The organism is Herminiimonas contaminans (assembly GCF_015645465.1).
GTDB lineage: Bacteria > Pseudomonadota > Gammaproteobacteria > Burkholderiales > Burkholderiaceae_D > Oxalicibacterium > Oxalicibacterium contaminans.
In genome coordinates, this window is the sequence record NZ_JADOEL010000003.1 from 397,350 (window position 1) to 446,884 (window position 49,535).

The following is a 49,535-nucleotide window of genomic DNA, read 5'->3' on the forward strand; positions in this document are numbered from 1 at the left end:
GCTTGCGTGTCGTACACAAATACGGACACATCCCCGAGTTGCTATTCACTTTTGGTTTGTCCTACGTCATCGTCGAAGTGGTGCAATTGATCTGGGGCCGGGTCGCGGTTCCATACACCATTCCGGCGGAATTGCAGGGTTCGCTCTTTACCCTCTACACGACTACTTTTCCTATTTATCGCGGCTTCATGATGCTGGTGGCGATCCTGATGCTGGTCGCCATTTACTTCACATTGACGCGCACGCGCATAGGCCTGGTGATACAGGCGGCTTTGACGCATCCGCAGATGGTGGAGGCGCTGGGGCACAATGTGCCGCGCGTGTTTATGTGGGTATTCGCTGGTGGTTGTGCGCTGGCTGGATTGGCTGGTGTCATCGGTGGTAATGCTTTTGTCACTGAGCCGCATATGGCACATGCGCTGGGTAGTATCATTTTTGTCGTGGTGGTGGTCGGTGGCATGGGCTCACTGGGCGGTGCCTTGCTGGCATCCTTGCTGATCGGCGTGCTGCAGACTTTTGCGGTGGCACTCGACTTCTCCTTGCTGCATGCGTTGGCTGCTATCGGCATCAACATCAATACCGATGCGCCCGGTTATAGCGTGCTGCGACTGACGATTTCGCAAGTCGCACCTATCCTGCCTTATTTATTGCTGGTGTTAATCCTGATCTTCCGACCCAAGGGTTTGCTTGGAAAGAGGGACGCATGAGCATGGCAGCTGTTAGCTATCGTCAACGTTGCCTGATCTGGGGCGGCTATATCGCGCTGCTGGTGTTCGCGCCACTCGTCTTTACGCAAAGCGCGGCGCTGTCGCTGTTATGCCAGATGGGTACTTTCATCATCTTTGCACTGTCGTACAACATGTTGCTCGGGCAGGGCGGCATGCTGTCTTTCGGTCATGCTGTGTATTCCGGGCTGGGTGCTTTTTGCGCGATCCATGCGATCAACCTGGTCGCGGCAGGCAATCTGCATATCCCGATTACGCTGATTCCTTTGGTTGGTGGCGTCGCCGGTTTGTTTTTCGGTGCCTTGTTCGGTTATGTGACGACGCGGAAATCCGGTACCACCTTCGCGATGATTACCCTGGGTATCGTCGAACTGGTGTTTGCCTGCTCGCTGATGTTCCCGGAATTCTTTGGCGGCGAGGGCGGCATCTTTACTGATCGCGTGGTGGGTGAAGCTTTCTTCGGTATTACTTATGGTCCACAGATCGAGGTGTATTACCTGATTGCGGCCTGGCTGTTGCTGAGTACCATCGCGATGTATGCATTTACGCAAACACCGCTGGGGCGCATCATCAACGCAGTGCGTGACAATCCGGAGCGAGCTGAGTTCATCGGCTACGATCCGCAATGGGTGCGCTATCTGACCTTGATGCTATCCGCTTTCTTTGCCGGAATTTCCGGTGCGTTAACAGCCATCAATTTTGAAATCGTCAGCGCAGAAAATGTCAGCGCCTTGCGCTCCGGCATGATCCTGCTGTTCACCTTCATAGGTGGTACCGGCTTTTTCTTTGGCCCCATCATAGGCGCTATCGTCGGTGTCTTCCTGACCGTCGTCTTGTCCAATTTTACGAATGCATGGCAGCTCTATCTGGGCGTGTTTTTTGTCTTGCTGGTGATGCTGGCACCGGGTGGTATCGCAGGTTTGCTGATGCAGTTCGTGTATTTGCTGCGCCATCGCAAGCTGGCGTACATGGCTCGGCCTTTGTTGCTGACTTGCGTGGCGGTGGCGCTGATGCTGGTTGGCTTTGTGGTGCTGGTTGAGATGCTGTATCACCTGTGTCTGAATGCACGGCATGGCACGACGCTGATCTTGTCGGGCTGGACGCTGGACACCGCACAGCCGTTGAGCTGGCTGACGGGTTTGTTGCCGCTGGCGCTCGGCATTTTGCTGTGGTGGCGTGCCCGACCTCGTTTGCAACAGACGTGGACGGCGGTCAATCTGGATATCGAAAATACCTTGCAGGTGCGGCCATGAGTCAGCTTGCACTGGAATTGAAAGATGTACGCAAAAGCTTCGGCAATGCCGAGATTATTTGCGGCGCCAACTTGCAGTTGCCGCAAGGCCAACGCCTCGCATTGATAGGGCCGAACGGGGCGGGTAAGTCGACTTTGTTCAACCTGATCTCTGGGCGTTTTCCAGTGAGCAGCGGCGACATCCTGCTGAATGGCAGCAGTATCGTCGGGCAGAAGCCGTATCAAATCAACCGGCGTGGTTTGTCGCGCAGCTTCCAGATCACGAATATCTTTCATCGCCTGAGTGTGTTTGAAAACCTGCGTTGTGCGGTGCTATGGTCGCTCGGTTATCGTTATTCATTCTGGCAAAGGCTGAATGGCTTGCGCGATGTCACGCAGCGTGCCGAGCAGGTGATGGAAGAGATAGGTTTGCAGCAGCGTCGCAACGTAGAAGCAGATTTTCTCAGCTATGCGGAGCAACGTGCGCTGGAGATAGGCATCACGATAGCGGGTGGCGCCAGCGTGATTCTGCTGGATGAGCCGACCGCCGGCATGAGCCGTTCGGAATCGGATGCTGCGGTCGAGTTGATACGCAAGGTCAGTGTCGGTAAGAGTTTGCTAATGGTGGAACACGATATGGATGTGGTGTTCGGCCTGGCAGATCAGATTGCAGTATTGGTTTATGGCGAAATCATCGCTTGCGGTACGCCGGACCATATCCGTAACAATCCTTTGGTGCAACAAGCCTATCTCGGCACGGTGGAGTCAGCATGAGCGCCTTGCTGGAAATTAAAAACCTGCATGCCTTTTACGGCAAGAGCCATGTTTTGCATGGCATCAACCTCTCCATCGCACAGGGCGAGATAGTCAGCCTGCTCGGACGCAATGGAGTAGGGCGCTCGACCATGGTCAAGACCGCGATGGGTATGGTCGAGGCGACGGGTTCCATCCGTTTCAAGGGCGAAGAAATCCTCGGTGTGCCTACCTACAAGATTGCACGCAAGGGTTTGGGCTATGTCGCCGAGAGTCGCGAAGTATTCCCAACGCTGACGGTAGCGCAAAACCTGTTGCTGGGTGCGCAGCAGAAATCGCGCTGGAGCGCGGACGATATGTATCGTCTGTTTCCGCGTTTGCAGGAACGGCAGCACGTGCAGGCAGGCGTGTTATCCGGCGGTGAGCAGCAAATGCTGGCCCTGTGTCGTACCTTGATGGGTGATCCCGACCTGATCATGATCGATGAGCCTACCGAAGGCCTGGCCCCGCAAATGGTGGTACTGGTTGCAAACTTCCTGCAGGAGTTGCGGCAACGCGGTGTGTCGGTTTTACTGATAGAACAGAAGCTTGCTATAGCACTCGAGATTTCGCAGCGTGTGTATGTGATGGGGCATGGCCAGATAGTGTTTGAGGGCAGTCCGCAGGATTTACACGCGCAAACCACGATCAGGAATGAATGGCTCGGCGTCTGAGCGCGACCCGAATTCCACTTTTACACCTGTCACTTCGATATTCTTCTTGCTCCCACAGTTGCTCTGAATTACCTTACTCCTCACATGGGATAGTTATCGCCTATCCGATATATTTAAACAATCAAATTCTGATTTCGATAGTTTCTGTATAAAGTTCATAGGCGGTCACTATTCAGGAGTCTGTATGTCCCGATCTTTGTTGCAGTCGCCCTTGCCATCGTCATCGCCGCTCTGGCTTGAAGTCCTGGCAGCTATTGCGTACGGCCATTGAGCGGGGACTCGAGCAGTAGTCTGTAGTGGTTGCCTTCCTTTTCGATTAATTTTACGTGGCTCATACAGAGCCACGCCAACTCAGGAGACTCCATCATGCCAAGCGAAGCCAAGTGTCCTTTTCCCCATGCCGCGAGTGGCGGCACTACTAACAGAGACTGGTGGCCCAACCAGTTACGCGTCGATGTGCTCAACCAGCATTCGAACAAATCCAACCCTTTGGGCGAAAAATTCAATTACGCCGAAGAATTCAAGAAGCTTGACTACAAGGCGCTGAAGGCAGACCTGGTCAAGCTGATGACCGATAGCCAGGATTGGTGGCCAGCCGACTTCGGTCACTACGGCCCACAATTCGTACGCATGGCCTGGCATGCAACCGGCACCTACCGCATCATGGATGGTCGCGGTGGCGGTGGACGCGGACAGCAACGTTTTGCGCCCCTGAACTCTTGGCCGGATAACGTCAACATCGATAAGTCGCGCCGTTTGCTGTGGCCTATCAAACAAAAATATGGTCAGCGCATTTCATGGGCAGACTTGCTGGTCCTGACCGGTAATGTGGCGCTGGAATCCATGGGCTTCCGTACTTTCGGTTTTGCCGGTGGTCGTGCAGACGTGTGGGAACCGGACACAGATGTTAACTGGGGCGCAGAGACGACCTGGCTGGCTACCGACAAACGTTTTAGCGGTGATCGCGACCTCAATGAAGACCTGGCGGCAACGCACATGGGCCTTATCTATGTGAACCCGGAAGGCCCGGACGGCAGCGGCGACTATATGGCAGCAGCCAAGGATATTCGTGCAACGTTCTACCGCATGGCGATGGACGATGAAGAAATCGTCGCGCTGATCGCTGGTGGTCATACCTTTGGTAAAACCCACGGCGCGGCACCTGAATCGCACAAGGGACCTGAACCTGAAGGTGCACCTATAGAAGCGCAAGGCCTGGGCTGGATCAGCAACTTCGGCCAGGGGCACGGTAAAGATACGGTGTCCAGTGGTCTCGAAGTGACCTGGACCAAGACGCCTGCACTGTGGAGCAATAACTTCTTTGAAAACCTGTTCAACTTTGAATGGGAAATCACCAAGTCGCCAGCTGGTGCGAAGCAGTGGGTGGCGAAGAATGCTGAGGAAATCATCCCGGACGCACACGTCAAGGGCAAATTCCACAAGCCGACTATGCTGACCACCGATCTGACGCTGCGTTTTGATCCTGAGTTTGGCAAGATTTCCAAACGCTTCCATGAAGATCCGCAAGCCTTTGCCGAAGCATTTGCCCGTGCCTGGTTCAAGCTGACACACCGCGATATGGGTCCGCGTTCGCGCTATCTTGGTCCGGAAGTACCGAAGGAAGAATTGATCTGGCAAGATCCGATTCCGGAAGTGGATTACAAACTGGTGGATGCCGCTGATGTCGCAGCACTGAAAGCCAAGTTGCTGACTTCTGGTTTGTCCGTGAGCGAACTGGTAGGCACCGCTTGGGCATCGGCTTCGACCTTCCGTGGTTCGGACAAGCGTGGTGGTGCCAACGGTGCACGCATCCGTCTGGCACCGATGAAGGACTGGGAAGTCAACCAGCCTGCACAACTGGCCAAGGTGTTGAAGGTACTGGAAGGCATACAGGCTGAATTCAATCAGTCTGCTACCGGCGGCAAGCAGATTTCATTGGCCGACCTGATCGTGCTGGCGGGTAGTGCGGGCGTGGAGCAGGCTGCCAAGGCTGCGGGTGTCAACATCACCGTGCCATTTACTGCGGGACGCAATGATGCACGTCAGGACCAGACGGATGTGGAATCCTTCGCTGCGCTGGAGCCACGTACCGATGGTTTCCGCAATTACGTCAGCAAGAAGAACGGTGTGCCAGCCGAAGTTGCGCTGATAGATAAGGCACAGTTGCTGTGTCTGAGCGTGCCTGAACTGACCGTGCTCATCGGTGGTCTGCGCGCAATCAACATCAACGTGGGTGGTGCTAAGCATGGTGTACTGACCAAGACACCAGGCGTGCTGAACAATGAAGTGCTGCTCAATCTGCTGGATATGCGTACGCAGTGGAAAGCAGTGGAGAGCGATGCGAATGTGTTCGAAGGTCGCGATCGCAAGAGTGGTGAAGTCAAATGGACAGGTACCCGTGCGGATCTGGTCTTTGGCTCCAACTCCATCCTGCGTTCGGTGGCTGAGGTCTATGCTGAATCTGATGCGAAAGAAAAATTCGTCAAGGATTTCGTTGCCGCCTGGGTCAAGGTCATGAACGCGGATCGCTTCGATCTGGCATAAACGTAGCAAGATAGTCTGAATCAGGAAAGCGATGCATCTGTACGGATGCATCGCTTTTTTATTTGCGCCTTAAGTTAATTCAGCCATAATCGCTGTACCTACACCTAGCGATAACAGCCATGCAGATATCCGCCGCGATTCCCATCATCCGTATCTTTGACGAAGCCAAGGCCGGCGAATTTTATTTTGATTTCCTCGGCTTCAGCTGCGATTGGGAACATCGCTTCGGAGATAACTTCCCGGTGTATTTGCAGGTGCGACGTTCGTCGCTAATCCTGCATTTGAGTGAGCATCACGGTGATGCGACGCCGGGCTCGGCGATCTTTATCCCTATAGACGATATCGATAGCCTGCATGCAGAGCTGCTGGCGAAAGACTATAAGAACGCCAAGCCGGGTGTGCAGGATTTGCCATGGGGACGCATGATGGATATCGCCGATCCGTTTGGCAATCACTTGCGTTTTTGCCAGCAGTCGCCTGACTGATTACATCCGGCTAATCCGCGACGCAGCAATGGTCCGCGGCCAGTTCCATGATGTATTGCAAGTACTGTCCTGCATTCGCATCCAGGTCGGCATCCGAAATGCCGTGTTCCACACCGTAGCAGGCAAAGGTCGGCAAGTATTCCGCGCTGATGTATTCAATTGTCACGCGCAGCGGGCGTAGCAGTTCTTCCAGTGTGTAGTGATAGCGTCCGTTCTGATTGTAGTCGACGGCCTTGATGCCCGCCGAGACAGCGACGCCTATTCGTTTCCCAGCCAACTTTTCGGTACCGCGACCATAGGCAAATCCATGCGTCAGTACTTCATCCTGCCATTGCTTCAGCAGTGGCGGTGTGCTGAACCAGTAAAACGGAAATTGCAGGATGATGGTGTCGTGCTCCAGCAGCAGCTTTTGTTCTGCCGCCACATCGATACGCCCGTCCGGATATTGTTCATGCAGTTGATGGATGGTGACAAGGTCCGTATTCTTTTGCAGTTCCTGCAGCCATCTTTTATTGACCACGGACTTGTGGATGTCGGGATACGTCACAATAACGAGAATCTTGTTGCTGTTCATGGTGTGTCCTTAAACTTGTTGATGACGCATCCTAGCAATGCAGGCAGTGCCTGAAAAGTAGGCACTTTTTTGTGCCTGCTGATTTATCCATTAGAGACAGGTGAAGTTATGAAAGTCACGGGATTCAAGTTTCCTATCGATGCGACGCTGTACCTGATAGGTGGCAAATGGAAGTGCACGATACTGTGTCATTTGCTGGATCGGGTACAACGACCCGGTGAATTGCGCCGATTGATGCCAGGCATTTCGCAAAAAGTATTGACCGAGCAGTTACGTGAGCTGGAAAGCGATGGCGTGATCGAGCGCATCGTTTATCCGGAGGTGCCACCGCGGGTGGAGTACAAGCCGACGGAGTTTGGCTTGTCGCTAGGCGAGATTATCAATGCGATGTGCGACTGGGGGCAGGTGCACTTTGAACGCATCACGGCGGCGCGTGTGCGTCGCGATGGCGAGTAACTGAGGTCCTTTACAACCAGTACTCGAGGCGTCGCGCCATCCATTCTTTCATGCGATTTGAGAAAGGGCGTTTGTCCCATTCTTCGGCTGTGATTTCTATCGAGTTTTTCAGATCCTCGTTGAAGGCGCTTTCCATCACATCACCGAAAGCCTTATCCAGTGTGATCAGATTTACTTCTCTATTGTGCAGGAAGCTGCGCATGTCCAGATTGGTTGAGCCTATGGTGGACCAGTAGCCATCGATCACAGCGGTTTTGGCATGCAGCACCGATGCCTGCAATTCAAAGACGCGTACGCCAGCCGCCAATAGTTCTGTATAAAACGAACGACCTGCGTGCATGACCAGGCCGACATCCGACATGCCGGGGAAGACCATCTTCACATCGACACCGCGTTTCGCTGCATTGGTAATCGCTTGCACCAATTGCACATCCGGCACGAAGTAGGCATTCGTGACATGGATAGACACTTTGGCTTCCTGCATGGCGAGTGCATAGGCTTTGTACATCTCATAGTTGCCACCTGGTTCGCTGCCTATCACGCGCACCATCTTGTCGCCCATGCGTGTCAGCGGCGGGAAGTAATTTCGTTTTGAGAGGTTTTCGTTTTTCTGGCTGACCCAGGTTTGCATGAAAAGCCACTGGAAGGAAGCGACGGCCGGGCCTTCGACTTGTATATGTGTGTCACGCCATCCCAGGTCCTGGTCGCTTTGTTTCTTGTTCGAACGGAATAGTGAGCTGGATGAGTAGTCGCTGCTGATGTTGATGCCGCCAGTGAATGCGATGCGACCATCGACCACCATGATCTTGCGATGGTCGCGATTATTCAGGCGCGTCGAAAACGCACGTTTGAACGGATTGACCGGGCTGAATTCCAGCAGGTTGATGCCGCTGTCACGCAGTTTCTGGAAAAACTCCGGTGGTGTGCTGAGAGAGCCTATGCTGTCGTAAATGATATTGACCTGCACTCCATCGCGTTGCTTTTGCATCAGCAGTTCGGCGAACTCGGTACCTAGTGCATCTTCGTTGAAGATGTAGGTTTCCAGGTTGACGTGATCCTTGGCTGCGCGTATCGCCGCCAGCATCGCACGTATGGTGTCCGGGCCATCATTGAGCAAGGTGAGTTTATTGCCAGCGATGAGCGGGCTGCCAGTCGCGGCTTCTTCCAGTGCTGCCAGTTCAGGCAGGGCCACATTGTCACTGCGCAGGCGACGCGCCAGCAACGATTCGGTTTTTTCCTTGGAGAGGGTATTGCCCTGGGCGGTTTGTATGGTCGCCGAGTCTTGTGGTTGCAGCGATGTTTTGAGGTACTGCACATCGGGCAGGGAAGCGCATGCGCTCAGTGCGAGACTAAGCCCCGCGAGAGTAAGCCTAAGCAAAAAGTGATCACGCAAAAAGTGTTTGGACATTTCTTAGTGGATATTTTTGTTAGTGGTTTTAAAGGCCGATAGTTTTTTGCTTGTAAACAAATGAAAGCAAAGCCAGGGGCGCGCTTAATCTTGCCATTAAATACTGTTTATAGCAGTGTTTAATTGCATAGTTGGGTTAGGTAAATAACTTATGGATTAAGAAACCGTAAAGAAATCCGGAAAGCTGCCGATATAGCAGGAGTAGCGTCACTCCCGGCGCGTAGATGTGAGGTGGATATGGACGTAAGCAATATTGCCAGCCTGGCCAGCAGCATGGCACAGCAACGTACCAGCAACGAAGTAGCGTTGACGGTATTCAAGAAGGCTATGGATATCCAAAGCACGACAGCAACGACCTTGCTCGATGCCATTCCTAAAGTCAGCTTGCCTGCCAACATCGGACAAAACGTCAATACCACCGCCTGATTGCCGACTTCCGGATTGTGGCAAGCTATGCGACCATAGCTGCACAATACGGTGGTTAGCACAGGAGATGGCATGACGATGGAAACGGCAGATGCGGTATTGAGATTCTGGTTCGGCGACGAATCTGACGACACTAAAACCGCGACACAACAAAACAAGCTCTGGTGGTCCAAGGATACGGCAATGGACCAGGCCATCAGTGCCCGCTTCAAGGCCAGTACCCTGGCTGCCGCCAACGGCGAGCTGGATGAGTGGGCCGCGCAACCGCGTGACTTGCTGGCGCTGATCCTGCTGACGGATCAATTCCCGCGCAATATGTATCGCGGCTTGCCAACTTCATTTGCCTTCGATGCGCTGGCGCTACAATGGACGCTGATAGCGCTGGATCATGGCTTTGAACGTCATTTACGCCCGATAGAACGGGTCTTTCTTTACCTTCCGCTTGAACATTCCGAAGTGCTGGAGCATCAGCACCGTTCCGTACAATTGTTTGAACAGTTGCTGCAGGATGTGCCTGCATCGCATAAGGAAACCTTTGCAGGTTTTGTCCAGTTTGCGATCAAGCACAGGGATATCGTAGCGCGCTTCGGTCGTTTTCCGCACCGGAACGAGATCTTTGGACGTGAGACGACGGCAGAGGAGCATGCGTTTCTGCAAACGCCGGGCTCCTCGTTCTGATTTCTGATGGGAATATGCAAACAGCGGGCAGGGTGCCCGCTGTTTTGTTTCAGGCTGCTACTTTTGCTACCGGCCAGGCACGCATCGCGGCAGAGGCTATCGCCAGCAGTTTATCGCGGTCGCAGGTATCTCGAGCCTGCATAGTCATACCCTGCAGCACCGCAGCATAAAAATTCGCCAGCGTGGCAGCATCTATGCTGGTCGGCAGTTCACCTTCCTGTATGCCTTGTTCTATCCGCGCCGTGATCATGCCTTCGATATTCTCGCGGCGTTCGGTCATGACGGTTTGCACATGTTCGGCAGAAGCGGAGCAATTGGTAGCGGCCATGACGACCAGACAGCCGGGCGGGTGACTCGGACAGGTGTTATCAACGGCGCTGCTTTGCAATAAACGTTCGATGGCATCACGCGCGGTCGGTGCTTGCGCAAACATATCCTGCAGCGCGTCGCATCGTTTGGTGGAGTAGCGCTCCACCGCTTCCAGGAAGAGTTGTTCTTTGTCGCCGAAAGCCGCATACAGGCTGGGCGGCGTAATGCCCATCGCAGACGTCAGTTCGCTCAGCGATGCGGCTTCATAGCCGTAACGCCAAAACACCAGCATCGCGCGTTCCAGCGCAGCTTCCCGGTCGAAAGAGAGCGGCCGACCACCTTTTTTACGTGGTTTGTCGGTTTGTGCGGATTTATTTTCCATTTCCATAGCGATCGATAGTAAACCCCTTGACAGACGAAAACAAGCAATATACAGTCACATCATACTTTCATAGCGATCACTATGAAATATGAAAATGTCATGAAATTGAAATATTTAACGAAAATATTTTCTGGGCCTTGCGGCCATCAAGGATCGTTCTTTTAGTTTCTATCTATCAATACTTATTTACTTAGTAAACAGCGAGTGTACCAAATGAAAAACCGTCTCTACCAAATAACCGTTGTTGCTGCCAGTACGCTCGCGCTGTCTGCCGCGATGCGTAATGAGGCATTGCAAGACATGATTTACGACAGCGCTCTGACCGGCGGTGCTGTGTGGGCCGGTGCAACCGTCTCACTGGGCAACTTAGGTCTAAGCCTTCCTGCCCAGCACTAAATCATGCGCAAGACCGACATCATGCCACTAATTGCCGACACGCGTCGGCTGCCTGGCATTTTGTCGTTCCCGGATCCTGCAAGCAAAGCAGCGACCGGAGGGGAAAACGCGAAGCGATGTTGATTTTTCATCTTCAGGCTTAGCCCGGCACTTCTTAATTACCAATTTTTTACAGATTACTTTTCAGGGAATGAAAATGAAAACATCGACTACTCCACGTTTTTCCCGTAGCGCCATCGCGATCGCGGTCGGCGTCTTATTGATAGTAGGCGCGGCGACGGTATCACTTACCGGTCGTGCTGAAAAAACCCCCGCTGCCGCGCCAGCAGCAGTCAGTGTCACCGTCGCCAGCGTACTGGAACGCTCGGTCACCGAATGGGATGATTTCTCCGGACGGGTAGAAGCCGTCGAGCGGGTTGAGATACGGCCACGTGTGTCCGGCACCATCGATGCCGTGCATTTTCAGGATGGCCAATTGGTGAAGAAGGGCGCTTTGCTGTTCACCATCGACCCACGTCCATATAAAGCAGAGCTGGCGCGTGCCGAAGCTGCGCGTGCTGGCGCACAAGCGCGTCTGGCACTGGCCAAAACCGAACTCGAACGTACCAAGCGTTTGCTGGAAGAACGTGCAGTGGCACAACGTGAACTCGATACACGTGAAAATGCCTTGCAGGAAGCCGATGCGAATCTGAAAGCAACCGATGCAGCCGTATTGAGCGCGCGCCTGAATTTGCAATACACCGAAATCACTGCACCGGTTGCCGGTCGTGTTTCGCGTGCAGAAATCACCGTGGGTAACCTGGTCGCGACCGGCCCGACTGCACCAACGCTGACCACCGTGGTGTCGGTGTCGCCGGTCTACGTCAATTTTGAAATCGATGAACCTACTTATATCCGTTACGCAGGTAATGGCACGGTTGGTAATAGCGGTGTGAACCGCGTTCCGGTTTCTATCGGCCTGACTAGCGAAGACGGCTATCCGCGCAATGGTCATGTGAAGTCCTTCGATAACCGTCTTGATACCGGTTCCGGCACCATACGTGTACGTGCCGTATTCGATAACGAAGACGGCACACTGACTCCAGGCATGTATGCCCGCGTCCGTACCGGCGATGCGAATGCGAAGAATGCATTGCTGATTGACGACAAGGCAGTCGGTACCGACCAGGACAAGAAATACGTGATGGTGGTCGGTGCTGATAACAAAGCTGTATATCGCCCGGTCAGCCTTGGTCCTATCGTCGATGGCTTGCGCGTGGTACGTAGCGGCTTGCAAAAAGACGAGCGCATCGTCGTCAACGGTTTGCAACGCATACGTCCGAATGACACGGTGACACCGGAAGTTGTGAAGATGGATGCACGTGTTGCGAGTGCCAATACAGTGAAGCAGGCAGGGCAGGCGGCTTCCAGCGCAGTCAACTAATTCAGGAACGACCTGGCTGACTACGCTCCCCACATTTAAAAAGAAAAACTGAAATGAATATCTCTCGATTTTTTATCGATCGCCCCATCTTTGCCGGCGTATTGTCGGCCATCATCCTGATCGGTGGTTTGATCTCGATGCTGAACCTGCCGATCTCTGAATATCCGGAAGTCGTGCCGCCATCGGTGGTGGTCAAAGCCAACTTCCCGGGTGCCAATCCGCAAACCATCGCGGAAACCGTATCCACCCCGATAGAAGAACAGATCAACGGCGTCGAAGGTATGTTGTACATGCAGTCGCAGGCTACCTCTGACGGTCTGATGACGCTGACCGTTACTTTCAAACTCGGTGTCTCGCCAGACCAGGCGCAGCAATTGGTGCAGAACCGCGTCAACCAGGCGTTGCCACGCCTGCCTGACGTGGTGCAACGCCTCGGTGTGACCACGACCAAGAGCTCGCCCGACCTGACGATGGTGGTCCATCTGGTCTCGCCTAACGATCGCTACGACATGGCTTATTTGCGTAACTATGCCGTGCTGAACGTGAAGGACCGGCTGGCACGTTTGCAAGGGATAGGTGCCGTGCAATTGTTCGGCTCCGGTGACTACTCGATGCGCGTCTGGCTCGATCCACGCAAAGTAGCGGAACGTGGTTTGTCCGCCAATGATGTAGTCGATGCGATACGTCAGCAAAACGTTAACGTTGCGGCTGGTGTGATCGGTGCGTCGCCATCGGTGCCGGGTGTCGATTACCAGATCTCGGTGAATGCACAAGGTCGTCTGACGACCGAAGACGAGTTCCGCGCGTTCCCTGCTGAACAATAAGTCGGCGGTCGCGATTCCTATCTTCCAGTCACCTGGCTCCAACGCACTCGATATTTCGAATAATGTGCGCAAGACCATGATTGAGCTGAAGAAAGATATGCCGGAAGGCGTCGATTACAGCATCGTCTATGATCCGACCCAGTTCGTACGTGCATCGATCAAAGCGGTGGTACATACCCTGCTGGAAGCGATCCTGCTGGTCGTGATCGTCGTGATCATCTTCCTGCAAACCTGGCGCGCATCCATTATTCCTTTGCTGGCGGTACCGGTTTCGGTCATCGGTACGTTCGCAGTGATGATGGGGCTGGGCTTTTCGATTAATGCGCTGAGTCTGTTCGGGCTGGTGCTGGCAATCGGTATCGTGGTCGATGATGCGATTGTGGTGGTGGAGAACGTCGAGCGGAATATTGAAGACGGTCTGACCGCACGCGAAGCAACGTATAAGGCGATGCGCGAAGTGTCGGGGCCGATTATCGCGATTGCGCTGACTTTGTCGGCAGTGTTCGTGCCACTCGCATTTGTCAGCGGCCTGACTGGTCAATTTTTTAAGCAATTCGCATTGACGATCGCGATTTCGACTGTGATCTCGGCGTTCAATTCGCTGACCTTATCGCCTGCCTTGGCTGCCTTGCTGCTGAAGAGCCACGGTGCGCCTAAAGACAAATTCCAGCTGGCGATTGATCGTGCGTTTGGCTGGTTCTTTGTCCGCTTCAATAAAGTATTCCATCGCAGTTCGGAAAACTACGGTGGTGGTGTAACCGGCATCCTGAAACGCAAGACAGTTGCGCTGGGTGTGTATGCCGCACTGATAGGTGCGACCATGTTCCTGTTCCATCATGTACCGGCCGGCTTTATTCCTGGCCAGGATAAACAGTACCTGGTTGGTTTCGCACAATTGCCGGATGCATCGTCGCTGGATCGTACTGAAGACGTAATTCGTCAAATGTCTGAAATCGGTATGAAGACACCGGGCGTGGAATCGGCGGTAGCGTTCCCTGGCTTGTCGATTAACGGTTTCGTTAACAGCCCGAGCTCCGGCATTGTATTTATGACGCTCAAACCGTTTGACGAACGTCGCAGCAAAGACCTGAGCGGCCCGGCGATTGCACAGAAGCTGAACCAGCAAATGTCTGGCATCAAAGGCGCTTACATTGCGATGTTCCCGCCACCACCAGTGCAGGGCCTGGGTACCATCGGTGGCTTCAAGCTACAGATCCAGGACCGTGGTGCATTGGGCAAGGAAGCATTGGATGATGCGTTGAAAGCCTTCCTGGCCAAAGCCTACCAGGCACCTGAGCTGGCTGGCATGTTCTCCAGCTATCAAATCAACGTGCCGCAACTGTATGCGAACCTGGATCGCACCCGTGCCCAGCAACTGGGTCTGTCGGTACCGGCGGTGTTCGATACCTTGCAGGTTTACCTCGGTTCGCTGTACGTCAACGACTTTAATAAATTCGGTCGTACCTTCCAGGTGCGCGTGCAAGCAGATGCACCGTTCCGTGCCCATGCTGAAGACGTTGGTTTGCTGAAAGCGCGTAACAAGAATGGCGAAATGGTGCCTTTGTCGTCGGTACTGAAAATGACACAGAGCTATGGCCCTGATCAATTCATCCGCTACAACGGTTTCCCGGCAGCGGACGTGAATGGCGGTCCGGCTCCTGGTTACAGCACCGGTCAGGCGCAGGCAGTGGTAGAGCGCTTGCTGGCAGAAACATTGCCACGCGGCATCAGCTATGAATGGACCGAGATCACGTATCAGGACAAGATCGCTGGCGATACCTTGTTTGTGATCTTGCCGTTGGCGATGCTGCTGGTGTTCTTCGTGCTGGCTGCGCAGTATGAAAGCCTGACCTTGCCGCTGGCGGTGTTGCTGATCGTCCCTATGGGCTTGCTGTCGGCCATCTTCGGTGTCTGGTTGACGGGTGGCGACAACAACATCTTCACGCAGATCAGTCTGATCGTGCTGGTGGGGCTGGCTTGTAAGAATGCGATTCTGATCGTCGAGTTTGCGCGTGAACTGGAGCATCAGGGACGTGGCATCTACGAAGCAGCGATTGAAGCAGCGCGCTTGCGTCTGCGTCCTATCCTGATGACGTCGATTGCGTTTATCGCTGGTGTGGTACCGCTGATCCTGTCGACCGGCGCGGGCGCAGAGATGCGTCATGCGATGGGTGTGGCAGTGTTCTCCGGCATGATAGGTGTGACTGCGTTTGGTTTGTTCCTGACGCCTATCTTCTACGTGCTGTTGCGTACGCTGGAAAAGAAATTTACCCGCAAGAAGGCGGTGGAAGATGAAGCGTATGTCGCACATCACGCCCCGGTTGCGGTAGCGGATACTCCGCACAATTACGAGGTGTGATGATGAAGAAATTTAATTTATCCCTGAGCACGATGGTGGCGGCGCTGGTACTGGCTGGCTGCTCGACGGCGCGGCCGCCGGAACAGCTCAAGCTGGATTTGCCGACAGCCTACCGTGAGCAAGCCACTGCGCTGGATGGCGCATGGAAGCTGGCAGCACCGGCCGACAATAAAGATCGCGGTGCCTGGTGGAAGGTGTTTGGCGACGATCAATTGAGTGAGCTGATCGTGGAAGCCGGCAAGGCCAATCTGAATCTGGCGATTGCACTGGCGCGTGTGAAAGATGCACGTGCGATTGCCGGTGTGGTCGATGCAGATCGCGGCGTGCAGGTAGATGTTGGTGTCGGCCCGACCCGCAGTGGCAATGCGCAAGCTGCCAGCACCACGTATCGTGCGCCTTTGAGTTTCGGCTATGAAGTGGATTTGTTTGGCCGTCTGTCCGATGCCAGCCGTGCCGCCAAGCTGGATGCAGAAGGGCAGGAAGCTGCTTACCGTTCGGTCCTGCTGGCTTTGCAGTCTGACGTCGCGCAACAGTACTTCACGATACGTTCGCTGGATTCGGAACTCGAAGTTTTGCAAAAGACCGTGTCCTTGCGCCAGGAAGCACTGGAGCTGACACAGCATCGCTACAAGGCCGGTGACACCAGCGAGCTGGACGTGGCACAAGCGAAGACTGAATGGGCCACGACCAGTGCTGAACTGGAAGGCGTCAAGCGTCAACGTGCGCAACGTGACCATGCATTGGCGATTTTGCTCGGCAAGGCTCCGGCTGAATTCACCTTGCCTGCCGCGCCATTGGCTGCTGCCGTGGTGACGGTGCCATCCGGCCTGCCGTCCGATTTGCTGGAACGTCGTCCCGACATCGCCCAGGCACAGCGTCAGCTGGCAGCTTCCAGTGCGCGTATAGGCGCGGCCAAGGCAGCGTTCTTCCCGAAACTGCTGCTGACCGGATCGGCTGGTTACGAGTCGAATGAATTGCGCGATTTGTTCAAATGGTCGAGCCGCAGCTGGATGCTGGGCCCGGTAGTTGGCACCATACTCAGCATGCCTTTGTTTGATGGTGGTCGTAACCGCTCCAACCTGGAACGTGCCGATGCTAACTACGAAGCGCTGGTTGCCAACTATCGTCAACAAGTACTGGTCGGCTTCCAGGATGTCGAAGACAACCTGACCGCTTTGCGGACGCTGGATCGTCAGCTGCAGTTTGAAGACCAAGCCGTCAGCTCGGCGCAACTGGCTGCACGCCTGGCTGACTCACGTTATCGCTACGGTTCGGCCAGTTACTTTGAAGTGATCGATGCGCAGCGTTCCAGCCTGTCGACACAACGTTCGAAGATACGCAGTACCGGTCAGCGCGCCATCGCATCAGTGGGCCTGATACGTGCACTCGGTGGCGGCTGGGATACGCCCGCCGCCAAGGATGGCCTGGCACTGGCAGTCCAGCCATAAGTAAAGTTTGCGAGGTGCTGTAGTTGACGCCGATTGGAAGCAGTTTTCCAGTCGGCGTTTTTTTATCTGCTCACGATTGTGTACATCTGCCCGGCTGGTTTTCCATCCGGCAATGCCTGCTCCCATCTTTATGTGATGATCTTCACTTTTGCTTGCAATTGTTTGCGGCAAACTGCTGCCGTAAAAACGCGCCTTGCGATAATATGATGCAGCTATCGCGGTTCGGATAAGAATCGCACCATCCCACACATCGCTTATATTGAGGAGACAGCATGCTCAACCATCATTTTTCCAAAACGGCACTGGCAGTTTCATTGAGCCTGGTCGTTTCCGTGGCGTTTGCCGCATCACTGGCAGACCTGAGCAACAAGGACGCCACGAGTGGCGTCAAAGCGGCGCTGGAAAAAGGCGCAACCGTCGCCGTCTCCAAACTCGGTGTGGAAAACGGCTTCCTGAATAATGAAAAAGTAAAAATCGGTTTGCCCAGCGTGGTTGAAAAAGCGATGCCTATCCTGAAGATGACAGGGCAGGGCAAGAAAGTGGAAGAGTTGCAGGTGTCGATGAATCACGCAGCAGAATCAGCGGTCGCATTGGCCAAACCATTGTTGCTGGATGCGGTGAAATCGATGTCGGTATCCGACGCGAAAAATATCTTGACCGGGGGCGATACGTCAGTCACTGATTTCTTCCGGCAAAAAACAGCGACGCCATTAGGTGCGCAATTCCTGCCCGTCGTTAAAAAGATCACGGATAAGAATGGGCTGGCACCGCAGTACAACGCGATCATGGGCAAGGTAGGTTCCAGCGGTCTGGTGTCGCAAGATGAAACCACCGTCGAAGGCTACGTTACCAAACGCGCACTCGATGGCTTGTACACGATGATCGGCGAAGAAGAGAAAGCGATACGCCAGGATCCGGTTGGTGCCGGTAGTGCCATCCTGGGCAAAGTCTTCGGCGCCTTGAAGTAAGCGCGCGTTTAACTTTCAAAAATGGCCGGCGGCTCATATGAGTCCGTCGGCCAAAGTATTTTTAGCGACCGCATCGAACACCAGTATCGGCGCTTGCGCATTCGTAGAGACAGGCGGAGGTTCGATAGCCTGATTCTGCGCATTGCGTTCATTGCGTCTGTATTCGATCGGCGAGATCTGCAAATGCTTGCGGAATAGTTTGGAGACATGCTCGCCATTTAAAAAGCCACAACGCCGGGCTATTTTATCGACTCGTAAATCTGTCCGCGCCAATTGCTGACGTACTGCATCGAGACGCAGGTGCAGCAGGAATTCATGAGGTGTCCATCCGGTTTCGCGTTTGAACTGCCGCTGGAAATTACGTTCGCTCATGGAAACGTAGTTGGCTGCATCGATGATGCTGATCGCTTCTGCCATATGCTCGACAAACCAGCGCGACGCTTGCTGTATCTTTGTGCAGCTTACAGGCTCGGTGATTTTTGTCGGTCTGACCGGAATCTGTTCACGTCGACGCTGCGTTACCTGCAGGCTTTCAGCGACACGTTTGGCAACGCTGCTGCCTAAATCATCTTCCAGGAAAGTAAGTGCGAGATCCGTCGCCATGCCGACATCGCTGGCAGTAAATATCCCGTCATCTTCAGTAGTGCTGGCATCTCGTTCGACTTTAATCTGCGGAAATTCTCGTATCAATTTATCTTGCAGTGCCCAATGTGTGGTCGCACGTTTCTGATCCAGCAAACCTGCTGCCGCCATCACAAAGACGCCGGTACATACTGCGCCTATGCGTCTTACATTGGCATTCGCATCCTGCAGCCAGCCAACCAGACCCGGATCACGATAAGCATCAAAGTTGCCGGTGCCGCTGGCTATCAAGATTGTGTCGAAGTTGTGGTTGTCGTGTGGGGGCAGAGGAAGAGTCATGATCTGCACGCAAGTGGAAGATCGTATGATGCCGCCGTTGAGAGACAGCAATGAAATTGCATATCCGGACTGACCTGCAAAGACTGAGGAAATTAATCTGTCTCCGACGCCGAACACATCTGCTGCACCAATTACGTCAGCAAGTATGACGCCTTCAAAAACGATGATTCCTATGTGCCTGATGGTCCGTGTAGATTCGGATAGAGCCGGTAACTTGAAAGACATTTGTTCCATGTCATATCTCCCGCCTAACTTATATTCTTATTTCTTCTATTCACTAAATAAAAAGTATATTGCCGGTGAATAATAATTTTAGAAGTCGATGAAGGTGAGATGATTGCCTAAGGTCATGATTAAAATCACCTTTTAAATATATGCTTATTTAATCCAGAGTGCACTTACTTTTGCTGTGAAGCACATTACGATTTGTGAACCTTTGTTTCGCATTACTTGCTCTCAAGCATGTCTTTCAAACGAGCATTCTCCAGAGCAAGTTCTGCGACGATTTGTTTAAGCTTGTTGTTCTCTTCCTGCAGGCATTTCAAGTCTTGCGGAAAGCCGGGCAGTGCGCTGTAACGTTTCTTCCAATCAAGAAACGTATGCTCGGATACACCGGCTTGCCGCAAGACATCTTCCAATGGAATGCCTAGTTCTTCTTGCTTCAAGGCAGCTGCGATCTGATCGCTGGTTATCGTTCGCTTCATCGCAGGGCCTTTGTTTCTGTTGATTACAGGAATTGTTTCTCTCAGAAAATTACAGCTGTGTACACTTGCTCAAGGCAATGGTTCCAGGCCCATGCGTTTGCGTACGATAGGGTCTGTATATTGGTCAGCCGAGCTTTGCATGACGGAATAAGTCTGCACAGGGTTAGCTGCATCTTGTTTCGGCGCGCTAGGGCAGGAACGACCGGTTGCTTCTATGGCCTTGCGATTGGCTTCGCTTTGGCACAGCAGCGCAAGCGCTACATCATTCATACCCATCGCACGGAATTCCCGCGAATCGAGACGACGTACGCAGGCTTCATCGACCATGGTGATACCGCCAGTCAAGCCGAAGCCGACTGCAGATACACCGAGGGACACAGAACCCATGCAGGTATCCGACAAGGTTGTGGTCAACGATGGAGCAAGTACGCCAGGTACATTTTTAACGGTGTAGCTGCCGCCGTAGTCGACGGTCGCTTTAGTGTTGTTGGCACTGCTGCCTGGTGCGCCGACGTCACCCAATGCCGCTGCTGCAGGTGAGGCACCACCACCGGAGCCTGTATTCACCGACACGTTCACATTCGACGCACCACCACTTGCCGAGCCGCCGGTCGCACTACCACCGGTCGCTGCACCACCTGCACCACCTGCGCCGCCGGTGGCAGATGAAGATGAATTGGATGTGGGGACTGCGCTTCCGCCTGATCCGGAGCCAGATCCACCATGTCCGTGCGGGCTTCCTGCCCATGCTGGCAAGGCAAACATTGAGGCTACCAGCAGGCCTATAAGATTGCTTTTCATGGCTGCTCCATCACAATGACGACTCTTTTAAATGAGGAAGAGAGTTGCCTCTCTTCCTGCTTGGCTATCTGTTCGATAGCTGAGTTGCTTCTGGCTTAGTGAGTAGCGATTGCAGCCGAATTGCCGCCATTGCCACCATTGCCGCCAAACGCTGCACCGCTCTTCGTATCGCCGCCGATAGTCACCGACTTGCCATTGCCGGCGTAGTTGCCGTTGCCGCTGCCGGAGGCTGCGTCACCGGTGGACGATTTGGTTTGTCCGCCGACTGCAAGGGAATTGCCGTTGAGTTTCTGCGTTGCTGCTGCATCGCCAGCCTTTGCGCTGCCACCACCGCTGCCGCTATTGTGGCTTTGTCCGCCACGGTTGCCGTGGCCGCCACCGGATGGTGCTGCTGCTCCGACTTTAGCGGTGTTGCTGACGGTGGCATTTGTGTCGCCACCGAATGACTTAACACCGCCGGTACCTGTCCAGTTGCCGCCGGTATTTGCCGTGCCGCCGAAATTGTTTTGGTTTGCATTCCCGCCGCTGGCGTTGCCGCCTGTGGTCGAGCCGCCTGTAACGTTCCCTGATGTTGCGCTGCCACCGGCACCACCAGCACCACCGACTGAGGCTGCTGATATGTTGCCGCTAGGTGCTGGCATGGAAGGACCCCCATAACCACCATGGCCGCCACCTGCAAATGCAGCTGCTGCGAACAATGAGGTGATGGCTGCTGCAATGATGTGCTGTTTCATTTTTGATTCTCCTGAATGTGGATAGAGTGTTGTTTACCTTGATGTCTCATTCAAAGTCACCGGAGGACAGATAGAAAAGTATTTGAATTAACACCTGTCTTCGGATCAATCCACTTGTGCCAGCGGCCTACTGGTTTCGTTTGGATTGGCTTGATATTAGGTCGCGGAATCTTTTTCTTAGCGACAAAACCTTGGCTGCTTCAGACACCGACGCGTGGCGGGTTTTGACAGATTGTTGACAGATGTTTGTGATGTATTAGTAGGTATTTTTGATGTGTATAGGCTGTTATATGAAGTAAAAATTCGTGCTTAAAATTTAGGCATTTTCATAGACAGAGTTGCGTGATTTTTACTTTTGCTTTTTTGTGATTACTGATGGGTTTTAATACTTGAAGAATTTGATAAACGACGAAAAAAAAGCACCCGTTAAAAACGGGTGCTTGTCGTTTTGATTGCAAAAAAAATGGCGCGATACAGATCGTTCTATCTATGTCGACGTTTGTAAATTCATGCGTGAATTATTTTTTTCAAAAACCTTCAAGTACGATTTTCCCTTTGGCTGTATTGCTCTCGAGCAATGAGTGCGCGCGTTTCAGATTGGCTGCATTAATGGTGCCGAAATTTTCCGCGACCGTGGTTTTGATGGTTCCTGCGTCGATCAGGCGCGCGACTTCATTCAGCAATTCGTGTTGCTTGTGCATGTCGGCTGTGGCGAACAGGGCGCGTGTGAACATGAATTCCCAATGCAGGGAGATGCTCTTGCGTTTCAGCAAGCGGCAATCCAGCGCGACCGGATCATCGATCAGGGCCAGCTTGCCTTGTGGTGCAAGCGCCTCGACTATCTCTGCAAAATGCTGATCAGTCTGGTTCAGGCTGGCGACGTATTTAACATTTTCGATGCCGATTTTTTTCAATTCCTGACTTAAGGGGAGTGAATGGTCGATGACGTGATGCGCGCCGAGTTCGCGTACCCATTGCTGTGTTTGTGGGCGTGAAGCGGTACCGATCACAGTCAGGCCGGTCAGTTGGCGCGCCAGTTGCACCAGGATGGAACCGACGCCACCAGCGGCACCGATGATGAGGATGGCCTCCTTGCTGTCGGTCTGGACTTCAAGCCGTTCGAACAAGAGTTCCCATGCCGTGATCGCGGTCAGGGGCAAGGCGGCGGCTTGTGCAAAGTCCAGTGAGGCGGGCATATGGCCGGTAATGAATTCATCGACCAGGTGCAACTCGCTATTGGTGCCCGGACGTGCAATTGATCCGGCATAGAACACGCGATCACCCGGTTTGAACAAAGTCACTGCGTCGCCGACTGCACGCACGATGCCTGCAGCATCCCAGCCTATAACTTTGTATTCACCATCTGGCGGTGTGGCGCTGCTGCGTACTTTGACGTCGACCGGATTCACCGAGATGGCCTGGACTTCCACCAGCAGGTCATGGCCGCTGGCGACCGGGTCGGGCAGGGTGACGTCGAGCAATGAGTTTTGATCTTTGATCGGCAATGCTTGTTGATAGGCGACGGCTTTCATGCTGGGCTTCCTTTTAAAAATGAATGGCTAGGCGGTGATTTACAAGCTCATGCACGCAGTTTCCGCTATATTCTCTTTATTGAAAATACGTTGAATTAACTATCACTTTCAAAAATAAAATGAAAATACCGCGTATTGAGGATTTAATGCTTTTCGTTCGTGCTGCCGATTGCGGCGGCTTGTCGGCCGCTGCACGCGAACTGGATATCGCTCCGGCTGCTGCCAGTGCTGCGCTCAAGCGTCTGGAAGCGGCCTTGGGGGCGCGCCTGTTCGTCCGCTCTACGCGTAGTTTACGGCTGACGACGGATGGTGAACGTTATCTGGTGCACGCGCGTGTGGTATTGCTGGCAGTCGACGAAGGTGCGGCCAGCGTGGCGCGTGATGCGCAAACGATAGGTGGTGATTTGAGTTTGTCTATTCCGTCTGATCTCGGGCGCAATGTGATGTTGCCGTGGCTGGATGCGTTCCAGGCGCAGCATCCGGCGATACGTTTGCGTATACGAATCAGCGACCGGCTGGCTGACCTGTATCGCCAGACGATAGATGTGGCGATACGGTATGGCGAGCCGGAAGATTCCGGCATGGTGGCTTTGCCGCTGGCGCCGGATAACCGGCGCGTGCTGTGTGCGTCGCCGGCTTATTTCAAACGGCATGCTGTGCCGAAGAAGCTGAGCGACCTGCAATCGCATAATTGCCTGCGCTTTGTGTTGGGCGATGCGATCCATGAGCGCTGGGATTTCTGGCGCAACAAGAAAATGGAAACCATCGTGGTGGACGGTGATCGCATCAGCGATGACGGCGACCTGGTGCGGCGCTGGGCGCTGGCGGGGAATGGCCTGGCTTATAAGTCGCGGCTTGATGTCAGCAACGATTTGAAGAAGGGACGCCTGATAGCTGCGTTAAGCAACTATCAGGGTGAACTCGCGCCGTTGAACCTGGTGTGCGCGCATCGATTGATGCTGTCACCAGCGGTGGTCAGCTTGCGCGATTTTCTGCGTCAGCACCTGGAGCAACTGAAGGAAAATTGAGCAGAAGAGCTGAAGTCAGTCAGCTCAGACTTTCATGTCGCTCTTGATCCAGGCTAAGACCGAAGTATGCGTTGGTTTCCAGCCCAGTTCCTGGCGTGCCAGTGCAGCGGTAACACGGCTGTTGGAACCAAAGGAGTAGACGGCGTGACCGAAGCCCCATTCCTTGATGGCTTCTTCTACTGGCCATGATTGCGGCTCGCCCAGTTGCAGGCGTTGTGCGATAGCGGTAACGATCTCGGCATACGATGCTTCACCATTTTCCACAAAGTAGAAGGAACCGGCGGGCGCTTTTTTCAGGGCGAGCAGATACAGCTCGACCACATCCTTGATATGCACGTTGGACCAGACGTTGACACCGTTGCCGACGTAACGTGCGATGCCACTTTTTTTCGCTTGTGCGACCAGCGGTGGGATTTGCACGCTGTCAGGGCTGGCACCGAGGCCGGTACCGTAGATCATGGTGTTGCACAGGATGACGGAACGTACATCGCGTTTGGCTGCGTCGCGTATCAATTGATCGAGGGAGGCACGTGCGGCTTTTTCCGGTACGACCGCGACGGGTGTGTCTTCCGCATAGACCTTGTCCGATTTCCATACACCCCGTGCATCGTCGCCGACCACGCTGGAGCCGCTGGTGTGGATGAAGGCCTTGCCGGAGCCAGCCAGCGCGTCCAGCAGGGCTTCGACTGATGGTCGGTGATCCGAGCTGGCGGCATTGATGACGGCATCTGCCTGCTGGGCTTCACGCGCCAGGATGGCGGCGTCGTCGAGCGTGCCGATGACCGGTTCTATGCCCAGTTGTTTTACTTTTTCTGCCTGTTCTGCGGTGCGCACCAGGCCGCGTACGGCATAGCCTTCCTGCAACAAACGCGCTGCGACCGAACCGCCGATATAACCTGCTGCACCGGTAATAAATACTTTCATGATCTTGTCCTTATGTAGGTAGCGCTGCACGGCTTGCGTATAGCGCCAGGTGTCCGGATTTCCAGGCTATTGCCGGGAACTGATGGGCACACTATGCCGGTATTTATTGTTGAGAAAAATAGCTGTACTATCAAATAATATTTGCGTTTTAATCAATAATAGGTGTCGGCTATGGAAATCAATTCAGACGATTTAAAGACCTTTGTTGCGGTGATAGATAGCGGCACCTTAGGCGCCGCTGCGCAGCACCTGGGTCTGACCACATCGGCCGTGAGCCGCACCTTGTCGCGGCTGGAAGAAAAACTGGCAACGACTCTGCTGACCCGCACCACGCGCCGCATGGAGCTGACCGACGAAGGGCGGCTCTTGCTGAACCAGGCGCGTAGCATCCTGGCGGCGATGGATGAAGCCGAGGAGGCGATACGCGTGCGGCGGCAGCGTCCGAGCGGTCGCTTGCGCATCGATGCCGCTTCTCCTTTCATCCTGCATGTGATCGTGCCGCATGTGGCGGAGTTTCGCGCGCTGTATCCGGACATCACACTGGAACTGACCAGCAATGACCAGATTGCCGATTTGCTGGAGCATAGAACCGATATCGCGATACGGGTCGGTGAATTGACGGATTCAACCTTGCATGCGCGCCCGCTGCGTTCCGGTCCAATGGCAATCCTGGCCAGTCCGGACTACCTGAAAAAACATGGCGTGCCGAAAAAACCTGCCGATCTGGCGCAGCATCAGACGCTGGGCTTTCTGCAGTACGAGACGGGGAATAGCTGGCCTTTGCGGCACGACGGTGGAGAGTGGCTGGCAATTACACCAGCCATTCTTGCATCCAGTGGCGAAACCTTGCGCGCACTGGCCTTGGCCGGTCAGGGCATCGCCTGCCTGTCGGAATTCATGACGCAGAAGGATATAGCGGCCGGGATGCTGGTGCCCGTACTCGGTAAGTATTACACCGGTTATCAGCGGCCCATCCATGCTGTGTATTACCGCAATACACAGCTGTCACGCCGTATCAGTTGTTTCCTCGAATTCCTGCAACAGAAGATGTGAACGCGAAGTGGTGAATGGGGCTCAGGCCTGATCTGGCTGGTAGCACCAGTGCCAGGGTTCGTAGATGAATCCCAACTGGTTATCGCGCGGATATGAGAGCGTAAAGCCGAAGCGACCGGCGTGGGTACAGAGCCAGCGATAGGCTTCCGTGTCATGGAATTCTTCTTCTGTCGCCATGCAGCCTGGGGTGTTGATGTCGATGGCACGGCCGGTGTGATGTTCGCTGTAGCCGGGTGGCGCGCTCAGGGTCAGGATCTTTTCCATCGGCATATAGCGTTCCAGTTTGTACTGGATGATTTCTATCTGCCGTTCTATCGAGCGAAACGCGGACACGACTTCCAGCACCACGCCATCATCTGCCGCCGCCTGTTTCATCGCATGCCAGGCCGTTGCCGTGGCTGGGGTCATCTGGAATTCACGGCCGTTGGCATCGACTTCCGCCACCGTCAGTTCTTCCGCTTCCGCGTAGAAGGGCAGTTTTTTCTCGGCAATCAGTTCCAGCGAAATACCTAGCTTGTCCAACTCCTGATGGATGCGTTCCTGATAGCTGGCAGATGTGAATTCGTGTTTCATGCGTGTACGGGTGTGTGCAAGTGAGGGCTTAAGGAGTGAGACCGAGTTCAGCCGTCAAGGTTTGCGGCGGACGACCATGTTTTTCCGCATACATGGCCTGGTCTGCGTATTTCAATAGTTGCTCTTCGTTATCGCCGTGATCCGGATAGTGCGCGATGCCTATGCTGGGGACGATGCTGAGGCTGTGTTTGTCTATGCTGATGGGCGGACGCAAGGCGTCGCGAATTTTTTCCTTTACCAAAGCTGCGTGCTCCGGCAATGGGATGGGTTGCAGCAGGATCACGAATTCATCGCCGCCTACGCGTGCCACAGTATCCGATTCGCGCAGGCATTGCTTCAGGCGGCGTGCGACCTCCTGCAGCAAGCGATCACCGACGTGATGGCCGAGGGTATCGTTGACTTGCTTGAACTTGTCCAGATCCAGAAATAGCAACGATAAATGGCTGCGCTCACGGCGGGCTTTCAACAGGGCAACATTCAGGCGGTCATATAGCAATGCCCGGTTCGGCAGGGTGGTGAGTTGATCGTACTGCGCCATGTATTGCAAGCGGGTCTGCATTTGTTGACGTTCGATAGCGGTGGCGATCTGCGTTGAGACGAACTGCAGTAGTTCCTGGTCTTGCTCGTTGTAGTGGGTGCCGCCCGGATAGCTTTTGCAAATCAGCACACCTATGGTGCCGTTCTGGGATTTGAGCGGTACGCCGAGCCAGCATAGCGGTACGTTGTGGACCGTGATTTGTTGCTCGGTCAGGTAATCCTGCATGTTTTCGGATGTCAGCAATAAGGGCTGGCCGTTCAGGATGACTTCTTCGCACAGTGCGCTGACCGGAATGCAGGTCTCGGACATAGTGTCGATGTGATAAGGAAAGCTGAGTTTATTGCTTTCCTGGTCGTAGAGCGCGACTGTAAAGTTATCGACTGCCAGCAGCGTGCCTATGATTTGGTGGATGTTCTGGAACAGGGTGGGCAGGTCTTCAGCGGTCGAGGTCGCCTCGGAAATCGCGTACAGCACGGCTTGCTTGGACTCGGCACGTTTGCGTTGTGTCACATCGCGTGCAATGCCTATCCTGACCTGGTCCGGTGGTGACCAGCGTGTCGACCACATAATGTAGGCAATTTGACCATCTTTGCGGATGTAGCGATTTTCAAAATTCAGTTGCGGCTGACCGGCCATCACTTGCTGCACCGACTGCCGGGTACGTTCCCTGTCTTGCGGCACCATCATGTCAAACATGACCCGACCCAGCATCTCTTGTGGTGTGTAACCAAAAATACGTTCGCAGGCGGCGCTGGCAAAGAGGACACGACCATCGACATCGACCGCAAAGACTGCATCTATCAAAAGGTCGATGAAACTGGCTGGCAGTGTGTAAGGCTTCGTTTCCATCTGGGGAAAGCTAATTCAAGGTAATGCTGTCAGTATGCCCGGATATTGGAAAAAATGGCGTACTAGCTGCAAGCCTGTATGAATTCATCACATCAATTAAACTTATAGCGAGAGACGATGCTGGCCGTGATCAGGTATTTTTGTTGTCTGAGCTGATAAAGGAATAGCGGTCTATATCGGTACGCAATTGCCAGCCCTGGCTGCGCCAGTAAGCAGCACCGATTTCATTTTCCCTGAGTACATCGATATGCGATTTATGGATACCGATCTCTTGCAGCGCGGCCAGGCAGCGCTCGACCAGCGCGTTGGCTATGCCCAGTCTGCGATGTCCGGGATGCACCAGCAAGTGCTGCAAATAGCCGCGCCGTCCGTCATGGCCGCTCATGATGCAGCCGACGATATCTTCACCGGATAGTGCGACCAAGCTGTGGCCGGGATTGCGTGCCAGATAGCGCGCGATGTTTTCCCGTGAGTCGGCATCGCGCAGGCTGATGCCGGGTGTTTGCTGCATCAGGGTCATGACCGCATCGTAGTCATCGATGGTCATCGGGCGTAGGGAAAACATGGTTGTGATTTGCTTGGCTCGATTAGATGCAGACAGAATACACGGGTCTGCATCAGTGCAGCAATGCGTGTACCAGCGCATTGATCGCCAGTCCGCCAGCCAGCAGCCATGCAAACAATACGGCTCCCAATGCCAGCGGCTTGATGCCCGCCTTGCGGATCACGGAAATATGGGTGCCGAGTCCGAGGCCAGCCATCGCCATCGCGAGCAGCACGGTATCGAGTGTAGTCAACTGATGCACGATCACTGGTGGCAATACGGCGAGGGAATTCAAGCCGGCGACAGCGACGAAGCAGAGTGCAAACCACGGTATCGTGATGCGCATGCGCTGGCCTGCAACGAGCGTGGATGAGCGACGCGCCAGCCACAACGTAAGTATGAGCAGGAAGGGAGCCAGCATCATGACGCGCACCATCTTCGCAATCACCGCAGTATTGGCCGCTGCCTCACTGACGGCGCGTCCGGCGGCGACGACTTGTGCCACTTCATGGATGGTCGAGCCGGCGAATACGCCGTAACTGGATGGCGTCATGGTGATCAGCTGATAGTCGGCATTGAGGTGATACAAGGCCGGGTAGAGGAAGATGGCCAGCGTGCCGAACACGACTACCGTCGCAACTGCCACCGTCACTTGCTCGGCACGACCACGCACCACCGGCTCCGTCGCCATCACAGCGGCAGCACCGCAGATCGAACTGCCAGCACCGATCAGCAAGGCTGTTTGGCGTTCCAGTCCGAATACCCGGGTGCCCAGTACATAGGCCAGTCCAAAGGTACTGCTCAACACCATCGCATCGATCACCACGCCCGACCAGCCGACGTTGGCGATGTCCTGGAAGGTAAGACGCAGGCCATACAGGATGATGCCCAGGCGCAGTAGCTTGGCCTTGGAAAACTGCACGCCAGCCGCGCTAGCTGGCGCTATGCGCGGGTACACCGTGTTGCCGACCAGGATGCCGAGCACAATTGCCAGCGTCAGTGCGCTAATGCCGTTTGCCTGCAGGACTTCAATATTTCCCAGCGCAATTGCAAGCACGGCAATGAGGCCGGTCAGCGTCAGGCCAGGCAGTAATTGCTGCCATTGCCCACCTGAGGATGTGGCGCGCTCCAGTTTGACGCTACTTGGGGCGGTAGATGGTGATGTGGGTATGCTGGACATAGGCTTTCCGTTACAGCAGGTGCTAAGAATATGGAGCCAGTGTAGGGGCTGAAAAATTATTTGAGAAACGGCTTGTTTATCTATAACCTAACTGTTAAACAGGTAGATGGATGCAAGCTATGCGACTCACGTTACGACAACTCCAGATATTTACTGCGGTGGCTGACACCGGCAGCACTACGGCCGCCGGCCTGCGCGTGGCGCTCTCGCAGTCGGCGACCAGCGGTGCATTGAATGAACTCGAAAGCCTGCTCGGTGCGCAATTATTCGATCGCATAGGCAAGCGTCTCTTGCTCAATGACAGTGGTCGCGCCTTGTTGCCGCAAGCGCGTGCCGTGCTGGAGTCGGCGCAGGAGATAGAAGAACAATTCGGCGTCGGTTCCTCGTCCGCAGGCTCTGACATACTCACGACCCGCTTGCGTGTGGGTGCGAGTACGACGATAGGGAATTACCTGTTGCCCGGACTGGTGGCCAGTTACCAACGAACCTGGCCGCAGGCAGGCATAGATGTACAGATAGGGAATACGCGTGAAGCGGCACTTGCGGTCACGCGACTGGAAGTCGATATAGCTTTGATCGAAGGGCCGTGCCATGAAGCAGACCTGAAGGTTTATCCGTGGCTGGAAGATGAGCTGGTGATTGTTTGTGCTCCTGATCATCCTTTGCGACAGAATGCTACTAACCGGCGTGTGAATATCAAGGCCTTGAGCAAGGCGCGCTGGTTGTTGCGCGAATCCGGCTCGGGCACGCGCGAGGCGGTCGAGCATGCGTTATTACCCCATCTGAATCACTTCGACAGTGAAATGCAGCCCGGCAGTACCGAAGCCATCAAGCAAGCAGCGGCGGAAGGCATGGGTCTGGCTTGCCTGTCAGCGTGTGCGGTGCAGGATCTGGTCACCCTGGGACGGCTGGTCATCCTGGATACGACACTGCCGCGGCTCACGCGCCGTTTCTACCTGATCCATCACCGCCGGAAACGTTTCTCGGCCAACCTTGAGCGCTTCATTGCGCACTGCGCGCCACCTGCTGATCCAGGCTGACGGGTAGACATCCGATGGCTTGCAGGCATACGTGGTGACGTGATGTAACTAGGCGTGTGCAGCAGCGTATTGCTCCAGCTCCATCTCCAGTTTTTTCTTTCCAGTGACGCTGATGAAACTGGCCGCGATGCCATTGCGCGCCAACTGTACGATTTCTTCACGGCTCAGTGCCAGCGCTGACGCTACTGCCAGATAATTGGCATTCATATAGCCACCGAAATAGGCCGGGTCATCCGAATTCACGGTGACGGCGACACCAGCACGCAGCAGCCGTGCCAGATTGTGCTGCGCCATATCATCCACCACGCATAGTTTCAGATTCGAGAGCGGGCATACGGTCAGCGGCATGCGCAGTGCGATCAGGCGTTCTATCAGTGCAGGATCTTCTTCGCTGCACACGCCGTGATCGACACGTTCTACCTGCAGTAGGTCGAGCGCATCGCTGACATAGGCAGCAGGGCCTTCTTCTCCGGCATGGGCAACGACGCGGAAACCGAGCTCGCGGCAACGCGCAAAGACGCGCTGGAATTTTTCAGGTGGATTGCCGCGCTCCGACGAATCAAGACCGATGCCGGTCCATAAATCGGCGTAATCCTTGCGCAGCGGCAGCGCCTGCTCCAGGGTGACGAAGGCATCCTCCTCCGACAGATGACGCAGGAAAGACATAATCATCACGCTGGTAAAACCGTGATCATCGCGCGCCTGGCGTAGCGCGCATGCAATCCCGGCAAATACAACTTCTATGGCGATACCGCGTTCGGTATGTGTTTGCGGATCGAAGAAAATCTCTGCATGCCTGACCTGATCGGCACGCGCCTGCGCAATATAGGCGGCGGTCATGTCGTAGAAATCCTGTTCGGTGCGCAAGACATTGGCACCAGCATAGTAGAGGTCGAGGAATGATTGCAGGTCGGTGAAAGCATAAGCTGCGCGCAGGCTTTCGACGCTATCGTAGGGCAGCGCGATCTTGTTACGCTGGGCCAGCGCAAACAGCAATTCAGGTTCCAGTGTGCCTTCTATATGCAAATGCAATTCGGTCTTGGGCAAGCCTTCGATGAAGGAGCGCATGGCATCGGTGAGAGGAACGTTGGCTGGTGTGTTCATGGCGACGTAAGCTTCCGAGATGAGTGATCTGATGCCTGATCTTACCTGATGTCAGATGGCATTCGGCTAATGCTGCAGCTATATCATGATTGCGGTTTGCGTATGTTTGCTATTTCCGCCTTCGCATAGTGTATGAATGCGCTTACTTCTGGCATGCGTCCGGGGAGTTCGTCTGCAGCCGTGCCGAGGTAGGCTGCCTGCGCAGTTTGCAAGAGGTCTTTGTGCTCATCCGGTACGCGTTGCAACACCCAGGCCAACGCGACATCCTTGGGAACGATGCCGCCCGCAACCAGGCTGTACCAGATGCGGCAGAGCGCGAGTACGACGGTTTGTTCGTCGCCTAACCAGTCTTCTTCCTCATTCCATTGCGCAACGGTGTCGGCCAGCGCCTGCGCAAAATCCGTCTCGGGTACCGGATCGAAGTATTCGTCTGCGGGGATGCCGTGCAGGCAGATGCTGTGGCGTCGTGCCTTGGTCAGCAGGATTGCCAGGTCAGGGTCGGGTATCGCGGGTTCGAAGATGCCAGCTTGCAGGTCTGTGCGCAGCCATTCACCAAATTGCAACTCGCGACGCGGCGGATAGCGCCACGGTACCACCTGGTCGCGTGCCAGCAGCGTCATTTCGAGTGCGCGCAATGACGGATCACTGCCAGGCCAGGCTGAGACATGCAACAGATCCAGCATCAGCAGGCGGCGCGCATCTTCGCTCAATGGAAGGCCGACGCTAACCAGCAAATCAATATCGCTGCGTGGTTTCAGCCCGCCATCGACAGCGGAACCAAACAAATGTATCGCCTGCAAATTGGCGCCGAGATGGCGTTCCAGCATGGTGCGTACCTGGGCTAGCTGGGCGGCGATTTCTTGCGGAGGTGAATTATTCATAGCGGCTAATCTTAAATTAAAAACGCGCATGCTTGCATGATGGAGTGTTCATTCAATTTTGTGGCGAAGTAGCGAACTGCGTTATGATGCGTGCCAAAGAATAGTTTCAAAAAACAGGTTTTAGCTTAGAGGTGACTAGTGAAATTCAAGATGAATCAAAACTCGATCTTTGCCATGCTGCTGCGCTCGCCGTGGTGGATTAGTGCAGGGATCGCCTTATTTATTGCTCTTATCGCAGCAGCCGTCGTACCCCGTCCTTACGTCATCTACGGCATCTTCACCGGCTTCCCATTCATAGTGATCAGCGTGATCGCCTTGCGTCGGCAATGGGGTAAGCCCAGCGCGACGCGTGCTGCCGAGATCCTGCAAGCTGTCCGTGCCATGTCGTGGCGCGATTTTTCGGTGGAGATTGAAAACGCCTTGAAGCGTGACGGTTTTGAAGTCACGCGCATCAATTTGCCGGATGCAGATTTCTCCATCACCAGTGAAGGGCGTACGGCACTGGTCAGCTGCAAGCGTTGGAAAGCAGCCAGCACAGGTATTGAAGTCTTGCGTGATTTGCAAAAGGCGCGGGAAGACAAGGCTGCACATGATGCCTTTTATATTACTTCCGGCGGCTTCACGCAGAACGCGATGCAATTCGCAGTCGAAAACAAGATGCGCCTGGTACATGGCGAAGGCCTGGCCAAGTTACTGCGCAAGATGAAGACTGAGCCCGTAAAGTAAGCTTGCGCGCTTGATCGGCGAGGCATTCCCCATGCTTTGTCTGCTAAGAAACCCGGCCATGTGCCGGGTTTTTGCATTTTTGGCCAGTCCAAGTAAATACATCATATTGTGATATTATTTGCGACTTCTGTCTTTTGATGCCAGATGCCGCCTGGCACATATCTTCTTATGAGCAGCTCCGCACCACTGGAACAAGCCGACTTCGAGGCCTTGTCCGAATTCCGTTATCAATTACGTCGCTTCCTCCGGTTCAGTGAAGACGCTGCCCAGAGCGCCGGGCTGACGCCTTTGCACTATCTGGTGTTGCTGCACATCAAGGGTTTCCCCGGGCAGGATTGGGCGACGGTAGGGCAGTTGGCCGAACGTTTACAGATGCAACATCATGGCGCAGTGGCGCTGGTGTCGCGTTGCGAAAAAGCCGGGCTGGTGACGCGTAATCCCGGTGTACACGATAAGCGCCAGGTCTGTGTGCGCCTGACCGCACTCGGAGAAAAGAATCTGCGCCATCTGGCCGAGCTGCACAGGAATGAACTGCGCTCGCTGTCGAATGTATTCAAGGTGGCGCGCATTTCAGCATTCAACGATAGCGAAGGCGGGGCATGAGCATGCACAAGACTAACAGTAGCCATCAGCGCGATTTTTCGCTGGATAAACGCATACTCTTGTTGTGTGCGATCGCCGTAGTGATCGGTGTGATCAGTACCGTCGCTGCCTATGTGTTGCTCAATGCGATACATTTCTTCACTAATCTTTTTTTCTTCCAGACCTTGTCATTTGCAGACCGGTCTCCGGCTAACCATACGCTGGGAGCGTGGGTGATTGCCTTGCCGGTCATCGGTGGCCTGATCGCAGGGCTGATCGCGCGCTATGGCTCGGACAAGGTGCGCGGTCACGGCATCCCGGAAGCGATAGAAGCGATCCTGTTTCGCAAGAGCCAGATGTCGCCCAAGGTGGCAGTGCTTAAGCCTTTGACTTCCGGCATCGTGATCGGCAGTGGTGGCCCGTTCGGCGCGGAAGGTCCTATCATCATGACGGGTGGTGCGATCGGTTCGCTGATTGCGCAAAACTTTTCCATTAGTGCCGCCGAGCGCAAGACTTTACTGGTTGCTGGTGCCACAGCTGGGATGACGGCCGTATTTGGCACGCCGGTAGCGGCAGTGTTGCTGGCAGTGGAGTTGTTGCTGTTTGAATGGCGGCCGCGTAGTTTGTTGCCGGTGATACTGGCTTGTGCGGTGGCGGCTTTCTGTCGTCCCTTGTTGCTGGATTCGGGACCTTTGTTCCCATTGCATACGGCACCGGTCGGCATGGCGGCATTCGGGATTTGTATCGTCGCTGGTTTGTTGAGCGGCATGCTGTCGGCCAGTATGTCGCTGGCCTTGTATCGCGTCGAAGACTGGTTCGGCAAGCTGCCGGTGCACTGGATGTGGTGGCCTGCGATCGGTGGATTGGTAGTTGGCATCGGCGGTTACTTCCAGCCGCGTGCGCTGGGTGTCGGCTATGACGTGATTTCAGACCTGCTGAATAATCACATCGCGCTGTCTGTGGCCTTGTCATTGTTGCTGGTCAAGGCGGTGATCTGGGTGGTGGCGCTGGGTTCCGGTACGTCCGGTGGCGTACTGGCTCCATTGCTGATGCTGGGCGCCGGATTGGGCGCAGTGATTGCGCATCTATTCCCAGGCAGCGATCCGACTTTGTGGCCTTTGGTATGTATGGCGGCGGTGCTGGCTGGCGTGTTGGGGGCGCCGTTGACAGCTGCCATCTTTGCGCTGGGGCTGACCGGGGATTTCAATGCCTTGCTGCCTTTGTTGCTGGCTACCGGCGTGTCGTATGGCTTCACGGTGTTGCTGATGAAGCGCTCCATCATGACGGAGAAAATCGCGCGTCGCGGTTTGCATATTTATCGCGAGTACAGCGTCGACCCGCAGGAGCGGGCTTTTGTCAGTGAAGTGATGACGAAGGAGCCTATGAGCATAGACGCGCATCTGACTTTGCACGAAGCTGCACAGCAGTACTTTGGCAGTGAGCAGAAGCATCGCAGCTTCCCGGTCGTCGATACGCACGGTACTTTGCTGGGCATGCTGGAGCGCGATAATTTATTGCATCACATTGCTTTGCATGGTGGTGATCAGCAATTGGTGAGCATACTGGATGCCAAACATTTGTCACTGGCTTTGCCGACCGAGACTTGCCAGGTAGTGGGGCGGCGCATGGCGATCCAGCATGTGGAGCGTCTGCCGGTGGTGGTGGATAAGGAGTCGCGATGCTTGCTCGGCATTATCAGTCGCAGCGATTTGCTCAAACCTGCGCATACGGTATTCCATGAAGAACACGTACGCGAGCGTCTGTTCCGTTCATCCTGACATTCGTAGGAAAAATTCGCCGGCAAAGAAAAACGGCAAGCAGTGTAAAGCTGCTTGCCGTTTATTATTGAGCGATGCGGTTTGTGTTAACCCTTGCTGGCATCCTTTTCCTGCAACGCCTTTTCCAGCTCGGCAATGCGCAGGCGTTGCGCACGGTCATTCGCCTGACGCTCGGTGATGTCGCGTGCGACTGCCAGTGCACCCAGGATTTTGCCGTCGTCATCCTTTACGAAACCAAAACTCATATCGACGTAAATACGAGTGCCGTCCTTGTGCATGGAGCGGGTGGTCAGTACTTTGTCTGCATATTTCATCTGGCCGGACGACATGGCATGGTTAAAGCCATTGTTATGGCCTTGCAGCAGTTGTTCCGGAATGATGATGTCGAGTGGACCACCGATGACGTCTTCTGCCTGGTGGCCGAAGATGCGTTCTGCACCGCTGTTCCAGATCTGAATCAAACCTTGTTGATCGGCAAAGATGATGGCGTCGGGGGCCTGGTCTACGATGGCTTTGGATAAGGCCAGATTGACAGCTTCATTGGTAGTTTGCATTGCTTCTCCTCGTTGGCGGCTGCGGCTATAGGCTATACGGAATCAGGGTTTGATGTATTCGCTGGTCAGGCTGTGTTCGTACAGTGCAGCGATCATATCGGTTTGTGAAATCATGCCGACCAGACGACCACGTTCATCGATCACCGGTACCTGGTGCAATTCGGAATCTGACATCAGTGGCACCAGATCCAGGATGGATTGGTTTTCATCTGCGGTCATGACTTCCTTGGTCATGATTTGTCCGACCACTTCATGTTTCTCGGTATGACTCAGCATGGACGGTGTTATCAGGTGTTTCAGGCGATCGGCCAGACCTTCATGCGGTTCGATGACTGCGTGTTTGAGGAAGTCGGCCTTGGTCACGATACCGATGACGTGGCGACCACGATCTATCACTGGCAATGCGGTCAGGTCATGTTCCTGCAGGATGGTCCAGGCTTCGGCCAGCGTGGTGCCGAATTCTGCGGTCACTACGTCCTTGGACATCACTGCCGAGCAAACGGTTTCACCGAGGCGACGACGATAGGCTTGCATCTCGGTTTGCAGCATGATGGCTTCGAGGTCGTCACGGCTGATATCGAGCACCTGGTTGTAGCGCGTCAGGACGGCATCCAGATCGGCCGGTGCGATGCCTATGCGTTCGGTCGGGGCGACGTCCTTGGTGTTGTGCTTGTTGGCATTGTCAGGCGGCAAGGGGCGATGCGGATAACGGCGACCGGTAGCGTTGTTATAGAACAGAGCGGTGATCAGCAGCAAGGCGGAGTTGAGTGCGACCGGAATCAATACGAAGTTATAGCCCATCGCATGCACGGCCGGGCCACCGAGCACTGCGGTGAGGGCGACTGCGCCACTAGGCGGATGGATGCAGCGTGCCGCGAACATGGCGCCGATAGCCAGCGCCGCAGCGACGCCTGCAGCCAGGATGGGTTCGTCTATCATCTTGGCGCAGGTCACGCCGATGATGGCGGCCAGGATGTTGCCGCCCATAATGGACCACGGTTGTGCCAGCGGGCTGGCGGGTACCGCGAACAGCAAGACCGACGACGCACCCATAGGGGCGATCAGCCAGGCTGCGTGGATATCTTTGCCGAGGATGAAATAGCTGCATAAACCGGTGAGGACGAGACCAAACAGGGCGCCGGCACAGGCGCGCATTTTTTCATATCGATCGACGGTACCGGGTGTAGGGAAGATGCGAGTGAACGACTTCCATGCCGATTGAACCATACTGCTCCTAGCTAAATTTCTTTTTACTGCATTACATCACAGCCTGCGACTGTAGTGCTGTTTTATAAACTTGTGTCGGCACATGTGCCCGGTATACCTTGCGTAGCAGCAAGGCGGGAGGCAAGAATGGGCGTGCCCCATAAAGGTGAAAGTTTAAATATGTTGCATATGAAATGCAATATATATTGAAATTATTGTTTATATTCACCCTGTATATAGAGGGGGTGTGGCGGCAGGCATGAGCCGAAATGCAGCTTATTGGTTAAAAACATTCATCTCAATACCTGCGGGGAAGAAATAAAATAGCTGGCAGAAAAATCAAGAACCCAGTCTTTGCACACACCAATATAAATAGCGCTTCAACTACCTTGAGCGCCCACAAGGAGATCCACATGTCGGTCATTACCAATATCGAAGACTTGCGCGTACTGGCGCAGAAGCGTGTTCCCCGCATGTTTTACGATTATGCCGACTCCGGTTCCTGGACCGAATCCACCTACCGCGCCAATACCAGCGACTTCGCGCAAATGAAATTCCGTCAGCGCGTCGCGGTGAATATGGAAAACCGTACCCTCAAAACCCAAATGGTGGGGCAGGACGTGCACATGCCGGTGGCGATTGCGCCGACCGGCCTGACTGGCATGCAGCACGCCGATGGCGAGATCCTGGCGGCGCGTGCAGCGGAGAAGTTCGGCATCCCGTTCACACTGTCGACCATGAGTATTTGCTCGATCGAAGACATTGCGGCGCATACCAGCAAGCCATTCTGGTTCCAGCTCTACGTGATGAAAGACCGTCCTTTCATCGAGCGCCTGATCGAGCGTGCCAAAGTGGCGAAATGCTCGGCGCTGGTACTGACACTGGATTTGCAGATTCTGGGCCAACGTCACAAGGATTTGAAGAATGGTTTGTCAGCACCGCCTAAATTGACGATAGCCAACATTCTCAACATGATGACCAAGCCGCGCTGGTGCATGGGCATGCTGGGCACGCCCCGTCGCAATTTCGGCAACATCGTCGGTCATGCGAGCGATGTATCGGATATGTCTTCACTGTCGTCGTGGACATCGCAGCAATTCGACCTTGCCTTGTCATGGAAAGACGTCGAATGGATCAAGCGCTGCTGGGGCGGCAAGCTCATCATCAAAGGCATCATGGATGCGGAAGATGCACGCCTGGCAGTAGAGAGCGGGGCGGATGCCATCATCGTCTCCAACCACGGTGGCCGCCAGCTCGACGGCGCGCTGTCCAGCATCGCTGCCTTGCCGTCCATCGTCGAAGCAGTGGGTGACCAGATCGAGGTGCATATGGATGGCGGCATACGCTCGGGACAGGACGTTATCAAGGCGCTGGCACTGGGCGCAAAAGGTACTTACATCGGTCGTTCCTTCCTGTATGGATTGGGGGCGATGGGTGAAGAGGGTGTGACCAAATGCCTGAAGATCATCGAAAACGAACTCGACCTGACGATGGCATTCTGCGGCCTGACCGACGTCAAGAAAGTCGACAAGCAAATCCTGATACCCGGTACTTACTGATAGTCGGATAGGCAAATTAAAAAGCGGTGCATCTTTTAACAGATGCACCGCTTTTTGTTTGAGTAGATTAAGCGCGTGGGCTGATACGACGTGCCAGCAACATCGCCATCGCCGGTGCCAGTGCAAAGCTGAAGAACAGCCAGATCACGGCAGATTGCGCACCCGCCACACCACCCGGTGAACTGATGCCAGCCGCATTCACCACCAGGCCGGCAATCGCTGCACCTATCGCCATACCGTACAACTGTACCGTCGTGATCGCAGCGGAAGCAGTGGATTCCTCGCCTTGCGGTGCAACTGTTAACACGCGTGTCACCAGATGCGGCCAGCCTATACCGACACCCGCACCCACGCCGGTCAGCGCAAGCGCACACAGTGCCATATGCCAGTGTGGCGACAATCCGAGTTTGAACGGCAGCAAGATGCCCAGTGCCAGCAAACTAATGGTGCACAGCGCCGGGCCAGCACGCAGAAGCCGAGCCGCGCCGACATTGCCGCGCCCGGAAAATAGCAGCGAACCGACGCTCCAGCCCGCCGCCATCGCCGCCGTCAGGTAACCGGCAACAAGCGGCTCATGACCATGCAAGGTCTGCAGGAAGTAAGGTACAAAGATCTCAGTCATGATGCCGATCAACAGCAAGGCGATGCTTGCATAGATCGCACCGAGTGGCGTGCTCAATACCGTACCGCGCGTCGGCAACATATGGATGCTGGCACGGCGTTCGCAGAATATGGTCGCTACACCGAGCAACAAACCGACGCCTACGCCGACGGCTTGCCACAACAATACTGGCGACAAGCTACCTGCAGCGATCGCCAATACGGAGAGGGTGAGTAAAAATATCTGCTGCAACGGTACCGGTGGTGTCGACGTACTGCGCGGTACTGTCGCCAGATTCTCCGGGCGCAATTGCACCGCGACCAATGCTGACTGTGCGAGCGCAATCGGCAGCAAGGTCCAGAACGCCCAACGCCAATGCCCCGCTTGCGCAAACAAACCGCCGACCGCCGGTCCGCACAGGGTGGAGATACCCCACATGCCGGACACCAGCGCAATCGCACGCGGCCACAAAGGTGCGGCAAACACGACGCGTATCAGCGCATAGCTGAGTGCCGCCAGCAAGCCGCCACCCAGGCCTTGCACACTGCGCCCGGTCAGCATCATGGGCATGGAACTGGCCATCGCGCAGATGGCAGAGCCGAGCGCGAACGTGATCAACGCTGACAGATACGACCAGCGCGGGCCGAGTGCAGCCAGTACGCGTACCGAAAAGGAGGCGCCGATGATGGAGGCAACCATGAAGAGGGTGGTATTCCATGCATACCAGTCGAGTCCGCCGATTTCATGCACAACGGACGGCAGCACGGTGGTGACGATGTGCACGTTAATCGCATGCAGTGCGACGCCGCCAGTTAAAGCCAGTGCGCGCAAACCATTTTGTCCGCGCAATAAAGCGCCCCAACTGGCAGTGGGGATGTGATTGTTACTCATTAATTCCTCGACACGATGGCTGTGACAGCCTAATATCCAAACATTGTCTTGGATATTAGGCTGGTCGCATGAATTATGCAAGTAATTACTTTGAAAATAAGGATGCCACGCATGAACGTATCCTTTTGTTCATCAAAACCAAGGGCCCGATCTCGACCGCGGATTTAGCGCTTGAACTGGAGATGACGCCAGAAGCCGCGCGTCAACAGGTGCAAAAACTGTTGATCGCCGGCCTGATCGCCGGACGTCAGGAAGCGGCGACAGGCGTTGGCCGCCCGCGCCAACGCTGGATGCTGACCGAAGCTGGTTACGCCCGATTCCCTGATACTCATGCACAACTCACAGTGCAATTACTGGACACCGTACGTCACTTATTTGGCGAGGAAGGCCTGGAGCGCCTGATCAGCCAGCGTGAAGAAGAAACGCGCATCGTCTATCAGCGCGCCTGCAGCGGCAAAGGCCTGGCCGAACGCTTGCATAGCCTGGCCGAGGTTCGTAGTGCGGAAGGCTATATGGCGCGGGTAGAGCAGGACGGCAAGGATTGGTTGTTGATAGAAGATCATTGCCCGATCTGTGCGGCGGCGCGTACCTGCCAGGGATTTTGTCGCTCGGAATTACGTGTATTCCAGGAAATCGTAGGGAATGAGGCTACCGTCACGCGTGAGCAACACCTGTTGGCAGATGCCGGACGTTGCGTTTATCGGATAGTCGCGAAGTAAATCTGCTTTCCGATTGCGGCGCGACAGAATAAACTGCTGCTTCCAAATAAAATCCATCCGGCCTCCTGGGTCGACACATCATGCACACCGCTTCCAGCGCGCAGGACGAGCCCCATACACACTTGAGCGAGGAGCTCGAGCAGCGCATAGGGAACGACCTGTTCGATCATGGTTGGTCGCAGCAGGATGGATTTTTATCTGCGGACCTGAGCGCGGCACTAGCCGACGAGTGTCGCGCCTTAATCGCAGCCGGTGCGTTGAAAAAAGCGGGCATAGGTCGTGGCGGAGAACAAACGATACGACCGGATATCCGTGGCGACCACATCCTCTGGTTACGGCGAGGACAGTCTGCTGCCTGCGATCACTACCTGCAATTAATGGATCAGTTGCGCGTCGCTCTGAACCGCAGCTTCTTCCTCGGACTGGAAGACTACGAAAGCCACTTCGCCTTCTATCCACCCGGCACCTCCTACCAGACCCACCTCGATCGCTTTCGCGACGACGACAAGCGCACCATCTCAGCAGTGATTTACCTCAATGACGCATGGCTACCCGAACACGGCGGCGCATTGCGCATGCATCCGGAAGGCAAAGCTGCGGTAGAAGTATTGCCGCTGGCTGGTCGGCTCGCGCTGTTCCTGTCGGCTAGGATGCCGCATGAAGTGTTGCCGGCGACGCGGGATCGTTTGTCGTTGGCAGGGTGGTTCAGGCGACGCGGCTGATGCTCATTCATCAGGCGTTCTGTCTGCGCGTACAGCGATGTCGCTTTTTGCCGGCGCAGCGAACCACATCGATTTCGGTACTATTTTTGCGTCGTCAGGATCTCCGAGGTAATGCGGCGACATGATTTGCACGCCGTACTCGTTAAATACATCCTGGATATTGGCATGTAGCTGGGCCAGTACTTCCGCACGCGGCCGGGGTTCGCTGGGGACTGCCTGGCACACCAGTTTGTATTCGGGATAGAAATCCGACAACGCTGTCTGGAATACCCTGGGTGGAGGCTCTGCGATGATGCCGCTGGTTTTTGCTGCGGCCTCCATCAGCATTGCTTCTACTTGTCGCCATGGCGTGTCGTAGCCTATCGTTACTACGGTATCGACGATGTATCCTTTTCCTACAACGGTGCGGGAGTAATTTTTAGTGACGGTGCTTAATACCAGGGCATTGGGCAAAGTCAGTTCCTCTCCCAGCCCGGTACGTATCCTGGTCGTGAAGGTGCGCAGTTCGGTAACGGTGCCTTCGTGATCGTTGATGCGTACATACTCACCGATGCGCAAGGTGCGTGAGTACATCAACACCAAACCGCTGGCAGCCTGCCCCAGCAGGCTGGCGCCACCAACACTCACCATCAGGCCGACCAATACCGACATGCCGCGGAAGGCATCACTTTGTGAGCCGGGTAAGTATGGGTAAGCCATCACGATCGCAAACAACCATACACCGACACTAAAAATCCAGCGGGTCGGCTTTGCTGTGTCTCTGTCTATGCTGCCCAAATGTGCTGTTCCCGCTTCCAGTCTGTCAAAGAACGGAGCAAGCATGCGTATGGTGGTGCGCGCCAACGCAAAAATGATGAGCGCGATTAATAAATTGGGTAAGGCATGGATGATGCTGCTGCCTATTTGCAAGGCTACGCCAATCAGATACTGATTTAATTGTTCGCCCCACGGACGCGTGTAGGGAAACAGGCGTAAGGAAAAGCTTAACCACTCATAAGACATCAACAAGATGATCAGCCAGGCGATGATGCTGCCTGCGCCTTGCGCCAGCATGCTGACGCGTTCCTCGGCCAATAGTCGGGCGCCGCCGAGTTGTATGTTGGCCGCACCCGATTGAAACATACGCGCGAGATGTCGCGATAGCCATTTGCGTATGCGAAACACCAGCCAAACCGCAAAGCAGAATATCAATGTCGCCAATACCCAATGGCCAAAGTTGCGCAACAGTCGCTTGCGATCCTGTGCCTCTTTAGCTTCCGCAATCACTTGTTCCAGGGCGGAGACGGTTTGTATTGTGATGGAATCCAGCGTCTCGCTGCGTACAGCATCAACATCGTTCGGCAACAGGATGAAAGCCAGTTTGCCGTCGACCAGCAACACATTTCCTTGCGGCTCGTGATTGACAGTGACTGTTCCTGTTTCAACGCTATTCAGAATTTCATTCAGTGTTTTCCGACTGCGTTCCGCACGGCTTGCCGGTGACACCCCGCGCAGAGACGAGCGAAAGGTGGCGACTTTGCGATTCAAGACTGTGACAGCTGCTTCTGTCGAAGTGGCATCGTCGCTTTGCTGTGTCTTCGTTTGAGACGAAGAGTCGGACTGTACTGCCTTGGGTAAAGAGGTATCGGTTTGCGCGCAAAGTGCAGGTGCGGCAAGGACGAACAGTATCGTAAAAAGACCAGGAATCATTAGTCGATACATGCAGGCTGTCATTGTGTCGCGAAACTCGATCATAAGGTTTCTGCCCGAGAAGAGTAATCACCAAACCTGCATGACAGGCTGCGGAGTATGCAACTGCGATATTGATCCTAAAGGTGAAAATGCGGACGCGTCAACACGTGTGCACCTAACTCTATGCAGTTTGCCCATCGAGACAATTTCGCATGCACCAAAGGGCAGGACATGGCTGCCAAAGGACAATTGACGCTCATTTTCTTTCGATCAAACATCAAATTCTTCGGGCGAACACTGTAATCGGTGTCGGCAAGACGAACGGCCGAAGTGTGTTCGTTACAGACGCATATTTTTGTGAGCAAACACTGATGTCCAATTAAATCTTATGGATGCGTTGCGCATTCTTTCAACTGAAAGGAAAGATCATGGCAAGCAAGAAACCGAACATCCTCGTTATGTGGGGTGACGATATTGGTCAGTCGAATCTCAGTTGCTACACCCGGGGCGTGATGGGTTACCGTACTCCGAACATAGACCGCATAGCCAAGGAAGGCATGATCTTCACGGATTTTTATGCGGAACAAAGCTGTACTGCAGGCCGTGCATCATTTTTGACCGGGCAATGCGGCTTGCGTACCGGTTTGACAAAAGTAGGTTTGCCGGGCGCGGATCTGGGATTGAAGGCAGAGGACATTACCGTCGCCGAAGCACTCAAGCCACTGGGCTATCGCACTGGCCAGTTCGGTAAAAATCACCTGGGTGATCGTGACGAGCATTTGCCTACGGTACATGGCTTTGATGAATTCTTTGGGAATCTGTATCACCTGAATGCAGAAGAAGAACCTGAGGAAATCGATTATCCGAATGAAAAGGATTTTCCTAACTTTAAAAAGAAGTACGGCCCGCGTGGCGTGTTGCATTGCTGAGCCGATGGCAAGGGCGGCCAGAAAATTGAAAATACCGGAGCGCTCACCAAAAAACGTATGGAAACCATAGACGATGAATTCCTGGCCGGTGCCAAGAAATTCATTAAAGCAGCGCATGATGCCGGCGAACCTTTCTTCGTCTGGTTCAATACTTCGCACATGCATGCATGGACCCATATCAAACCTGAAAGCCTGGGCCAATCCGGTCGCTGGCAATCGGAGTATCACGATGCCATGATCGACCACGATAAATGCATAGGTGAATTGCTTGATCTGCTGGATGAGCTCGGCATTGCAGACGACACCTTCGTGCAGTACAGCACCGATAATGGTCCGCATATGAACACCTGGCCGGATGCCGGTACGACTCCTTACCGTAACGAAAAAAATTCGAGCTGGGAAGGCGCCTATCGCGTGCCATGCATGGTGCGTTATCCAAACAAAATTCCCGCCGGATCAGAGTCGAACGAGATCGTTAGCCATCAGGACTGGTTCCCCACCATACTGGCAATCGCCGGTGAGGCCGACATCACCGACAAGTTAAAAAAGGGCTACAAGATTGGAGAAAAAACCTTTAAGGTCCATCTCGATGGTTACAACCTGTTGCCCTATCTGACGGGCAAGGAAGCAAAGAGTCCGCGCAAGGGATTTATCTACTTCACGGATGACGGCGATGTCGCCGCCTTGCGCTATGACAACTGGAAAATGCTATTCCTGGAACAGCGTGTCCCCGGCACACTGAAAATCTGGCAGGAACCATTCGTCGTACTGCGCACACCATACATTTTCAATTTGCGTATGGACCCTTACGAGCGCGCACAAATTACGTCGAATACTTTCTACGACTGGATGTTCCGGCATATCTTCCTGCTGGTTCCGGCGCAGGCCATCGTTGCCGAATTCCTTGCCACTTTCAAGGAATTCCCGCCGCGCCAAAAAGCCGCCAGTTTCAGCCTGGACCAGGTGATCGCAAAAATGACCGATGCATCCAGCGGTAGCTAAAACTTTGTATGCAAGGTAGTGCAGGGTGCAGATGATTGCACTCTGCTGTTTTCCTGGTTCATGGGCTAGCGCAGGGATTTCCAATGGATGATTTATCGAGCGCATCAATTGTGGAAAATATTCAGGTCGCTATCGTGCATTTGTTTGAACGCCTGGGCGCTGGCTTGCCATTGTTATTGGCAGCCATCGCCGTGCTTGTTGCTTTTGGGTTAGTGGCGGTAGTCGTGCGTCGGGTAGCGCGATATGGTTCCAGGTTCATCAAGAATCCGATGAAGGCCAGCCTGATCCGTTTGGTCTCTTACTACACAGTCTGGTTAATCGGCATCTTTGTCGCGCTGGATGTGATGGGTGTTGACGCCCGTTCCCTGGTGACAGGTTTGGGGCTGGGCGGTGTAGCCCTGGGCTTTGCATTAAAGGACGTGCTGTCCAATCTGGTGAGTGGTTTATTCATACTCATCGCCCAGACTTTCGAAATTGGCGATCAGATTGTGGTCGGCGAAACGGAAGGCACAGTGGAGCGCATACAAATACGCGCGACGCACATCCGCACCTATGACGGGCGACTGGTACTGGTTCCCAATGGTGAAGTCTTTATGTCACGGGTGACGAATAACACTGCATCTGATTTACGTCGCACATCGGTGTTTGTCTATCTGGAGTACAACCAGGACGTCGAACTTGCCATGTCCGTTATCTTGAAAACGGTGCTGGATGTGCCCGGTGTGGCCAAGAATCCTGCTGCTTCGATCAGGCTGCGGGATCTGACTACCGAGCATTTTTATATAGAAACCAGATTCTGGACAGACTCCAGGAGAACCAGGCTGCGATTAGTCGCTTCCGACGTTAGGGTCGCCATCATCAATGCGCTGGAAGGTGCTGGCATAGCGTTGCCGAATCCAAATCAACTTGATGTATCAATGCAAAAGTCATCCGATCAAGTCGCCGAGTAAGGGCTACTGTCATGTCATGGGGTAATCCAATGAAACCTGCCTGGGATCATGTTGCAAAAACTGCGCTAGGAGGCCTGGCCGCAGCCTTGTTGCTTGGTGGATGCGCCGGGCTGGGACCGACCAGTGTGCAACGTGATCGGGTGGAATATATTTCGACCATCGCGGATTCCTGGAAGGAACAGACGCTGCTTAATATGGTGCGCTTACGCTATTCCGATGCCCCGGTGTTTTTGGATGTGTCATCCCTGATCAGCTCTTATTCGATGGAGTCGCAGGCGAGTGCGGCATTCGGCATCTTCCCGCATACCTCCGGGGATAATATGGCGCTAGGCGCAATGGGGAAGTATACCGATCGCCCCACGATTACGTATTCTCCGGTCACCGGCGATAAGTTCGCCAAGAATCTGCTGCAGCCTATTCAACCAGTTGCTGTCTTTGCCCTGATCCAGGCCGGTTACCCGGCTGAGATCGTCATGAAACTGACGGTGCGTGCGATTAATGGCGTCTATAACCAATCCTCCACCAACGCCCGTGCACGTAATGCAGATCCGGCTTTTTTCCCTTTGATTGCAGCCATGCAAAGGATACAAAGATCGGAAGCAATGGGAATGCGGGTGGAAAAGCGCGGGCCGGAAGAGGCGGCTATCGTCTTCTTTCGTCAGGAAGTAGGCCCCGAGTTATTGAAGGATATCGAGTTCGTTGCAAAGACCTTGAATCTGGAGCTGAAAAAGAAGGGCGAGATTATCCTGACCTTTGGCGCACATCAGACACGGTCGTCTGAAATCGCTTTGCTTACGCGTTCCATGCTTGAAATTATGATAGAGGCGGGGGCTGGTATCCGTGTGCCGGAACAGCACCTGGCGGAAGGAAGGGCGGCGCGTCTGTCGACGCTGGCGGCCGGTTCCGAGCCGCCGTTCTTAACCATTTATGCAGGGGCAGAGCGGCCGACGCAGGCATACTCCACAGTGAAGTATCGCGATACCTGGTATTGGATAGATGACAGGGATCTCAGTAGCAAATCCAAGTTTTCATTTTTCCTGTTGTTCTTTTCCCTCGCGGAGACCGGCACACCGCCTTTGGCGCCTGTGATTACCGTGCCGGCCAATTGAGGATGGCGTGCTGAGGTGCAGCAGTGCTATAGGAGAGCCATTAAAAGTTTGCCGAGCGTGCTGCGGAGTGGCCATTGGGTTGCGACGACCAGCAGCATTGGTATCGCTGTTGGTACGACCACCATTAATAGCGTGACTTTGTTGATGACAACCGGGCGCATCGCACTCGCTGCCTGGTACAAGGTTTGAATATCTGCCGAAGGGCCGAGTTCAGGTGCATCAAGTATCGGCGCGTCTTCTATTTCTTTCCCTTGTATCCAGCGTTCATGCACCAGGCGTCCATGTCCTGCCAGCAAGGCGCCATATTCACGCGCCGCACGCTTCTTGGTTTTCGCCAGCAAAGGGGAGAACGATAGCAAGGGCATCAGTATCAGGAACGCCAAAATAGCTACCAGCATGCCCATCTGGATATAGAGGGAAGGAACGGGCAGACCGTGGTAGATCACGTTGTGCGCCCAGGATGAGGCGATGACAGCAGATACGGCAAATGCCATCGGGCTGAAGATGATGGGTATGCGTTGAATGAAACCCAGGCCACCTACGCCATCAGGATGGGCAGGCACCAGATTCAAGGGCAGCATTGCGATACGAAAGAGGACGATGCTGGTCAGAATCAGGCGCCATATCCAGGCTAACAATAAGACATTGAAAATGGGGCGTATCACCAGCAGAAACCACCAGGTTCCGAAGCCATATCCGTTCACCTCCAAACCGGCCCACGATACCTCTTCCTTATTCGGAATGAGTGCGAACGATACGGTCCATGTAAGGATTAAGCCGGCGATCACTACCCAGGGAAAAATGCGATCCCGCAGGCGTATGCCATCGGCGATGATCGCGCGAAATGCAGGTTCCAGTTTTTCGTCGATGAGGCCCGTGCGCAAAAATTGTGCGAGACACACGGGAAGGATGGCTTGTGCACCGGCCTCGGCGATGATCAATAGGGGAATCGCGATCAGGCAGCGGACATGGATCCCGTAGTGTCCGGCGAGGGATTCGGGATCGTCGTCGGGCATCAGGCGCCCCGTGAAGAAAGCCCAGATCACAAGCGGAATCCAGCAAAGCAAGCTATAGATAATTGCACGTCGTAGTATGCCATTGCCTTCTTCCGGGATTAAGCCGATAGCCCTTTGCAGCCGGAACAATGCGTCATTACGCACGATGGAAAATGATTCGGCCGGTGCATGCGGATTGATCATATAGACCCCATTTCTGAACGCAAAATTGTGGCACCTGCATGTCATGATTGCGGGAAGGGAGCCGCAACATACCCTGGATTCAGGATGACTAAAAACGCTTGCGGCGACGATATGACACAGCTTTTCAAGCAACGCTGTTACTGTCAATTGCCCTTTGGTGCATCGCAAGGACTCTGCATGCGATCAAGTTGAACTTCGGGGATTAGGTGCGGATTGGATTTGTCTGATGGCAGCTATCTGACTGCGGTGAAAAATGGCCCGTTGAATAACCGGGCCATTTTTATGGCTGGCCGGTAATCAGTCCAGCGATCACCAAGATATTGAACTATCTAAGTTGGCTGCATACACATCGTAAGCGTCCGCCCGATACCGTCTAGCGATCTCAGATAAATCTCATCAAACTACGTGTCCATTAATTCATTCAAATGGACACGTAGTTTGATGAGCGAATCCTCAATTTCTCTCGTACCTGTATCTGACACTAATCGACGCCGCTACTCTGTTGAGTTCAAGCGAAACGTTGTGCGGGAATCAATGGCCGCAGGCGCGTCAATTGCACGTGTTGCCATGGCCCATGGGCTCAATGCCAATCAATTACACAACTGGCGCTGGCAGTATCGACGCGGTGATTTTGGAAGTGTCACCGAAACGGCTGCGCTATTGCCTGTTCACATCAGTGCGCAGCCAACGACGCCACATGCTCATCATACGACACGGTCACCAACCAATGATTGCGACCCCCAGCGTGGGCAAATTGAACTGCACCTTGGTCATGCCAAAATTGTAGTGCATGGGACGCCCGATCTGCGGGCGCTGCAATGCATGATCC

At 54.4% G+C, this 49,535-nt stretch carries 45 protein-coding genes and 2 pseudogenes (1 of these 47 only partly in view); 27 read left to right on the plus strand and 20 right to left on the minus strand.

The features are described from left to right. The 6 genes from IXC47_RS06475 to IXC47_RS06500 all read left to right on the plus strand — a co-directional run. Nucleotides 1–707: the 3' portion of a branched-chain amino acid ABC transporter permease gene (locus IXC47_RS06475; RefSeq protein ID WP_175626778.1), read on the plus strand. Its footprint begins 241 nt before the window's first position; 707 of the gene's 948 nt are visible here — the last part of the coding sequence; its start codon lies off the left edge, out of view; its stop codon occupies nt 705–707. Nucleotides 708–709: 2 nt separating this feature from the next. Further along, nucleotides 710–1,978, plus strand: a complete 1,269-nt coding sequence (locus IXC47_RS06480; protein ID WP_407651078.1) for a branched-chain amino acid ABC transporter permease — start codon at nt 710–712, stop codon at nt 1,976–1,978. After that, a complete protein-coding gene (locus IXC47_RS06485; protein ID WP_195875042.1) occupies nt 1,975–2,730 on the plus strand; it encodes an ABC transporter ATP-binding protein in 756 nt (251 codons plus the stop codon). Before IXC47_RS06480 ends, IXC47_RS06485 begins: the two co-directional genes overlap by 4 nt. Next, nucleotides 2,727–3,422: an ABC transporter ATP-binding protein gene (locus tag IXC47_RS06490; RefSeq protein WP_195875043.1), complete on the plus strand. Its 696-nt coding sequence runs from the start codon at nt 2,727–2,729 to the stop codon at nt 3,420–3,422. Before IXC47_RS06485 ends, IXC47_RS06490 begins: the two co-directional genes overlap by 4 nt. A gap of 366 nt (nt 3,423–3,788) precedes the next feature. Further along, nucleotides 3,789–5,966: a catalase/peroxidase HPI gene (gene katG / locus IXC47_RS06495; RefSeq protein WP_195875044.1), complete on the plus strand. Its 2,178-nt coding sequence runs from the start codon at nt 3,789–3,791 to the stop codon at nt 5,964–5,966. Between the two features lie 119 nt (nt 5,967–6,085). Then, nucleotides 6,086–6,451, plus strand: coding sequence for a glyoxalase superfamily protein (locus IXC47_RS06500; protein ID WP_195875045.1), 366 nt, complete (start codon nt 6,086–6,088; stop codon nt 6,449–6,451). A gap of 10 nt (nt 6,452–6,461) precedes the next feature. Here IXC47_RS06500 and IXC47_RS06505 read toward each other — a convergent pair whose 3' ends face one another. Beyond that, a complete protein-coding gene (locus tag IXC47_RS06505) occupies nt 6,462–7,025 on the minus strand; it encodes an NAD(P)H-dependent oxidoreductase (RefSeq protein WP_195875046.1) in 564 nt (187 codons plus the stop codon). Between the two features lie 108 nt (nt 7,026–7,133). Here IXC47_RS06505 and IXC47_RS06510 point away from each other — a divergent pair, with 108 nt between their 5' ends. Next, nucleotides 7,134–7,481 (plus strand): winged helix-turn-helix transcriptional regulator, encoded by a 348-nt coding sequence (locus IXC47_RS06510; protein WP_195875047.1) that lies wholly within the window; start codon nt 7,134–7,136, stop codon nt 7,479–7,481. A 10-nt stretch (nt 7,482–7,491) separates the two neighbouring features. Here the strand turns inward: IXC47_RS06510 and cls are convergent, their stop codons facing one another. Then, complete coding sequence (gene cls / locus IXC47_RS06515; protein ID WP_195875048.1) at nt 7,492–8,889, minus strand: cardiolipin synthase; 1,398 nt, start codon at nt 8,887–8,889, stop codon at nt 7,492–7,494. A 237-nt stretch (nt 8,890–9,126) separates the two neighbouring features. Here cls and IXC47_RS06520 point away from each other — a divergent pair, with 237 nt between their 5' ends. Together IXC47_RS06520 and IXC47_RS06525 are read left to right on the plus strand one after the other, a co-directional pair. Continuing rightward, a complete protein-coding gene (locus IXC47_RS06520) occupies nt 9,127–9,315 on the plus strand; it encodes a YjfB family protein (protein ID WP_124573964.1) in 189 nt (62 codons plus the stop codon). A gap of 72 nt (nt 9,316–9,387) precedes the next feature. After that, on the plus strand, nt 9,388–9,993 hold the full coding sequence (locus IXC47_RS06525) for a DUF924 family protein (protein ID WP_217703469.1): 606 nt from the start codon (nt 9,388–9,390) through the stop codon (nt 9,991–9,993). A gap of 49 nt (nt 9,994–10,042) precedes the next feature. Here the strand turns inward: IXC47_RS06525 and IXC47_RS06530 are convergent, their stop codons facing one another. Next, nucleotides 10,043–10,684, minus strand: a complete 642-nt coding sequence (locus tag IXC47_RS06530; protein ID WP_175626787.1) for a TetR/AcrR family transcriptional regulator — start codon at nt 10,682–10,684, stop codon at nt 10,043–10,045. Between the two features lie 213 nt (nt 10,685–10,897). Between IXC47_RS06530 and IXC47_RS06535 the strand changes: the two genes are divergently transcribed. The 5 genes and pseudogenes from IXC47_RS06535 (at nt 10,898) to IXC47_RS06555 (ending at nt 18,102) form a co-directional block, all read left to right on the plus strand. Continuing rightward, nucleotides 10,898–11,080, plus strand: coding sequence for a hypothetical protein (locus tag IXC47_RS06535; RefSeq protein ID WP_195875049.1), 183 nt, complete (start codon nt 10,898–10,900; stop codon nt 11,078–11,080). 196 nt (nt 11,081–11,276) lie between these two features. Next, a complete protein-coding gene (locus IXC47_RS06540) occupies nt 11,277–12,503 on the plus strand; it encodes an efflux RND transporter periplasmic adaptor subunit (RefSeq protein WP_195875050.1) in 1,227 nt (408 codons plus the stop codon). Between the two features lie 53 nt (nt 12,504–12,556). Continuing rightward, nucleotides 12,557–15,686, plus strand: a pseudogene (locus IXC47_RS06545) (efflux RND transporter permease subunit). Between the two features lie 2 nt (nt 15,687–15,688). After that, a complete protein-coding gene (locus IXC47_RS06550; protein WP_195875084.1) occupies nt 15,689–17,134 on the plus strand; it encodes an efflux transporter outer membrane subunit in 1,446 nt (481 codons plus the stop codon). A gap of 272 nt (nt 17,135–17,406) precedes the next feature. Then, the gene (locus tag IXC47_RS06555; protein ID WP_175626791.1) at nt 17,407–18,102 is read left to right on the plus strand and encodes a DUF4197 domain-containing protein; all 696 of its coding nucleotides are present in this window, start codon (nt 17,407–17,409) and stop codon (nt 18,100–18,102) included. A gap of 33 nt (nt 18,103–18,135) precedes the next feature. Here IXC47_RS06555 and IXC47_RS06560 read toward each other — a convergent pair whose 3' ends face one another. The 5 genes from IXC47_RS06560 to IXC47_RS06580 all read right to left on the minus strand — a co-directional run bounded on the left by IXC47_RS06560 (nt 18,136) and on the right by IXC47_RS06580 (nt 22,794). Continuing rightward, complete coding sequence (locus tag IXC47_RS06560) at nt 18,136–19,257, minus strand: GlxA family transcriptional regulator (RefSeq protein ID WP_195875051.1); 1,122 nt, start codon at nt 19,255–19,257, stop codon at nt 18,136–18,138. Between the two features lie 212 nt (nt 19,258–19,469). Next, nucleotides 19,470–19,727, minus strand: coding sequence for a transposase (locus IXC47_RS06565; RefSeq protein WP_124573971.1), 258 nt, complete (start codon nt 19,725–19,727; stop codon nt 19,470–19,472). Between the two features lie 69 nt (nt 19,728–19,796). Beyond that, entirely contained in the window at nt 19,797–20,528 is a 732-nt protein-coding gene (locus IXC47_RS06570; RefSeq protein WP_195875052.1) for a histidine kinase, read from the minus strand. 95 nt (nt 20,529–20,623) lie between these two features. After that, nucleotides 20,624–21,262: a hypothetical protein gene (locus IXC47_RS19465; protein WP_195875053.1), complete on the minus strand. Its 639-nt coding sequence runs from the start codon at nt 21,260–21,262 to the stop codon at nt 20,624–20,626. A 527-nt stretch (nt 21,263–21,789) separates the two neighbouring features. After that, a complete protein-coding gene (locus IXC47_RS06580; RefSeq protein ID WP_195875054.1) occupies nt 21,790–22,794 on the minus strand; it encodes a zinc-binding alcohol dehydrogenase family protein in 1,005 nt (334 codons plus the stop codon). Between the two features lie 125 nt (nt 22,795–22,919). Here IXC47_RS06580 and IXC47_RS06585 point away from each other — a divergent pair, with 125 nt between their 5' ends. Continuing rightward, nucleotides 22,920–23,822, plus strand: a complete 903-nt coding sequence (locus tag IXC47_RS06585) for a LysR family transcriptional regulator (RefSeq protein ID WP_195875085.1) — start codon at nt 22,920–22,922, stop codon at nt 23,820–23,822. A 24-nt stretch (nt 23,823–23,846) separates the two neighbouring features. Here IXC47_RS06585 and IXC47_RS06590 read toward each other — a convergent pair whose 3' ends face one another. After that, the gene (locus IXC47_RS06590) at nt 23,847–24,746 is read right to left on the minus strand and encodes an NAD-dependent epimerase/dehydratase family protein (protein ID WP_195875055.1); all 900 of its coding nucleotides are present in this window, start codon (nt 24,744–24,746) and stop codon (nt 23,847–23,849) included. A gap of 171 nt (nt 24,747–24,917) precedes the next feature. Here IXC47_RS06590 and IXC47_RS06595 point away from each other — a divergent pair, with 171 nt between their 5' ends. Further along, the gene (locus IXC47_RS06595; protein WP_195875056.1) at nt 24,918–25,799 is read left to right on the plus strand and encodes a LysR substrate-binding domain-containing protein; all 882 of its coding nucleotides are present in this window, start codon (nt 24,918–24,920) and stop codon (nt 25,797–25,799) included. A 21-nt stretch (nt 25,800–25,820) separates the two neighbouring features. On the opposite strand, the gene IXC47_RS06600 is transcribed toward IXC47_RS06595, so the two are convergent. The 4 genes from IXC47_RS06600 to IXC47_RS06615 form a co-directional block, all read right to left on the minus strand. Then, complete coding sequence (locus tag IXC47_RS06600; protein ID WP_175626799.1) at nt 25,821–26,372, minus strand: M15 family metallopeptidase; 552 nt, start codon at nt 26,370–26,372, stop codon at nt 25,821–25,823. 28 nt (nt 26,373–26,400) lie between these two features. After that, nucleotides 26,401–27,759 (minus strand): GGDEF domain-containing protein, encoded by a 1,359-nt coding sequence (locus IXC47_RS06605; protein ID WP_195875057.1) that lies wholly within the window; start codon nt 27,757–27,759, stop codon nt 26,401–26,403. A gap of 130 nt (nt 27,760–27,889) precedes the next feature. Further along, nucleotides 27,890–28,324 (minus strand): GNAT family N-acetyltransferase, encoded by a 435-nt coding sequence (locus IXC47_RS06610; RefSeq protein ID WP_195875058.1) that lies wholly within the window; start codon nt 28,322–28,324, stop codon nt 27,890–27,892. A gap of 52 nt (nt 28,325–28,376) precedes the next feature. Next, a complete protein-coding gene (locus IXC47_RS06615; protein WP_195875059.1) occupies nt 28,377–29,483 on the minus strand; it encodes a YeiH family protein in 1,107 nt (368 codons plus the stop codon). 119 nt (nt 29,484–29,602) lie between these two features. Here IXC47_RS06615 and IXC47_RS06620 point away from each other — a divergent pair, with 119 nt between their 5' ends. Next, on the plus strand, nt 29,603–30,523 hold the full coding sequence (locus IXC47_RS06620) for a LysR family transcriptional regulator (RefSeq protein WP_195875060.1): 921 nt from the start codon (nt 29,603–29,605) through the stop codon (nt 30,521–30,523). Between the two features lie 48 nt (nt 30,524–30,571). On the opposite strand, the gene IXC47_RS06625 is transcribed toward IXC47_RS06620, so the two are convergent. Next, nucleotides 30,572–31,627, minus strand: coding sequence for an adenosine deaminase (locus IXC47_RS06625; protein ID WP_195875061.1), 1,056 nt, complete (start codon nt 31,625–31,627; stop codon nt 30,572–30,574). Between the two features lie 83 nt (nt 31,628–31,710). After that, nucleotides 31,711–32,508 (minus strand): AadA family aminoglycoside 3''-O-nucleotidyltransferase, encoded by a 798-nt coding sequence (locus IXC47_RS06630; RefSeq protein ID WP_195875062.1) that lies wholly within the window; start codon nt 32,506–32,508, stop codon nt 31,711–31,713. A 150-nt stretch (nt 32,509–32,658) separates the two neighbouring features. On the opposite strand from IXC47_RS06630, the gene IXC47_RS06635 reads away from it, so the two are divergent. The 3 genes from IXC47_RS06635 (at nt 32,659) to IXC47_RS06645 (ending at nt 35,594) form a co-directional block, all read left to right on the plus strand. Next, nucleotides 32,659–33,234, plus strand: a complete 576-nt coding sequence (locus tag IXC47_RS06635; RefSeq protein ID WP_175626807.1) for a restriction endonuclease — start codon at nt 32,659–32,661, stop codon at nt 33,232–33,234. A 168-nt stretch (nt 33,235–33,402) separates the two neighbouring features. After that, nucleotides 33,403–33,837, plus strand: coding sequence for a MarR family winged helix-turn-helix transcriptional regulator (locus tag IXC47_RS06640; protein WP_195875063.1), 435 nt, complete (start codon nt 33,403–33,405; stop codon nt 33,835–33,837). A 2-nt stretch (nt 33,838–33,839) separates the two neighbouring features. Continuing rightward, nucleotides 33,840–35,594 (plus strand): chloride channel protein, encoded by a 1,755-nt coding sequence (locus IXC47_RS06645; protein ID WP_195875086.1) that lies wholly within the window; start codon nt 33,840–33,842, stop codon nt 35,592–35,594. 86 nt (nt 35,595–35,680) lie between these two features. Here the strand turns inward: IXC47_RS06645 and IXC47_RS06650 are convergent, their stop codons facing one another. After that, entirely contained in the window at nt 35,681–36,148 is a 468-nt protein-coding gene (locus IXC47_RS06650) for a PAS domain-containing protein (protein ID WP_195875064.1), read from the minus strand. Between the two features lie 42 nt (nt 36,149–36,190). Beyond that, a complete protein-coding gene (locus IXC47_RS06655; protein ID WP_175626811.1) occupies nt 36,191–37,375 on the minus strand; it encodes an HPP family protein in 1,185 nt (394 codons plus the stop codon). Between the two features lie 392 nt (nt 37,376–37,767). Here IXC47_RS06655 and IXC47_RS06660 point away from each other — a divergent pair, with 392 nt between their 5' ends. Further along, nucleotides 37,768–38,913: an alpha-hydroxy acid oxidase gene (locus IXC47_RS06660; protein WP_195875065.1), complete on the plus strand. Its 1,146-nt coding sequence runs from the start codon at nt 37,768–37,770 to the stop codon at nt 38,911–38,913. A 67-nt stretch (nt 38,914–38,980) separates the two neighbouring features. Here the strand turns inward: IXC47_RS06660 and IXC47_RS06665 are convergent, their stop codons facing one another. Beyond that, nucleotides 38,981–40,405: an MFS transporter gene (locus tag IXC47_RS06665; protein ID WP_195875066.1), complete on the minus strand. Its 1,425-nt coding sequence runs from the start codon at nt 40,403–40,405 to the stop codon at nt 38,981–38,983. Between the two features lie 68 nt (nt 40,406–40,473). Between IXC47_RS06665 and IXC47_RS06670 the strand changes: the two genes are divergently transcribed. After that, nucleotides 40,474–41,124, plus strand: a complete 651-nt coding sequence (locus IXC47_RS06670) for a helix-turn-helix transcriptional regulator (RefSeq protein WP_195875067.1) — start codon at nt 40,474–40,476, stop codon at nt 41,122–41,124. 80 nt (nt 41,125–41,204) lie between these two features. Next, nucleotides 41,205–41,846, plus strand: coding sequence for a 2OG-Fe(II) oxygenase (locus IXC47_RS06675; protein ID WP_195875068.1), 642 nt, complete (start codon nt 41,205–41,207; stop codon nt 41,844–41,846). 3 nt (nt 41,847–41,849) lie between these two features. Here IXC47_RS06675 and IXC47_RS06680 read toward each other — a convergent pair whose 3' ends face one another. Further along, nucleotides 41,850–43,535: a mechanosensitive ion channel family protein gene (locus IXC47_RS06680; protein WP_230089423.1), complete on the minus strand. Its 1,686-nt coding sequence runs from the start codon at nt 43,533–43,535 to the stop codon at nt 41,850–41,852. A 410-nt stretch (nt 43,536–43,945) separates the two neighbouring features. Here IXC47_RS06680 and IXC47_RS06685 point away from each other — a divergent pair. The 3 genes and pseudogenes from IXC47_RS06685 to IXC47_RS06695 all read left to right on the plus strand — a co-directional run bounded on the left by IXC47_RS06685 (nt 43,946) and on the right by IXC47_RS06695 (nt 47,507). Continuing rightward, a pseudogene (locus tag IXC47_RS06685) lies at nt 43,946–45,448 on the plus strand (arylsulfatase). A gap of 83 nt (nt 45,449–45,531) precedes the next feature. Then, nucleotides 45,532–46,398, plus strand: coding sequence for a mechanosensitive ion channel family protein (locus IXC47_RS06690; protein WP_195875070.1), 867 nt, complete (start codon nt 45,532–45,534; stop codon nt 46,396–46,398). Nucleotides 46,399–46,427: 29 nt separating this feature from the next. Beyond that, the gene (locus IXC47_RS06695) at nt 46,428–47,507 is read left to right on the plus strand and encodes a hypothetical protein (protein WP_175626819.1); all 1,080 of its coding nucleotides are present in this window, start codon (nt 46,428–46,430) and stop codon (nt 47,505–47,507) included. 26 nt (nt 47,508–47,533) lie between these two features. Here IXC47_RS06695 and IXC47_RS06700 read toward each other — a convergent pair whose 3' ends face one another. Continuing rightward, nucleotides 47,534–48,706, minus strand: coding sequence for a hypothetical protein (locus IXC47_RS06700; RefSeq protein ID WP_195875071.1), 1,173 nt, complete (start codon nt 48,704–48,706; stop codon nt 47,534–47,536). Between the two features lie 441 nt (nt 48,707–49,147). Between IXC47_RS06700 and tnpA the strand changes: the two genes are divergently transcribed. Beyond that, nucleotides 49,148–49,535 (plus strand): IS66-like element accessory protein TnpA (gene tnpA, locus IXC47_RS06705; RefSeq protein WP_195875072.1); only part of this gene is annotated, 388 nt, incomplete at its 3' end.

Bases quoted from the DNA above. Each gene is read 5' to 3' on its own strand.
- IXC47_RS06480 (WP_407651078.1), top strand. From the start codon at position 710: ATGGCAGCTGTTAGCTATCGTCAACGTTGCCTGATCTGGGGCGGCTAT.
- IXC47_RS06485 (WP_195875042.1), top strand. From the start codon at position 1,975: ATGAGTCAGCTTGCACTGGAATTGAAAGATGTACGCAAAAGCTTCGGC.
- IXC47_RS06490 (WP_195875043.1), top strand. From the start codon at position 2,727: ATGAGCGCCTTGCTGGAAATTAAAAACCTGCATGCCTTTTACGGCAAG.
- katG (WP_195875044.1), top strand. From the start codon at position 3,789: ATGCCAAGCGAAGCCAAGTGTCCTTTTCCCCATGCCGCGAGTGGCGGC.
- IXC47_RS06500 (WP_195875045.1), top strand. From the start codon at position 6,086: ATGCAGATATCCGCCGCGATTCCCATCATCCGTATCTTTGACGAAGCC.
- IXC47_RS06505 (WP_195875046.1), bottom strand. From the start codon at position 7,025: ATGAACAGCAACAAGATTCTCGTTATTGTGACGTATCCCGACATCCAC.
- IXC47_RS06510 (WP_195875047.1), top strand. From the start codon at position 7,134: ATGAAAGTCACGGGATTCAAGTTTCCTATCGATGCGACGCTGTACCTG.
- cls (WP_195875048.1), bottom strand. From the start codon at position 8,889: ATGTCCAAACACTTTTTGCGTGATCACTTTTTGCTTAGGCTTACTCTC.
- IXC47_RS06520 (WP_124573964.1), top strand. From the start codon at position 9,127: ATGGACGTAAGCAATATTGCCAGCCTGGCCAGCAGCATGGCACAGCAA.
- IXC47_RS06525 (WP_217703469.1), top strand. From the start codon at position 9,388: ATGACGATGGAAACGGCAGATGCGGTATTGAGATTCTGGTTCGGCGAC.
- IXC47_RS06530 (WP_175626787.1), bottom strand. From the start codon at position 10,684: ATGGAAAATAAATCCGCACAAACCGACAAACCACGTAAAAAAGGTGGT.
- IXC47_RS06535 (WP_195875049.1), top strand. From the start codon at position 10,898: ATGAAAAACCGTCTCTACCAAATAACCGTTGTTGCTGCCAGTACGCTC.
- IXC47_RS06540 (WP_195875050.1), top strand. From the start codon at position 11,277: ATGAAAACATCGACTACTCCACGTTTTTCCCGTAGCGCCATCGCGATC.
- IXC47_RS06550 (WP_195875084.1), top strand. From the start codon at position 15,689: ATGAAGAAATTTAATTTATCCCTGAGCACGATGGTGGCGGCGCTGGTA.
- IXC47_RS06555 (WP_175626791.1), top strand. From the start codon at position 17,407: ATGCTCAACCATCATTTTTCCAAAACGGCACTGGCAGTTTCATTGAGC.
- IXC47_RS06560 (WP_195875051.1), bottom strand. From the start codon at position 19,257: ATGGAACAAATGTCTTTCAAGTTACCGGCTCTATCCGAATCTACACGG.
- IXC47_RS06565 (WP_124573971.1), bottom strand. From the start codon at position 19,727: ATGAAGCGAACGATAACCAGCGATCAGATCGCAGCTGCCTTGAAGCAA.
- IXC47_RS06570 (WP_195875052.1), bottom strand. From the start codon at position 20,528: ATGAAAAGCAATCTTATAGGCCTGCTGGTAGCCTCAATGTTTGCCTTG.
- IXC47_RS19465 (WP_195875053.1), bottom strand. From the start codon at position 21,262: ATGAAACAGCACATCATTGCAGCAGCCATCACCTCATTGTTCGCAGCA.
- IXC47_RS06580 (WP_195875054.1), bottom strand. From the start codon at position 22,794: ATGAAAGCCGTCGCCTATCAACAAGCATTGCCGATCAAAGATCAAAAC.
- IXC47_RS06590 (WP_195875055.1), bottom strand. From the start codon at position 24,746: ATGAAAGTATTTATTACCGGTGCAGCAGGTTATATCGGCGGTTCGGTC.
- IXC47_RS06595 (WP_195875056.1), top strand. From the start codon at position 24,918: ATGGAAATCAATTCAGACGATTTAAAGACCTTTGTTGCGGTGATAGAT.
- IXC47_RS06600 (WP_175626799.1), bottom strand. From the start codon at position 26,372: ATGAAACACGAATTCACATCTGCCAGCTATCAGGAACGCATCCATCAG.
- IXC47_RS06605 (WP_195875057.1), bottom strand. From the start codon at position 27,759: ATGGAAACGAAGCCTTACACACTGCCAGCCAGTTTCATCGACCTTTTG.
- IXC47_RS06610 (WP_195875058.1), bottom strand. From the start codon at position 28,324: ATGTTTTCCCTACGCCCGATGACCATCGATGACTACGATGCGGTCATG.
- IXC47_RS06615 (WP_195875059.1), bottom strand. From the start codon at position 29,483: ATGTCCAGCATACCCACATCACCATCTACCGCCCCAAGTAGCGTCAAA.
- IXC47_RS06620 (WP_195875060.1), top strand. From the start codon at position 29,603: ATGCGACTCACGTTACGACAACTCCAGATATTTACTGCGGTGGCTGAC.
- IXC47_RS06625 (WP_195875061.1), bottom strand. From the start codon at position 31,627: ATGAACACACCAGCCAACGTTCCTCTCACCGATGCCATGCGCTCCTTC.
- IXC47_RS06630 (WP_195875062.1), bottom strand. From the start codon at position 32,508: ATGAATAATTCACCTCCGCAAGAAATCGCCGCCCAGCTAGCCCAGGTA.
- IXC47_RS06635 (WP_175626807.1), top strand. From the start codon at position 32,659: ATGAATCAAAACTCGATCTTTGCCATGCTGCTGCGCTCGCCGTGGTGG.
- IXC47_RS06640 (WP_195875063.1), top strand. From the start codon at position 33,403: ATGAGCAGCTCCGCACCACTGGAACAAGCCGACTTCGAGGCCTTGTCC.
- IXC47_RS06645 (WP_195875086.1), top strand. From the start codon at position 33,840: ATGCACAAGACTAACAGTAGCCATCAGCGCGATTTTTCGCTGGATAAA.
- IXC47_RS06650 (WP_195875064.1), bottom strand. From the start codon at position 36,148: ATGCAAACTACCAATGAAGCTGTCAATCTGGCCTTATCCAAAGCCATC.
- IXC47_RS06655 (WP_175626811.1), bottom strand. From the start codon at position 37,375: ATGGTTCAATCGGCATGGAAGTCGTTCACTCGCATCTTCCCTACACCC.
- IXC47_RS06660 (WP_195875065.1), top strand. From the start codon at position 37,768: ATGTCGGTCATTACCAATATCGAAGACTTGCGCGTACTGGCGCAGAAG.
- IXC47_RS06665 (WP_195875066.1), bottom strand. From the start codon at position 40,405: ATGAGTAACAATCACATCCCCACTGCCAGTTGGGGCGCTTTATTGCGC.
- IXC47_RS06670 (WP_195875067.1), top strand. From the start codon at position 40,474: ATGAATTATGCAAGTAATTACTTTGAAAATAAGGATGCCACGCATGAA.
- IXC47_RS06675 (WP_195875068.1), top strand. From the start codon at position 41,205: ATGCACACCGCTTCCAGCGCGCAGGACGAGCCCCATACACACTTGAGC.
- IXC47_RS06680 (WP_230089423.1), bottom strand. From the start codon at position 43,535: ATGATTCCTGGTCTTTTTACGATACTGTTCGTCCTTGCCGCACCTGCA.
- IXC47_RS06690 (WP_195875070.1), top strand. From the start codon at position 45,532: ATGGATGATTTATCGAGCGCATCAATTGTGGAAAATATTCAGGTCGCT.
- IXC47_RS06695 (WP_175626819.1), top strand. From the start codon at position 46,428: ATGAAACCTGCCTGGGATCATGTTGCAAAAACTGCGCTAGGAGGCCTG.
- IXC47_RS06700 (WP_195875071.1), bottom strand. From the start codon at position 48,706: ATGATCAATCCGCATGCACCGGCCGAATCATTTTCCATCGTGCGTAAT.